This window comes from Paenibacillus sp. AK121, from assembly GCF_019042715.1.
GTDB classification, from domain to species: domain Bacteria; phylum Bacillota; class Bacilli; order Paenibacillales; family Paenibacillaceae; genus Paenibacillus; species Paenibacillus polymyxa_C.
This window is the reverse complement of record NZ_JAHPJM010000007.1, coordinates 230,685-288,355: the sequence shown is the minus strand read 5'-3', so window position 1 is coordinate 288,355 and position 57,671 is coordinate 230,685. Positions and strand designations below refer to the sequence as shown.

General features: G+C 45.1%; 59 protein-coding genes, 1 tRNA gene and 1 other annotated feature (2 of these 61 cut by a window edge). Of the genes, 17 read left to right on the top strand and 43 right to left on the bottom strand.

What is annotated here, in order from left to right; genetic code table 11:
* On the bottom strand, window positions 1-126 hold the 5' end (the start) of the coding sequence (locus KSP24_RS15525) for a beta-mannosidase (RefSeq protein ID WP_216975670.1). The gene continues 2,427 nt to the left of window position 1, outside the view; 126 of the gene's 2,553 nt are visible here — the first part of the coding sequence; its start codon is at window positions 124-126; the stop codon falls past the left edge of the window.
* Window positions 127-334: 208 nt separating this feature from the next.
* Window positions 335-1,402, bottom strand: a complete 1,068-nt coding sequence (locus KSP24_RS15520; RefSeq protein ID WP_216975668.1) for a LacI family DNA-binding transcriptional regulator — start codon at window positions 1,400-1,402, stop codon at window positions 335-337.
* Window positions 1,403-1,681: 279 nt separating this feature from the next.
* On the opposite strand from KSP24_RS15520, the gene KSP24_RS15515 reads away from it, so the two are divergent.
* Window positions 1,682-3,373 (top strand): ABC transporter substrate-binding protein, encoded by a 1,692-nt coding sequence (locus tag KSP24_RS15515; RefSeq protein ID WP_216975666.1) that lies wholly within the window; start codon window positions 1,682-1,684, stop codon window positions 3,371-3,373.
* Window positions 3,374-3,436: 63 nt separating this feature from the next.
* On the opposite strand, the gene KSP24_RS15510 is transcribed toward KSP24_RS15515, so the two are convergent.
* Window positions 3,437-4,660 (bottom strand): MFS transporter, encoded by a 1,224-nt coding sequence (locus KSP24_RS15510; RefSeq protein WP_216975664.1) that lies wholly within the window; start codon window positions 4,658-4,660, stop codon window positions 3,437-3,439.
* Window positions 4,661-4,662: 2 nt separating this feature from the next.
* Window positions 4,663-5,223: a GNAT family N-acetyltransferase gene (locus KSP24_RS15505; protein WP_216975662.1), complete on the bottom strand. Its 561-nt coding sequence runs from the start codon at window positions 5,221-5,223 to the stop codon at window positions 4,663-4,665.
* Between the two features lie 612 nt (window positions 5,224-5,835).
* Between KSP24_RS15505 and nrdI the strand changes: the two genes are divergently transcribed.
* The 3 genes from nrdI to nrdF all read left to right on the top strand — a co-directional run bounded on the left by nrdI (window position 5,836) and on the right by nrdF (window position 9,450).
* Entirely contained in the window at window positions 5,836-6,195 is a 360-nt protein-coding gene (nrdI, locus tag KSP24_RS15495) for a class Ib ribonucleoside-diphosphate reductase assembly flavoprotein NrdI (RefSeq protein ID WP_013370560.1), read from the top strand.
* Window positions 6,182-8,266 (top strand): class 1b ribonucleoside-diphosphate reductase subunit alpha, encoded by a 2,085-nt coding sequence (gene nrdE, locus KSP24_RS15490; RefSeq protein ID WP_013370559.1) that lies wholly within the window; start codon window positions 6,182-6,184, stop codon window positions 8,264-8,266. The genes nrdI and nrdE overlap by 14 nt, the downstream gene beginning before the upstream one ends.
* Window positions 8,267-8,484: 218 nt before the next feature.
* Window positions 8,485-9,450, top strand: a complete 966-nt coding sequence (nrdF, locus tag KSP24_RS15485) for a class 1b ribonucleoside-diphosphate reductase subunit beta (RefSeq protein ID WP_013370558.1) — start codon at window positions 8,485-8,487, stop codon at window positions 9,448-9,450.
* Window positions 9,451-9,625: 175 nt separating this feature from the next.
* On the opposite strand, the gene KSP24_RS15480 is transcribed toward nrdF, so the two are convergent.
* The 11 genes from KSP24_RS15480 to KSP24_RS15430 all read right to left on the bottom strand — a co-directional run bounded on the left by KSP24_RS15480 (window position 9,626) and on the right by KSP24_RS15430 (window position 21,662).
* Window positions 9,626-10,861, bottom strand: coding sequence for an MFS transporter (locus KSP24_RS15480; protein ID WP_216975659.1), 1,236 nt, complete (start codon window positions 10,859-10,861; stop codon window positions 9,626-9,628).
* A gap of 144 nt (window positions 10,862-11,005) precedes the next feature.
* Window positions 11,006-11,479 carry a MarR family transcriptional regulator gene (locus tag KSP24_RS15475; RefSeq protein ID WP_216975657.1) on the bottom strand — a complete coding sequence of 158 codons (474 nt, stop codon included), beginning with the start codon at window positions 11,477-11,479 and terminating at the stop codon, window positions 11,006-11,008.
* A gap of 227 nt (window positions 11,480-11,706) precedes the next feature.
* Window positions 11,707-12,132, bottom strand: coding sequence for a VOC family protein (locus tag KSP24_RS15470; RefSeq protein WP_216975655.1), 426 nt, complete (start codon window positions 12,130-12,132; stop codon window positions 11,707-11,709).
* A 92-nt stretch (window positions 12,133-12,224) separates the two neighbouring features.
* Window positions 12,225-12,875 carry a hypothetical protein gene (locus KSP24_RS15465; RefSeq protein ID WP_216975653.1) on the bottom strand — a complete coding sequence of 217 codons (651 nt, stop codon included), beginning with the start codon at window positions 12,873-12,875 and terminating at the stop codon, window positions 12,225-12,227.
* A 25-nt stretch (window positions 12,876-12,900) separates the two neighbouring features.
* Complete coding sequence (locus KSP24_RS15460) at window positions 12,901-13,440, bottom strand: GrpB family protein (protein WP_040101627.1); 540 nt, start codon at window positions 13,438-13,440, stop codon at window positions 12,901-12,903.
* 87 nt (window positions 13,441-13,527) lie between these two features.
* Window positions 13,528-15,636 carry a class I SAM-dependent methyltransferase gene (locus KSP24_RS15455; protein WP_025676900.1) on the bottom strand — a complete coding sequence of 703 codons (2,109 nt, stop codon included), beginning with the start codon at window positions 15,634-15,636 and terminating at the stop codon, window positions 13,528-13,530.
* A 344-nt stretch (window positions 15,637-15,980) separates the two neighbouring features.
* A complete protein-coding gene (locus KSP24_RS15450; protein ID WP_013370551.1) occupies window positions 15,981-16,952 on the bottom strand; it encodes a glycoside hydrolase family 43 protein in 972 nt (323 codons plus the stop codon).
* 40 nt (window positions 16,953-16,992) lie between these two features.
* Window positions 16,993-18,378 (bottom strand): arabinan endo-1,5-alpha-L-arabinosidase, encoded by a 1,386-nt coding sequence (locus KSP24_RS15445; protein WP_216975652.1) that lies wholly within the window; start codon window positions 18,376-18,378, stop codon window positions 16,993-16,995.
* A gap of 86 nt (window positions 18,379-18,464) precedes the next feature.
* Entirely contained in the window at window positions 18,465-19,307 is an 843-nt protein-coding gene (locus KSP24_RS15440) for a carbohydrate ABC transporter permease (protein WP_040101630.1), read from the bottom strand.
* 27 nt (window positions 19,308-19,334) lie between these two features.
* Window positions 19,335-20,225: a carbohydrate ABC transporter permease gene (locus KSP24_RS15435; RefSeq protein ID WP_013370548.1), complete on the bottom strand. Its 891-nt coding sequence runs from the start codon at window positions 20,223-20,225 to the stop codon at window positions 19,335-19,337.
* 93 nt (window positions 20,226-20,318) lie between these two features.
* Entirely contained in the window at window positions 20,319-21,662 is a 1,344-nt protein-coding gene (locus tag KSP24_RS15430) for an ABC transporter substrate-binding protein (protein WP_013370547.1), read from the bottom strand.
* A gap of 509 nt (window positions 21,663-22,171) precedes the next feature.
* Between KSP24_RS15430 and KSP24_RS15425 the strand changes: the two genes are divergently transcribed.
* Window positions 22,172-23,101 (top strand): ArsR/SmtB family transcription factor, encoded by a 930-nt coding sequence (locus KSP24_RS15425; RefSeq protein ID WP_013370546.1) that lies wholly within the window; start codon window positions 22,172-22,174, stop codon window positions 23,099-23,101.
* A 61-nt stretch (window positions 23,102-23,162) separates the two neighbouring features.
* Here KSP24_RS15425 and KSP24_RS15420 read toward each other — a convergent pair whose 3' ends face one another.
* Both KSP24_RS15420 and KSP24_RS15415 read right to left on the bottom strand, forming a co-directional pair.
* Entirely contained in the window at window positions 23,163-23,864 is a 702-nt protein-coding gene (locus tag KSP24_RS15420) for a DUF1361 domain-containing protein (RefSeq protein ID WP_064963162.1), read from the bottom strand.
* A gap of 88 nt (window positions 23,865-23,952) precedes the next feature.
* A complete protein-coding gene (locus KSP24_RS15415; protein ID WP_040101632.1) occupies window positions 23,953-24,561 on the bottom strand; it encodes a DUF1349 domain-containing protein in 609 nt (202 codons plus the stop codon).
* A 189-nt stretch (window positions 24,562-24,750) separates the two neighbouring features.
* Window positions 24,751-24,989: a binding site (T-box leader), on the top strand.
* Window positions 24,990-25,031: 42 nt separating this feature from the next.
* On the opposite strand from KSP24_RS15415, the gene KSP24_RS15410 reads away from it, so the two are divergent.
* Window positions 25,032-26,216, top strand: a complete 1,185-nt coding sequence (locus tag KSP24_RS15410) for an aminotransferase class I/II-fold pyridoxal phosphate-dependent enzyme (RefSeq protein WP_216975650.1) — start codon at window positions 25,032-25,034, stop codon at window positions 26,214-26,216.
* 46 nt (window positions 26,217-26,262) lie between these two features.
* Here the strand turns inward: KSP24_RS15410 and KSP24_RS15405 are convergent, their stop codons facing one another.
* The 4 genes from KSP24_RS15405 to KSP24_RS15390 form a co-directional block, all read right to left on the bottom strand.
* Window positions 26,263-26,736: an NUDIX hydrolase gene (locus KSP24_RS15405; RefSeq protein ID WP_216975647.1), complete on the bottom strand. Its 474-nt coding sequence runs from the start codon at window positions 26,734-26,736 to the stop codon at window positions 26,263-26,265.
* Window positions 26,737-26,820: 84 nt separating this feature from the next.
* Complete coding sequence (locus KSP24_RS15400; protein WP_216975645.1) at window positions 26,821-27,372, bottom strand: O-acetyl-ADP-ribose deacetylase; 552 nt, start codon at window positions 27,370-27,372, stop codon at window positions 26,821-26,823.
* 32 nt (window positions 27,373-27,404) lie between these two features.
* Window positions 27,405-27,797 carry a hypothetical protein gene (locus tag KSP24_RS15395; protein ID WP_216975643.1) on the bottom strand — a complete coding sequence of 131 codons (393 nt, stop codon included), beginning with the start codon at window positions 27,795-27,797 and terminating at the stop codon, window positions 27,405-27,407.
* A 22-nt stretch (window positions 27,798-27,819) separates the two neighbouring features.
* Window positions 27,820-28,407: a TetR/AcrR family transcriptional regulator gene (locus KSP24_RS15390; protein ID WP_216975641.1), complete on the bottom strand. Its 588-nt coding sequence runs from the start codon at window positions 28,405-28,407 to the stop codon at window positions 27,820-27,822.
* A gap of 195 nt (window positions 28,408-28,602) precedes the next feature.
* On the opposite strand from KSP24_RS15390, the gene KSP24_RS15385 reads away from it, so the two are divergent.
* The gene (locus KSP24_RS15385; RefSeq protein WP_064963166.1) at window positions 28,603-29,838 is read left to right on the top strand and encodes an MFS transporter; all 1,236 of its coding nucleotides are present in this window, start codon (window positions 28,603-28,605) and stop codon (window positions 29,836-29,838) included.
* An 87-nt stretch (window positions 29,839-29,925) separates the two neighbouring features.
* Here KSP24_RS15385 and KSP24_RS15380 read toward each other — a convergent pair whose 3' ends face one another.
* From KSP24_RS15380 to fabF, 4 genes are all read right to left on the bottom strand, one after another.
* The gene (locus tag KSP24_RS15380; protein ID WP_064963167.1) at window positions 29,926-30,666 is read right to left on the bottom strand and encodes a zinc ribbon domain-containing protein; all 741 of its coding nucleotides are present in this window, start codon (window positions 30,664-30,666) and stop codon (window positions 29,926-29,928) included.
* A gap of 116 nt (window positions 30,667-30,782) precedes the next feature.
* Complete coding sequence (locus tag KSP24_RS15375; protein WP_025676920.1) at window positions 30,783-31,727, bottom strand: helix-turn-helix transcriptional regulator; 945 nt, start codon at window positions 31,725-31,727, stop codon at window positions 30,783-30,785.
* A 20-nt stretch (window positions 31,728-31,747) separates the two neighbouring features.
* Window positions 31,748-32,254 carry a GNAT family N-acetyltransferase gene (locus tag KSP24_RS15370; protein ID WP_013370535.1) on the bottom strand — a complete coding sequence of 169 codons (507 nt, stop codon included), beginning with the start codon at window positions 32,252-32,254 and terminating at the stop codon, window positions 31,748-31,750.
* Between the two features lie 138 nt (window positions 32,255-32,392).
* Entirely contained in the window at window positions 32,393-33,631 is a 1,239-nt protein-coding gene (fabF, locus tag KSP24_RS15365) for a beta-ketoacyl-ACP synthase II (protein ID WP_025676922.1), read from the bottom strand.
* Window positions 33,632-33,794: 163 nt separating this feature from the next.
* Here fabF and KSP24_RS15360 point away from each other — a divergent pair, with 163 nt between their 5' ends.
* From KSP24_RS15360 to KSP24_RS15345, 4 genes are all read left to right on the top strand, one after another.
* Window positions 33,795-34,634 (top strand): helix-turn-helix transcriptional regulator, encoded by an 840-nt coding sequence (locus tag KSP24_RS15360; protein ID WP_129549063.1) that lies wholly within the window; start codon window positions 33,795-33,797, stop codon window positions 34,632-34,634.
* A gap of 135 nt (window positions 34,635-34,769) precedes the next feature.
* Window positions 34,770-36,662, top strand: coding sequence for a DEAD/DEAH box helicase (locus tag KSP24_RS15355; protein ID WP_040101642.1), 1,893 nt, complete (start codon window positions 34,770-34,772; stop codon window positions 36,660-36,662).
* A 2-nt stretch (window positions 36,663-36,664) separates the two neighbouring features.
* Window positions 36,665-37,615, top strand: coding sequence for a YqhG family protein (locus KSP24_RS15350; protein ID WP_040101643.1), 951 nt, complete (start codon window positions 36,665-36,667; stop codon window positions 37,613-37,615).
* A gap of 258 nt (window positions 37,616-37,873) precedes the next feature.
* Complete coding sequence (locus KSP24_RS15345; protein WP_013370530.1) at window positions 37,874-38,935, top strand: hypothetical protein; 1,062 nt, start codon at window positions 37,874-37,876, stop codon at window positions 38,933-38,935.
* A 103-nt stretch (window positions 38,936-39,038) separates the two neighbouring features.
* Here the strand turns inward: KSP24_RS15345 and KSP24_RS15340 are convergent, their stop codons facing one another.
* On the bottom strand, window positions 39,039-39,230 hold the full coding sequence (locus KSP24_RS15340; RefSeq protein ID WP_040101644.1) for a YqzE family protein: 192 nt from the start codon (window positions 39,228-39,230) through the stop codon (window positions 39,039-39,041).
* Between the two features lie 288 nt (window positions 39,231-39,518).
* Here KSP24_RS15340 and KSP24_RS15335 point away from each other — a divergent pair, with 288 nt between their 5' ends.
* Window positions 39,519-40,274, top strand: a complete 756-nt coding sequence (locus KSP24_RS15335) for an N-acetylmuramoyl-L-alanine amidase (protein WP_216975639.1) — start codon at window positions 39,519-39,521, stop codon at window positions 40,272-40,274.
* On the opposite strand, the gene KSP24_RS15330 is transcribed toward KSP24_RS15335, so the two are convergent.
* From KSP24_RS15330 to KSP24_RS15320, 3 genes are all read right to left on the bottom strand, one after another.
* Complete coding sequence (locus KSP24_RS15330) at window positions 40,249-41,184, bottom strand: divergent polysaccharide deacetylase family protein (RefSeq protein WP_058829411.1); 936 nt, start codon at window positions 41,182-41,184, stop codon at window positions 40,249-40,251. The two genes, KSP24_RS15335 and KSP24_RS15330, sit on opposite strands and share 26 nt — an antisense overlap.
* 128 nt (window positions 41,185-41,312) lie before the next feature.
* Window positions 41,313-41,825 carry a peptide-methionine (S)-S-oxide reductase MsrA gene (gene msrA / locus KSP24_RS15325; RefSeq protein WP_216975637.1) on the bottom strand — a complete coding sequence of 171 codons (513 nt, stop codon included), beginning with the start codon at window positions 41,823-41,825 and terminating at the stop codon, window positions 41,313-41,315.
* A 213-nt stretch (window positions 41,826-42,038) separates the two neighbouring features.
* Window positions 42,039-42,123, bottom strand: a tRNA-Leu gene (locus KSP24_RS15320).
* A 222-nt stretch (window positions 42,124-42,345) separates the two neighbouring features.
* Here KSP24_RS15320 and KSP24_RS15315 point away from each other — a divergent pair.
* Complete coding sequence (locus KSP24_RS15315; protein WP_040101647.1) at window positions 42,346-42,882, top strand: YhjD family protein; 537 nt, start codon at window positions 42,346-42,348, stop codon at window positions 42,880-42,882.
* Window positions 42,883-43,023: 141 nt separating this feature from the next.
* Here KSP24_RS15315 and KSP24_RS15310 read toward each other — a convergent pair whose 3' ends face one another.
* From KSP24_RS15310 to KSP24_RS15290, 5 genes are all read right to left on the bottom strand, one after another.
* Entirely contained in the window at window positions 43,024-43,353 is a 330-nt protein-coding gene (locus KSP24_RS15310) for a carboxymuconolactone decarboxylase family protein (RefSeq protein ID WP_013370522.1), read from the bottom strand.
* 115 nt (window positions 43,354-43,468) lie between these two features.
* A complete protein-coding gene (locus KSP24_RS15305; RefSeq protein WP_014599639.1) occupies window positions 43,469-43,690 on the bottom strand; it encodes a hypothetical protein in 222 nt (73 codons plus the stop codon).
* A gap of 138 nt (window positions 43,691-43,828) precedes the next feature.
* Window positions 43,829-44,173, bottom strand: coding sequence for a hypothetical protein (locus KSP24_RS15300; protein ID WP_013370520.1), 345 nt, complete (start codon window positions 44,171-44,173; stop codon window positions 43,829-43,831).
* Between the two features lie 101 nt (window positions 44,174-44,274).
* On the bottom strand, window positions 44,275-44,847 hold the full coding sequence (locus tag KSP24_RS15295) for a xanthine phosphoribosyltransferase (protein ID WP_040101648.1): 573 nt from the start codon (window positions 44,845-44,847) through the stop codon (window positions 44,275-44,277).
* 85 nt (window positions 44,848-44,932) lie between these two features.
* Entirely contained in the window at window positions 44,933-45,538 is a 606-nt protein-coding gene (locus KSP24_RS15290) for a DedA family protein (RefSeq protein WP_013370518.1), read from the bottom strand.
* 141 nt (window positions 45,539-45,679) lie between these two features.
* Here KSP24_RS15290 and KSP24_RS15285 point away from each other — a divergent pair, with 141 nt between their 5' ends.
* Window positions 45,680-46,786, top strand: a complete 1,107-nt coding sequence (locus tag KSP24_RS15285; protein WP_013370517.1) for a YkvI family membrane protein — start codon at window positions 45,680-45,682, stop codon at window positions 46,784-46,786.
* On the opposite strand, the gene KSP24_RS15280 is transcribed toward KSP24_RS15285, so the two are convergent.
* Complete coding sequence (locus KSP24_RS15280) at window positions 46,783-47,907, bottom strand: glycosyltransferase family 4 protein (RefSeq protein WP_013370516.1); 1,125 nt, start codon at window positions 47,905-47,907, stop codon at window positions 46,783-46,785. The two genes, KSP24_RS15285 and KSP24_RS15280, sit on opposite strands and share 4 nt — an antisense overlap.
* Before the next feature lie 205 nt (window positions 47,908-48,112).
* Here KSP24_RS15280 and KSP24_RS15275 point away from each other — a divergent pair, with 205 nt between their 5' ends.
* Window positions 48,113-49,294 carry a GGDEF domain-containing protein gene (locus KSP24_RS15275; RefSeq protein WP_013370515.1) on the top strand — a complete coding sequence of 394 codons (1,182 nt, stop codon included), beginning with the start codon at window positions 48,113-48,115 and terminating at the stop codon, window positions 49,292-49,294.
* Between the two features lie 123 nt (window positions 49,295-49,417).
* On the opposite strand, the gene KSP24_RS15270 is transcribed toward KSP24_RS15275, so the two are convergent.
* A complete protein-coding gene (locus tag KSP24_RS15270; protein WP_216975636.1) occupies window positions 49,418-50,200 on the bottom strand; it encodes a pseudouridine synthase in 783 nt (260 codons plus the stop codon).
* Window positions 50,197-51,864 carry an RsmB/NOP family class I SAM-dependent RNA methyltransferase gene (locus KSP24_RS15265; RefSeq protein ID WP_216975634.1) on the bottom strand — a complete coding sequence of 556 codons (1,668 nt, stop codon included), beginning with the start codon at window positions 51,862-51,864 and terminating at the stop codon, window positions 50,197-50,199. Before KSP24_RS15265 ends, KSP24_RS15270 begins: the two co-directional genes overlap by 4 nt.
* 163 nt (window positions 51,865-52,027) lie before the next feature.
* On the opposite strand from KSP24_RS15265, the gene KSP24_RS15260 reads away from it, so the two are divergent.
* A complete protein-coding gene (locus KSP24_RS15260; protein WP_013370512.1) occupies window positions 52,028-52,555 on the top strand; it encodes a thioredoxin family protein in 528 nt (175 codons plus the stop codon).
* A gap of 85 nt (window positions 52,556-52,640) precedes the next feature.
* Here KSP24_RS15260 and KSP24_RS15255 read toward each other — a convergent pair whose 3' ends face one another.
* The 3 genes from KSP24_RS15255 to KSP24_RS15245 are packed head-to-tail and all read right to left on the bottom strand — an operon-like array spanning window position 52,641 to window position 55,152.
* Window positions 52,641-53,210, bottom strand: coding sequence for a DUF309 domain-containing protein (locus KSP24_RS15255; protein ID WP_216975632.1), 570 nt, complete (start codon window positions 53,208-53,210; stop codon window positions 52,641-52,643).
* The gene (gene yjbM, locus KSP24_RS15250; RefSeq protein ID WP_216975630.1) at window positions 53,211-54,023 is read right to left on the bottom strand and encodes a GTP diphosphokinase; all 813 of its coding nucleotides are present in this window, start codon (window positions 54,021-54,023) and stop codon (window positions 53,211-53,213) included.
* 34 nt (window positions 54,024-54,057) lie between these two features.
* Complete coding sequence (locus tag KSP24_RS15245) at window positions 54,058-55,152, bottom strand: quinone-dependent dihydroorotate dehydrogenase (RefSeq protein WP_013370509.1); 1,095 nt, start codon at window positions 55,150-55,152, stop codon at window positions 54,058-54,060.
* Between the two features lie 218 nt (window positions 55,153-55,370).
* Between KSP24_RS15245 and KSP24_RS15240 the strand changes: the two genes are divergently transcribed.
* On the top strand, window positions 55,371-55,517 hold the full coding sequence (locus KSP24_RS15240) for a hypothetical protein (RefSeq protein WP_013370508.1): 147 nt from the start codon (window positions 55,371-55,373) through the stop codon (window positions 55,515-55,517).
* Window positions 55,518-55,544: 27 nt separating this feature from the next.
* On the opposite strand, the gene KSP24_RS15235 is transcribed toward KSP24_RS15240, so the two are convergent.
* The 3 genes from KSP24_RS15235 to KSP24_RS15225 all read right to left on the bottom strand — a co-directional run.
* On the bottom strand, window positions 55,545-56,975 hold the full coding sequence (locus KSP24_RS15235) for a L,D-transpeptidase (RefSeq protein ID WP_216975628.1): 1,431 nt from the start codon (window positions 56,973-56,975) through the stop codon (window positions 55,545-55,547).
* Between the two features lie 161 nt (window positions 56,976-57,136).
* Window positions 57,137-57,379, bottom strand: coding sequence for a ferredoxin (locus KSP24_RS15230; RefSeq protein ID WP_013309730.1), 243 nt, complete (start codon window positions 57,377-57,379; stop codon window positions 57,137-57,139).
* 161 nt (window positions 57,380-57,540) lie between these two features.
* A protein-coding gene (locus tag KSP24_RS15225; protein WP_019686913.1) for a DNA polymerase IV crosses the window boundary here: on the bottom strand, window positions 57,541-57,671 show its final stretch. It continues 1,150 nt past the right edge of the window; 131 of the gene's 1,281 nt are visible here — the last part of the coding sequence; the start codon falls outside the window, past its right edge — the gene reads right to left on this strand; the stop codon is at window positions 57,541-57,543.

Here is a 57,671-nt window from a genome sequence, read left to right as displayed (position 1 = left end):
AGGATCAAGAATTTTGCCATGTCGCAAAAGATCGGTATGCACACAACCCGGTACTTTCGCACTGAGCCACTCATCACTATGTGCTTCCCTAAACCTCCAGCCATCCAACCCTATCACATTAATCATCGTCGCAAGCCTCCCTATAAGGATGATTGGGAACATCTGGATCACTCATTAACATAACAAAAATAACATTAAGCTAACAAATCAGTCAATTGTTTTTTTGGAACAATCGGTAAAACACAAAATAAAAGTCGCCCTCTACCCCTAAACTGGCTAAAAGCGACTTCCCTCGTCTTCACTGTGGATCGAATTCATCCCACATATCCGGACATCAACTATATTTGATTGTGCTAAAGGAACGATCACGATCATCATTTTCCTTGCTGAGCCGTGGCGCGTGAACTTCCCGTACGAGTAAATCAGCGTGTAGCAATTTTTTTTCCACAGGTGAGTTTGGGTTCATGATGCGCCATAATAATTGGTCTACCGCCCGCATCCCCAACAGTTCCTTATCCACTCTCACCGTGGCATAAATCGGCATTTGATCATTCGTATCGTCAAACCCGGTCACCCCGCACCGCCTCGGCACGTCAATCCCCTTTCCTTTCAGCACTTCCACGACTTGCGAAGCAGTCACATCATTAGCACAAACAAAAACCTCTGGCAGCTCATCCTCGGGCAACTTGTCCATTTCCTCAGCAAGCGCCTGCGCTCCCCCATAAATAAGGGCTTTGTTCTGCCGTAATTCTACTCCGCTCATTTCCAGTGCAGACCGAAAAGCTTCCCAACGTTCATAGAAACTGTGAGCATCGTCAATATGACCCACAAACTGAAAGTGGGCATAGCCCCTGCATAGCAAATCCTTCATTAATTCATTCATGCATGTGCGATTATCCGTGAACACCGCATCACTTAAAAATGCAGAGTCCCAATGATCCACCATGACAACCGGAATACCCATTCGATAAATGTTCAGCAATAACGTAGTTGAAATCGTTCCTACAGTGATAATCCCTTTAATGGCCTCTGGATTCAGTAAAGAAAACATATCGTCAGTTGAAGGCTCCGTTAGCGTGATCATATCCAATCCCCTGCGGTTCAGACGCTCGGAAATCCCTTCAAATACAGGTCCCCAGTACCTGGACTCCCGATTCTGGTGTCGAATATTCGGAAATAACACCAGCACCGTACCCGACCATTCTCTGGCATCTGTGTCCCGAGGCTCTACCCCAGTCATTTTGGGATGACTGCGAAAATAGCCCATCTGGGCAGCAAGCTTAACCAGCAGTGCCCTTGTCTCTTCACTTACACCGGGTTTGCCTGACAGTGCACGCGAAACAGCAAACTTTGAAACGCCCGCCGCATCCGCAATTTCCTGTAATGTTACTTTTCCACGCATCTCCTCACCCAACCCTATTCGAAATCTTTTTCTACCTTAGTCTTCTAAATATACAGGTATGCCTATAAACTGGTACCATCGTAGCATACTTTGTTTTAGATCATCAAACGATGGATTTGCACAAATTCACACCTTTCATTTAAATATGTTTGCTTAATAAAAAACAAAACACATAACAAATAAACATAAATAACTTGACGTAAGGTTCTTTATTTCCTACAATTTACTATTGAAAGCACTTACATTGTGTAAATCATACTTATTAAGGGGGATTTGCAGATGTTCACGAACAGGTCGGTACAACAATGCTCTATCCTGCTCCTGACTTTGCTGCTGCTTGTTACAACGGGCTGCGCGAATGGCAAAGGCGGTACGGCAGAAAAGGAAGACCCCGATGACACCAGTCCCATTACATTTACGTTCTTCGGCGGTGACTCAAGCTCCAACTGGAACAACATGAAGGACGCTGTCGGGCAGGAAATAACCAAGAAAACGGGTGTTACACTCAATGCCGAACATGCTGTCAACGGTCGAGGCGAGGAAAAGTTTGCTTTAATGGCTGCTAGCGGAGAGTACCCTGATCTCGTGTACCCCAAAGGAGACATTGGAAAGCTGGTCGATGCCGGAGCACTCATTGACTTAACCGACCTGATTGATAAATACGGTCCTAACATTAAGAAAGTGTATGGAGATTATTTTAACCGTATTAAATATAGTAGTGAAGATCCCGCCATTTACACCATTCCGACCAATCTGGGCGTAGATCACATCGCGTTTGATGCACAAGCAGGCTTCGAAATCCAGCATCAGGCCCTTAAGAAGCTCGGATACCCCAAAATTCGCACCGTTCAAGATTTTGAAAAAGCACTTAAAGATTATGTCGCCAAATACCCTACTACTAATGGCCAGCCTACCATTCCCTTATCGCTCGATGCCGAGGACTGGAAAATGCAGATTACTGTGACAAACCCGGCAGTTACGGCTACAGGTGGACCAGACGATGGCGAATATTATATTGATCCTAAAACACACAAAGCCACTCTTCACTACAAACGCCCAGAAGAGCGAGAGTATTTCCGTTGGTTAAACCATATGTACAATGAAGGTCTATTGGATAAGGATACTTTTGTACAAAAAAGTGATCAGTACAAATCCAAAATCGCCGCAGGTCGTGTCATTGGACTGATTGATCAGGAATGGAACTACCAGGATGCCGAAAATGCGCTCAAGGCAGCAGGTAAGGATGAATACACCTACTCCCACTTTCCAGTCACTTTAAATGAGCAATACGAAGATCATTCCCTCCAGCCCATTGGTTTCGATACTGCGTCCGGGATCGGCATCACAACTTCATGCAAAAACCCGGTGCGAGCGATCAAGTTTCTGGACTTCCTGGCCTCGGACGAAGGACAAATTTTACGTAATTGGGGAATTGAAGGCCAGCATTACAATGTAGAGAATGGCAAACGAGTCATTCCTGCGGCTGTGCAAGAACGCAAAAACAAAGATAATGCTTCTTTTAGCAGAGAATCAGGTATCGGTTTGTATTGGATATGGGGACCACATTACGGCGATAGCGTTAAGGACCCTACTGGCAACTATTACACAACCAATTATCCGGAGATGATTACCGAAAATTATAGTCAAGCGGAAAAAGAATCCCTTCAGGCATATAAAGCCCGGACATGGAAAGACCTGTTCCCGAACGAGAAGGATTTTCCGGTAAAAGAGTGGGGTGCTGCCTACAACATGCCTGTTCCGACCAATACAAATTACAATGTTATTTATCAAAAGTCGCAGGACATTGTACGCAAACGTATTCCTGAGGCCGTACTCGCCAAGCCAGATCAATTCGATGCCGTGTATGACCGCATGCTCCAAGAGCTGGATCAGGCGGGTGTACCAAAGGCTGAAGAAATCTTCACTGGCCTGATCCAAAATCGTCTGAAGCTATGGTACGGGGAGAAGTAGAGTCTGATTGCTAATGAAGGTGCATAGGGGCTGACAGCTAGAACCTGTTTAGCCCTTTTTGCACTAAACATTCTGCTTTGTTGCTTTTTCTTTCCAGGAACTATTTTTCCTTGACCCCCGATGGACATAAAGCAACAAAAAGATTGGGATCAATGCGATCCCGCCACACAGCATCCACGATATCTGAATAGGTGTTTGATCTGAAGCAAGATTGGTAAAATTACGGCTTACGATGCCTGTCACGATTAAACCTATACACATGCCTAGTTGGGAAATGGCAGAATCCAGAGATAGCAGTGTTGAACGATACTCATTAGAGATCCTTTTGTTCAGAAAAATTTGTTTGGCAACCGGATACATCCCTCGCCCAATTTCATAGATTAAAAAGGTAAGCAGTACAGGATAAAACGTGTTGAAAGCACCCGCTAAAATGAGCCATATCCCAATCATCCCGCAAGCATACATGAGTATATGTACATCACTATAACGGGCGCCTAGCCTTCGAACCAGATAGCTTCCCAAAGTCATACATAGTGAATAACCTGCCTTGATCAATCCCATAATCCAAATCCCTTGTTCAGAAAGACCGACCAGACGTGGCTGTTGAAATGTATTCCCCGCCGAGTTTGAAAAGCTGATAAATAAACCAATGATAAACACAATCCAGATCGACTTATTTTCAAAACCGATACGGACACTTTCCCCGATAATCGTTTTAATGTGAGTAGTTGATGCTTTTCGATGGGTAATATTCTTCTCATCCATATAAAAGCAGCATAGAAATATACATAGGATAATAGATACAATGCTGGCTGCCCAGGGAAGTGAATAGTTAAAAGCTGCGAGGAAGGCCCCCAACAGACCGCAAATAAATCCCGAAATGTACTGTATACTGTTAGAGGTTGTAAAAAGAACTTCCATCGGCTTATCGCTGTTTTCCACAACCCAGGATTCCAACGAGCCTGATTGCAAGCATATTGCCAGACCCCCAAAGACTTGTGCGAACACAAGCAGCCACATGTGATCTACCCAAACGAACAACACACTGTAGACTAGAAAACAACAAAGCCCCAGAACAACAGAAATTTTCCTTCCATACTTGTCTGCAATAGCTCCTGTTGGTATTTCAAACAGAAAAATACTTACAAAGAATACAACCAGCAAGAAATTCGCACTTTGCAGAGAAAGTCCTTTAGCTAATAGAAATAGAATAAGCGTAGTTCCCGTGATTTCACTCATAAAAAATTGCAGAAAGCTGACGGAGTAAAATAGCTTATGTGGCCTCACTTTCAGGATTCCTTTGTTTTCTCTACAGCCTCATACTCACTTCGCAACATTCCCATCTGAATAATGTCATAGTACTGTCCTTCCCTGAATAGCTTTTCCCGTAGCCGCCCTTCCTCCTTAAAGCCACATGCCAGATAGCAACGATATGCACGTTCATTGAACGCATACACCTCCAGTTCCAGCCGATGCAGGTTCAGCGAATGAAACGCAAATTTTTGTATCAGCCGGATTGCTTCCCGCCCATAGCCCTTGCCCAGGTCACTGTCACGCCCGATTACAATCCCAAGGGTGGCATGCCGATTCACCCAGTTGATTTTGAATAAATCAAGTTGTCCAATATAGTCCAATGTGTCTTTATGAGCAATGATAAAGCCCTTGATCTCAGAGTTGCCGTCAATCATCATCTGTACAAACGATTCACTATTAGCCAGTGAATGCGGATAGATAAATATGTCGCTTAAACCATGTGTGATTTCCGGGTCATTGACCCATCTTCGGATATCAGGTATATCCTCCTGACGGTACTCTCTTAAAACAATTCGTGCTCCAATGATATGTGGCATCGTCAGCTTCCTCCCTATATGTATTTGTTCTGGTAATACTCTAACACCTCGCCATCCCTTTACGCTCCCATTAATCTCACAAACTCCAGAAAACGTGTACCTTTATAATGAACCTCCCCGCGATCCCCGATTATAATCATTCCGAAATCCGAACCCTTTACCTTCAGCTCCTTACGTTCACCTCCTCCATAAAACCACTTTCCATCTACTTCATCCTTTCTACAGTAAAATGTAAATTTTACATTCTATTGCCCATTGACAAATCGTACATCTCCAGCCTCAAAAACTCCAATACTTTTTTAACATACTTACGAAAAAAAAGTTCTTTTGCTCTTTTCCGCACCCTGCTTGGACTTACACCGGATCTAGGTCCTCTGAGCCTCTCTAGACCGATTGACAAAACTATATATAGATATAAAATAGAGAATGTACTCTAAATATAGTGTAAAAACGTATTTATGCCCGATATCTTGAAGATACAGGTATGAAAATACATGTAAATATAGAGTCAAAAATCTTAAATGGCGCAGCCAGCAAGGGATTACAGCTATGATGGGTCTCTTGGCAATGCCGTTTTCTTTTTTTCGTTAATTGTTAAGGAGGTTGCACACCATGCTGATTGCTTATGATTCCAAGACCGGCAATGTAAAAAGATTTATAAACAAGCTCAAGCTTCCGGCTGTTCAGATTGAGGAACAAATGACTATAGAAGAACCTTACGTACTCATTACATATACAACCGGGTTTGGACAGATACCTGAGAGGGTATCTTCATTTTTGAAAAAAAATGCACAAAACCTTGTTGGTGTAGCTGCAAGCGGCAACCGTAACTGGGGTGACAAATTTGCCAAAAGTGCGGATTTGATTGCCGACCATTATAATGTCCCCGTGATTAGCAAATTTGAATTATCTGGAACGTTCGGAGATGTAGAGCGTTTTAAACAGGAGGTGAGCCGAGTTGCGGCATATTGAATTGAACAACATGTTGATGAAACGCGATACAGACGGCTTTTTCCAATTGGAAAAGGACCAAGAGGCTGTAGCAGAATTTATGAAGGAAGTTCAAGAACGGAGTTTGAAGTTTGCTGACACAGCTGCTCAAGTGCTGTATATGATTGAGAATGATTATTACGAAAATTTCTATAACAGCTATACGGCTGATGAAATCAACGATATTTTCCATATCACTCATAGCTATAATTTTAAATTTCCTTCTTATATGGCAGCATCCAAGTTTTATACCGATTATGCAATGAAGAGTAATGACCGTAAAGTCTACCTGGAACACTACCCTGACCGGGTGGCTGCTGTCGCCCTGCATTTGGGACGCGGCAACGCCGATACGGCCCGCCTGTTGTCCCGCTCGATGATGGAGCAACGTCTCCAGCCAGCTACACCAACTTTCCTGAACGCTGGCAAAAGCCGTCGTGGGGAATTGGTATCCTGTTTCCTACTCGAAATGGACGACTCTTTGAACTCAATCAACTATGTACTGAACACTTGCATGCAATTGTCCAAAATTGGCGGCGGTGTGGCGGTTAACCTGTCGAAGCTGCGGTCACGCGGTGAGGCGATTAAAGGTGTAGAAGGCGCAGCAAAAGGTATTATGCCTGTGCTGAAGCTGATGGAAGATGGTTTCTCCTACGCGGATCAAATGGGTCAACGTAAAGGCTCTGGCGCTGCCTATTACAACATATTCGGATGGGACGTGCTGGAGTTCCTGGATAGTAAAAAAATTAATGCCGATGAAAGAGTACGCCTTAAGACACTTTCGATCGGATTGCTGGTGCCCAACCGCTTTTACAAGCTGGCTCAAGATAATGAACCGCTGCATGTGTTTGCACCTTATAGTGTGTTCAAGGCTTATGGAACGCATTTGGACGACATGGATCTGGATGAAATGTACGATACACTGCTCGCTGACGATCGAGTGAAGAAAAAAATAGCGATGAGCGCACGTGATATGCTGACGAAAATTGCCATGATTCAGTTGGAGTCTGGCTATCCATATATTATGAATAAGAGTAACGCAAATCAGGCGCATGCTCTTAAAAACGTGGGCCAAATCAAAATGTCAAACCTGTGCACGGAAATCTTCCAGCTACAGGAAACTTCTGAGATTGCCGATTATGGACAACAGGATATTATTCGCCGGGATGTAAGCTGTAACCTGGCTTCCCTGAACATTGTAAATGTGATGGAGCACGGCAAAATCCGCGAGTCCGTTCACGAGGGTATGATTGCTCTCACTTCGGTCAGCGATATGACCCAAGTGGCTAATGCACCAGGTGTTGCGAAAGCGAACCGTGAAATGCATTCCGTTGGTCTGGGTGTCATGAATCTGCACGGCTACCTTGCCAAGAACAAGATTGCATATGAAAGCAATGAAGCGAAGGATTTTGTCCGTACCTTCTTCATGACGATGAACTATCATTCCATCGAAAAGAGTATGGAAATCGCAAAAGCAGCCGGACAAAGCTTCTATGGATTTGAGGAATCGGATTATGCGACAGGTGTATATTTTGACCGATATCTGAACACAGATTATCGTCCGACAACGGCACGTGTGCAAGAGCTGTTCAAGGATATTTATATTCCGACTCAAGCAGACTGGGACACACTTAAAGCAGACGTCATGAAGAACGGTCTGTATCACGCCTACCGTATGGCGATTGCTCCCACTGCCAGCATTTCGTATATTCAAAATGCAACGTCCAGCGTTATGCCGATTGTCGAACAGATTGAAACTCGTACCTATGCGAATTCAACAACTTACTATCCAATGCCGTATTTGCAAAAGGATAATGTATTCTTTTACAAATCCGCTTATCAAATGGATCAATTCAAAGTGCTTGATCTGATTGCTGAAATCCAGCCTCACGTGGACCAAGGAATTTCGACTGTTCTTCATGTGAACAGTGACGTGACTACGCGTCAGTTAGCACGTTGCTATCTGTACGCCGCACATAAAGGACTTAAATCGTTATACTACACACGTACCAAAAAACTGTCTGTGGAAGAGTGCCTCACTTGCTCCATCTAATGCATACATGGTAACAAGCTATAGAATAAAAATGAGATTTTGAATAGATATGAATGCTTGGCATTAGAAGCTGTATCCAGCGCGTGGTTCAGACCTTTACAGGATTGAACAAGGCCCTCGCGGATACAGCTTCCGTATGTCAAGCATACGATGACTCTCCGGTAACCTCTTATGTGTGTTTCCAGGGAATCTCGCAAGCTGAAGGGAGAATGCTAACAATGACAGGTATACAAGCCGTAAACTGGAACCGCTCGGACGATGATTTCACATTGATGTTCTGGAACCAGAACATTATGCAATTTTGGACGGATGATGAAATTCCGCTGTCTGACGATAAAATGTCCTGGGTAACCCTTAGTGATATCGAAAAAGAAGCCTACATGAAGGTGCTGGGTGGCTTGACCCTGCTGGACACCATTCAAGGCGGCGTGGGAATGCCGCAAATTATGGAGCATGTGGACGGACTGCAACGCAAAGCGGTATTAAGCTTTATGGCGATGATGGAGCAAATTCATGCCAAGTCGTACAGTAGCATTTTTACAACCCTGGCTTCCACGGAAGAAATTGACGGTGTATTCCGTTGGGTGGAAGAAAATCCGCATCTCCAAACGAAAGCAGAAACCATTCGTCAGTATTATATGAACATTCATACACCGAAAGACCTGTATCTCGCGATGGCAGCGTCGGTGCTGTTAGAAAGCTATTTGTTTTATAGCGGCTTCTTCTACCCTCTCTATCTGGCGGGTCAGGGAAAGCTGACATGCAGCGGGGAAATTATCGATCTGATCCTGCGGGACGAAAGTATACACGGTGTCTACGTAGGTGTACTTGCACAGGAGATTTATGCGGAACTGGACGAGGAAGAACAACGCGATCTCTACCAGACGCTGGTAGGCTTGCTGCGCTACTTGCACAATAACGAAGAACAGTATACCGAGCAAATTTATGCCCCTATTGGACTTGTAGACGATGTTAAAGTCTTCTTGCGCTACAACGCCAACAAGGCCATGATGAACCTGGGCTTTGATCCACTTTTTGAAGAAGAAGAAGTCAATCCCATTGTATTCAACGGCATCAGCACCCACACCAAGCAGCACGATTTCTTTTCTAAAAAAGGAAACGGCTATGTGCGGGCGATGAATGTAGAACCGCTGACAGATGATGATTTTAACTTTGGCGTATAAGTACACATACGTAAAATAAATTTAGCAAGGCGATACTATAAAGAGCCATCCACATGCGGATGGCTCAGACTGTAAAATAATAGGGTTTCAGAACTTATTCCTAAGTTCTGAAACCCTATTATTTTCTTAAAACTACCTGCTATGCAGGTGGTTCCGGAAAGCTTCGAGCGGTAGTTTACATATTCGCATGCGTTCTCTTATATAAAACTGGTATGGCCACCGCTATAAGAATCATACCCATAAAAGCGGGTGCGGCATGACCAAATGATACATAGATTTGACCTCCAATGATAGGTCCAATCATTCTTGCTAAAGCCTGAATAGATTGACTACCTCCTTGAATCCTTCCTTGTTCACTAGAATTGACAGACTTGGAGAGCATCCCATTAAATGAAGGTCCAAAGATCGAATCGCCAAAACCAAATATAAACATTCCAGCGATAATAAGTGGATAGAATGAGAACAAAGCAGATAGCGCAATAAGACCATAGCCTATAATCTCCGAGACCATTCCCAGAATTGCTATCTGTTTATCACTAAGTTTTATCAAGAGCTTTGGCATGATGAAACCTTGTGAAATGATATCTTGGAATCCCATAATCGAAAACATAAGTCCGATTAATGCAGGCTTCCAACCGAAGGTATCCATTGTAAATTGTGAAAAAACTGCCTGTAAAGATCCGTTGGGTATCCAGAGTAAGAACGCTGAGAAAAGTAGCCTTTTCAAGTTTTTCATGGAAAGTACGTTTGCAAGCTGTGTATATGGATTCAGTTTTACAAAGGTGATCTCTTTCAGTCTATGTTTCTTGTCAAGGCTCTCCGGCATAAAAAAGAATCCATAAACAACATTCAATAAAGTGATTATTGCTCCAAAATACATGGGTACAGAATAACCAAACTTGGCAAGTAATCCTCCTAGGGTTGGGCCAATGACCGTGCCGACACCTACAACCGCACTCACCCATCCAAAGTATTTAGTTCTCTGTTCTGGAGGAATGATGTCTGCAAAATATGCGAAGATCGTGCTTATGCTCCCACCTGTTATACCTTCCATGATGCGCCCAGCAAATAGTACCCATACAGCTCCTCCTATACCAAAAACTAAGTACCCGATTACGGAACCCAAAAGGCATATTAAGAGCAATGGACGACGACCATATTTGTCGCTCAAAGCTCCAAGTACGGGAGCCGCAAAAAACACGCAAAATGCATAAACAGAGGTCAGTAGCGTAACAACTATGGCTTGTTCTTCCGGACTGCTTGTATAAGGCTGCACTAAGAATGGGACGACAGGTGTTATGATACTGAAGCCTATTCCGCAAAGAAACACAGAGATAAGGCCGAATATTAAAGCGTGTTTATCTACGGTTTGTTCTGTGGTCTGTTCACTATGTGATCTAAATTTGAACACTCCAATTCTCCCCTCAAAAGTCGCGATTTTTCTTCCCAGGAAACAAAATTATCGTATCATACTTTTCCTTCCCAGGAAACAAAAAAAGCAGTCCGTTCTCAATAGAGCCCGGCTGCCTATGGTTTGATTTTCATTATTCAAATTTTATTTCGACTTAATATCGTTACCCTTTTTCTTTATTTCTGCATCCAAATGCCTGCTATACTGATCTATGAAGCTAAGCATACTGTCAAATTGCTCATCAGTTACCTGCTCAAATACGGCTTTATCCCGCTCTTGAAACTCTTTGTGCAGTTCCTCATGGATTTTATAGATTACTTTCCCTTGCTCAGTAAGCCTAAAATAGATTTCTTTTTTGTTATCCGGCTTCTGGTAGCTTTCGATAAGGCCTTTTTTTATGAGCTTTTTAGTTATTTTACTTATGGCACCGCTAGTCATATAAAGGGACTCTGCAAGTGTTGTCACGTTGGAATGTACATTTTTTTCAATGTATTCCATGCAATGTACTTCAGAAGGCTTATGACCCTTAAGACTGTCCTCCATCTTATCCTTATTAAGCCAAACCATCTTGTTATACAAGTCCCTGAAACCCATTATGACCTGTTCTTCTTTGTTCATGGACTGTCCCCCCACCCGTTGGTGCATTAACAATTTAATATAATATATTTTTATTTCCATTTCAACAATAACAAAATGATTATTTTAGGAATTGAGCGATACATAAAAAAAGAGATCCAAACACTCCCCATACCTTTATGTATGTATATTTATTTTTCAGACGAAGGACATGCGCGCAAAAAAACGGCCAGATCGCTATAGTAGCGGATCGGGCCGTTTTCTATTTACTAAGATCGAGCTTCTGTAAATATTTGAAAGGTGACACCAAACTTGTCTGTTACATTCCCATAAGCTGGACTAAAATGGGTTTCCTGCAAAGGCATTCCCACCTGTCCTCCTTGCTGTAAAGCATCAAACATTTTTTTAGCTTGCTCCACACTATCGGTTGTAATACAGATACTCACTTGATTCCCGCTGCTAAACGGTGAGCCGGGAAAGGTATCAGAAAACATGAGCTCTGTTTCACCTACTTTAAGGGTAGCATGTCCCACACGTTCCTTGACCTCTGCGGGAATGGGAAAATCGGGATTTTCCGGCATTTCCCCAAAGGTTTGAATAAAAAGCAGTTGGGCATCCAATGCCTCTTCATAAAATTCGATTGCTTCTTTTGCATTTCCATCCAGTGTGATGTAAGGAATCAAACGTTTGGACATCTTCAACACAGCTCCTTTAATTCGAGGTGATTAACCCAGCCATTTCTCCTGTATTATATACAAAACTTGTCAAGAAAAACAAATCTGTATTCTTAGCTTTCATGCACCTGAATGCCAAGCTGTTTTAGCTCCTTTACCACTTCCGTAACGTTACGCTGTGGATGAAGCGCAGAGATCATCTGGGCAGTGATCGGAACGCCGTTGAAAATCTGGCTTACCACCCCTAGAGAAATCGGCAGCTCATAGTAACTTTCAGCCCAATCCTGATATTCCTCCGGTGTAACTATAATTTTCCCCAGCAAAAAGGATGAGCCATCGTCATATCCCTCAGGAAAGTTCGAGTTGCCCATACGCCACTCCTTATCTCCCGCTTCCCTCCACATACAAAAGGTAACGTCCTCTTTCTCCAGCGCTTCATCTTCCAAAAGCTCCATCATATCATCAGGCACACCGTCGTACATGCCTGGCCAGACCTCATATTCGTCTCTTGCATGAGGACTTACAGGGGATTCGTGGTCAAAACCCTTCAACAACACACCTCCACGTGTCCATAGCATATGAATCGTATCTCCAGCGCCGTTGTTCACCTCACCCAGGCACACATCACCAGACCATTCAGACTGCATACGATACGTGCGTAACCAATTTTCTGGAGACAATATAATATCCAGCGCTGACAGCAGCATCATTCTCTCTTTTAAACCATTCGGCGTTACCTGTGCATCAAGCATCATATTCTTCATCATACCTCCACCTTGTCCATGCGTACTAAAATTCCATTTGTCTTTGCTTTTGTCTTTCAAGCTTCGCTTGCTCAACGATCTGCCGAATGAAAGGTCCCTTGGCTTCGGTATACGCTGCGCGGTCATGTTTGAATTGATGCGCCAAATCTTTTTTTAAAGTCTCATACGCTCGCAGGCTCTCAGGATGCGCTTTCAAGTAATCTCTGAACAATAAATGGTTTTCCCAATGTTCTCCTTTATACTTGTAAATATGCAAATGATGGGTCCCAGCTCCCCATTCTCCACAGCGAAAGAAAGCTCGCTCTGGAAAATCCGGCTTATGTACATATTCATATTCAATACCTAGTAAACGCTCTCGCTGTTCGGATTGAATAATCGCCAAATCTTCTACTCCAACCATAATGTCGATAATAGCCTTGGCTCCCAAACCAGGAACGGATGTACTGCCAATATGCTCTACGCCGACACATACGTCTCCGAGGGCCTCTATCATTTTTGCTCGTTCTCGTGTATACTCTGCTACCCACTGCGGATTATATTCGGATATCACTACCTGCTTGGACATGAACGCACCTCCATTCGTTTTTCAAAAAAATGCCTTCCCAGTGCGTTTGGCACACCTCAGAAGGCATTCTCTTGTTCAAATTAAAAATCATTCAGTTGCTTCATCCCTAGGATTTGGCTTCTCAATCACGATCAGACAGGTACTGTCCGGCAAAGGTACCGGCTGTCCCTGCTCATCCATGAACTCAACACGACTGGACAGCGCTTCGGCATAGCCCTCCTGCAAATAGTGGCGACTCACCCGGATAATCGCTTGTGAACCAAGTGTGTTACGAATACATTCTTCATACTGTGACGGAGTAAAATAACCAAACTGCTCCTGCACTTCATGCACATAGGCTTCCGCTCCCCATGTATAGGTATATAGAAATTCCATTGCATCATTTACCGGCAAAACAGCCTCATGCTCACCTATACGCTCTATTTCAATGGGGCGACCCGCAAAATCCTGCGCATACCGCATCAGCCATTCCATTCCGTCCGGCTCCAAAAATCGAATGCGTCTGCGCTGCTCTACTGGTTCGGTCATAATACCGTCACGAATGATAATGCGTCCGCCGGGTGCAAGTACACGATAGGCGCTTTGCAAAGCAGCCTCCACTGTTTGTGAATTGAACCTTTTTCCATCTCGTTCGATGTAGGAATACAGCTCGTGAAGAATCGAAGAGAAAATAACCGTGTCCATGCTCTCCGTTTCCACAAATTCTTCCAGTCGAAGCGCATCACCTTTGATGACATCCCAACGACGGTGCTCCAATTGCTTTTTGCGTTTAAGAGCCTCAATCACATTCACAGAAATATCAAGACCCAACGGCTTGGAGTCTGGTCTTTCCTGCTCGATCAGATCCAGCAGTACGCCCCCGCCGGGTCCGATATCCAGTATACGGGTTCCAGTCACGTAATCCAGAATGACCCTTTTGAAATCTGCGGTCTGGTTCATATCTGTAAGGTACGTCTCCTCATTGTGAAAGCGATCATAAGCATCACGCCGTAATCCGAACAGATCAAACAGCAGCAGAACTGCTTTGTCATACAGAGGCGTCTTTTCTGCCTCAATACAAAAGTCGATCAATTTTTCAGCAGCTGATGAAAATACAAAATTAAAAAACACGGTACTTGGCAGCTCCTCCTTATGCTCCACGATTACACTCAAATGAGGATTATGCTTCCGTTTTCCTTTTGTGATATCCTGCCAAGACAGTGCGCTTAAATATTTTTCTATCATTCGTTTTTTGTATACGTTAATTTTCTTAACACCACGATAGTCATAATACATCGTATTCATAAGTGATTCAAAACTGATATGCCGTACCGTTGCAGGCTGTTCCTGCCCTGTGCCATCCCTCAATGTGAGTAAAAATACCTTAACCAGTTCTTGAAGTGAAAAATCCTGCAAAGCTGATTCTACATACCAAAGTGTACGATTCTCCAGCGGAGCCAGCGCCTTCTCTACATTCAGCTCCCGCTCCAGCTCGGCGTAAGCCTGCTCAAACGGCTCACCTTCATGAATCGAAACCGACCGCAATCTCTCCAGTCGCTCCTTTACACTCCAGACTACAGGTGCGTTATCCCAGGCAATCCAGCCGATTAGCTGCTCCACTTCACCGCGTACTTGTTCCCATAATGCAGGATCTACACCGGCGATAATGCATTCGTTCAGTGCTCGTAATACAAGCTCCAATTCCTCCGAGCTCAGCCAGCCCTTACGAGTGATTTCGAGCAGCAGTCGATTTTCTGCAAAGGGTATTTCTCCCCGTATATACTGTCCGATCAATCCATGCGTCTCAATCAAAATTCGGGTCATGCTGTTGCGCGGGTAGGCAGGGGACTCTGCTTGAGCCTGTCTGACATACAGTTGGGAGGAGCCAATATTATGTACAAATAAATTAATGCCCTCATGCTGCCAGCGTAGCCGTTCGCGGACTGTGCCTCCTTTGGCTGTCTCAGACCATACCAATACATCCTCTAGTAGCTCTTTAACCCAGAATGACAATGGAAGTCCGTCCAAAATAAGCAACGTGCGCTCCACGTAGTCCAGCACAGGATTGGCATCCTTTAACTCACCTATGGATCGAATGCGCTCCAAATTTACAATACGCTCCTCAGCCGAAACAAGCAGCTTTAGCCAAGTCGGTGTATCCCAGGCCAGATCACTTTCTTTCCTGTAATTAGCAATGGCTTTTAACGATTGTAACATTTTTCTCACCTCGTGTGATTCGGATTCGGTATGCACAGGAGACTTTGGAAAATATCTTGTATACCCTACACTTTACCATACATTTGTAGCTTCCATCTCGTGGAAAATATTAAACATTTGTATCAATTAATCGCTTGACATGTTCTAGGCTTCACATAACCTGATTTAAAGTTCCCATAGTTTCCGAGACGTCTCTCCCTCCCAAAAGCAAAAAGATACCTTCCAGCCTAAGGCCGAAGATATCTCATTACTATTGTTAGACGCAGCAAAATCATTTTCCTGCGATGTTTTATAAAGTTATAGCGTCGCTGTGTGACACGTCAATCGTCTAGCATATATTCTGCTTAGTTATTAACGGAAACGCCATCTGGCACTGGAATACCAAAATTAGGTGTTCCATCCTCATTCCAGTTCAACGGCTGAACACGTGTATGACGATTCGGATCATACAGCGGGTCACCTGTAATTTCCTTGTAATTGCGGGCGTGATATACGATAACGTCACTACCATCCTCAGCAACAGTAAAACTGTTGTGACCAGGTCCGAATTGACCTGTCTCCTCATTCGTGCAGAATACCGGCGCAGGAGACTTTGCCCACGATTTCGGGTCAAGTAAGTTTGCATTCTCGTCTGCCGTTAGCAGGCCCATGCAATAATTGTGGTCCGTAGCACTAGCTGAATAGCTGATAAAAATTCGGCCGTTCCGTTTCAGAACCGCTGCACCTTCATTCACCTTAAAACCGATGACTTCCCAGTCATATTCTGGTGTAGAGATCATAACCTGCTCACCGCGCAGCGTCCACGGATTGCTCATTTCTGAAATATACAGATTGGAGTTGCCTACGATGTCCGGGTCTTTCTGAGCCCATACATAATATAGAACGCCATTGTGCTGGAAGGTTGTCGCATCGAGAGCAAACGTCTCCCAGCGAGTTTTGATCTGTCCCTTTTCCACCCATTCGCCTTCCAGAGGATTAGCTGAATCATTTTCCAGCACGAACATCCGATGGTCGAACAGACCTTCCTTCGTTTCTGTGGTACGAGCTGCTGCAAAATAAATGTACCATTTGTCGTTAATATAATGAATTTCCGGTGCCCAAATGTTCGCGCTTAACGGACCCGTTTCATATTTATGCCACACTGCCACTGGCTCTGCTGTATTCAAACCTTGAATAGTACGTGCCCGCCGAACCTCAATGCGGTCATACTCTGGCACAGATCCGGTAAAATAATAGTACCCATCACTATGCTTGTAAATCCAAGGGTCTGCACGTTGCTCAATGACCGGATTATTAAAGGATACAGTTTGATTCATGGTTTTTCTCTCCTCTATGTGTAATATGTAGTTCATAGGATTAATCGCTGATACGTTTTCCCCAGATGGAAATTCCTTTTTCATTCATACCCGTAAAAATTAGAATATGGCGACCAAGCTCCCAGTCCCATGAAGGAAGCAATAGCACTTCCTCCTTTGACCCTTCGGACGCATTGCTCCAATTCATTGTTAGAGTACGTCTGCCATCAAAACTCCAGTGACCTTCCAGAGAACCACTGGTTGCCCGCCCTCCATCTTCCAGACGAAGCGGTTCAGCTTCCACCTGACCGTCTACTTCTTGCCTGATCACGATGCGCTCCCAGTTGCCGGATAATAATCTTTTGGGTATATCCTGCTCCTTTTCGCCCGCATACCGCTCCGGCGATACGACAGGCCAGCCATCAGCCGTCCACAATATTTTGCGCACATGCAAGTAAGGCCAGCTCTTATCCGTTTCTCCCCGCGCATGATGAACAATATAGTAATCGTCTCCGTCCTTCAGCACGGAATTATGACCTGGCGCAACCCAGCCTTCTCCTTCACTGAAACGATAACCGCCCAGTACCTTGGTCCCAATCTCATATTGAGGCAAATAACTGGTATCTGCCATATCATGTCCATTCATATCTACGTACGGGCCTGTGATGGAATCCGAGCGGGCTACGCGAACATTGTAGTCCTCGAACAAAGAATCATACGAGACGAACAAGTAGTATTTACGGAACACAGGATTGTACACAATGTACGGACCTTCCACAGCTCCGTCCTCGGTTGCCCGATCTCTGGCAGCGATATTTTTACCATAACCAGATTCTTTGAGCTTTCCAGTCTGCGGATCAAGCGGTGTAATATAAATCCCGCCGAAAAAAGATCCGTACACCATCCATGGATTTCCATCAGCATCCAATACCGGATTAGCATCAATTGCATTCAGCTTGTCATGCTCATCCGTTTTAACAACCAGTCCCTCATCCTTCCAAGGACCTTCTGGGGAATGGGATGTCTGTAACCCAATGGCTGATCGTGTGCTGCCAAATGTAGAGGCAGAATAATACATTCGATAGGTATCGCCCATCTTTATGACGTCCGGGGCCCACAGATTCGTTGCTGATGACCATGCCCCCGCTTCCTTTGGAATGCCGGGTAAAGCATATTGAACCCAGTTCCAGTGAATCAGGTCGGTCGATTTGCGCACCATGACACCCGGCCTCAGTTCTCCACCTGTCTTTACATCCGTCGAATAGACATAATATCCCTGATCTGTTTTGATAATTGCTGGGTCATGAGCATTGTTAATAGTCCAGCGCTGTTCATCGTCTATCGTGCTTTGATCATACAAGTGATCAGGAGGCGGAGCCTGCGGATATACAGGGTCCGGAGTGTTATCCCCACAGCCGGATAGGCCCAGCATTAGCAGCATAAACATAACTGTTATTCTCCTCCTTCCTTTGCTCAATACATATGGTGACTGCGTTCCATCATTCATCCAAATCGTCCAAGTGCGAGTGTCAATTAACCCTTGACACCTGAAATGGCAACCGACTCAATAATTTGTTTCTGGAAGATTAGGAATATAATCAACACAGGTAACAAGGCTATAATGGAAGCTGCCATAATAAGCGGATAGTCTGTCTGAATGGCGTAAGTCGCATTAAAATTCGCGATAACCAGCTGCAATGTCTGCGTTTCTGGTGAGTTCAAGTAAATAATCGGTGCCAAGTAATCGTTCCAAATCCCCATAAACCATAAGATCAGCTGTGCAGCAACTGCCGGCTTAATGAGTGGGAACGTAATCGACGAATAAAGTCGGAAATAAGAGCTTCCGTCAATTTTAGCAGCTTCGATAATAGCATCTGGTACACTGAGCAAATACTGCCGCAGGAAAAAGATCATAACTACATTACCGAACAAGCCGGGAACGATCAGAGGCAACAGCGTATCTATCCAGCCAAGTTTGGAGAACATCATAAACTGTGGAATCATAACTGTTGGGTAAGGAATCATCATGGATGCGATGAGTGCCAAAAACAGTTTATTTTTATGAGGGAATCTCAGCTTTGCGAATGCAAAAGCGGCCACACTAGATGTGAAGGTACCCACAACCGTGACACTTACAGCCACAATCACGCTGTTCTTGATCCCGCTTAACAGAGGACCTGCTTCCCAAATTTCCTTGTACTTACCGAACTGAAACACCTCTGGTATCCATACTGGTGGAAGTGCAAAGACATCCTGCTTTTCTTTTACCGAAGTGGACAACATCCAAAGCAACGGCGCGATCATCGCAATCGCTCCAAGCGCCAGTACAATAAAGATAATGATATTGGTAACTTTCGTTTTTTGACTATGGGACATAATCAGCCTCACTCCTTTCCGCGAAAATCAATCCCCATCAAAGGATGATTTTTCATTCATTTTAAATTGAATCAAAGTTACGATAAAAATGAAGATGCCGAGAATCATAGCCATCGCGGAGGCATATCCCATTTGCAGGTTTTTAAATGCCTTATCCCAAATATAGAAGACAATTGAGGCGGATGAATATTCCGGACCCCCTGTAGGTGTCATAATGTTCATTTCAGTAAAGATTTGCGAACCACCAATAATGTTGGTAACGACCAGGAAAAAGGTTACTGGTTTCACCATTGGCCATGTAATATTGCGGAACATTTGGAATCCGCTAGCCCCGTCCAGCTCTGCTGCTTCATAATAAGAGCGAGATACACTTTGCAGTGCAGCCAGATACAGCAACATTGTATATCCGAGACCTTTCCATACAGTCATGAGAATCAAGGCCGGTTTGACTGTATCCTTATCCATCAGCCAGTTAGGTCCTTTAATACCGAACAGTTCAAGGAATTGGTTCACCAAACCATAATCTCCGTTGTAAGCCCAGTTCCACATAATAGAAACAGCAGCCAACGAAGAAATGACCGGAATATAATAAATCACACGAAATGTCGTCGTACCTGGAATCTTGCGATTCAACCCCAGTGCCAGCAGTAAAGCTAGTACAAGACCGATTGGAATACCCAACATTAAGAAAAGAGTATTGTACATCGATTTGTAAAAGAGTTCATCGCTAAATAAATCCTTAAAATTGTCGAACCCAATAAAGTTCATTTGTCCTAATCCGTCCCAATCTGTAAAAGAGCCGTATAACGAATAGACAAACGGGAACAACGTAAAGATTAGCAGACCGAGAATAGGCGGAAGAATAAATAAGTATCCATATATCTTCTCTTTGCGGTAGAGATTAGATTTGGTTATCACAGGGCTCACCTCTGTTTCTGATTTGGAATGAAGATGATGTTAGCAGCATGATATTCAGCCACTAACATCATCCTTTTTTCCTCTATTTACGCATTATTTCTGTGATTTTTTCTCTTGCTCCACCGCTTTATCCAGCAGTTTCTGCATCTTCGGTTGTTCTTGTTTCACATAATCTGCTGCCGTAATTTTGCCATCCAGCACAGGTTGAATATCTGTGAAGAAAATATCGTACCATTCTGCGTTATACGTATAGTTACCTGGTAATGAGCGTCCATAGTCATTTACGATATCAATAAATTCCTGTTTGTTGTTAGGCTTTGTTTTTGTGTCTTTGGCCCATTCATCAGCCATATCCAGCAGGTTCGGAATTTGTACCTTGGCATCTACGAGCTGCTTCATGCCTTCTTTGGAAGTAGTCAGATAGTTAACCAGTTCTACAGCTTCATCCGGGTATTTTGTTTTAGAGGAAACACCGATACCCAGAGAACCAATCCATGTTGCCGGTTTGCCAGTCGATCCAGTTGGGAAAGGCAACAAATCATATTCGAATGGCAGTTTTTCAAATGTACTCATATCCCAAGGACCTACTGGGAAGAAAGCCATTTCGCCCTTCATCCAGCGTTGATATGTGTCCAATGTTTGTGATTGTTCAATACCAGGTGTAATTTTATATTTGTTTTGCATATCAGCAAAGAACTGAAGCGCTTCCGCAAATTTCGGATCATCAATTGTTACTTTGGTTTTGCTCTCATCCAGCCAATCAGCACCATTACTCCATACAAAGGCTTGCAATGCCCACTGAACGTTAAAGCCTGTTCCGTATTGATCTGGCTTGCCGTCACCGTTGGTATCTTTGGTCAGCTCTTGGTTAACCTTAATGAACTCATCCCATGTATATGGTTTGTCTTTGTCAGGCAATGGAACACCTGCTTTTTCAAACATGGTTTTGTTATAACCCAAAGCGAATGGACCCAAGTCCTTCGGCATACCGTAAATATTTCCCTGACCGGCCATTTTACCGTCATAGCGATACAAATCCACACCGTATTTCCAGATGTTATCCAGATTTATATCCTTGCTCTTATCAATATAAGGTGTCAGATCCTTCAACACCCCACTGTTAACATAAGCTTTCAAATCCCCAGGGGCAAAATAAAAGATATCTGGAAGATTATTACCTGTAATTGCAGCTCTAAGCTTTGTAGCATATTGATCTGCTGCCGTCACAACCATTTTAACCTTCACACCAGGATGTTCTTCTTCAAATTTTTTGATAACATCCTTATAAGCCTTCTGCTCATCCGTTCCTCCACGGAACATGAAAGTCAATTCCTTGCTTCCATCGCTACTGGAACTTCCTCCACTACAGCCTGCCAGTGCAGCAACCATTAACAACAGAACAACCATTGTTAGCGCAAAACCTTTTTTCTTTGTCAACGCGACCCCTCCTAAAATTAAAATGAAACCGCATACATTAAGTGTTAAATTAACTTCATACCACTCGGCCTAATCTTTAACTGTGCGGTACACAACCCGTTGTTGATTGCCGCTGTGATTATCATCCCTCTCATGTACCGTATAATTAACATTTACCTTTATCAATAATGAATTCGTTTACAAATAAAATATAGCACGCCATTCTACGGTTCGTCAATGCATTTTTCAATCTTTTTAAATAATTATAAAACATAGATTAGAGTAACTTAAAAAGTGAAATTAAATCGTATTTAAGTATTTTTATTAATAGAATCTAATTAAAAAAACTTAAATGCGATCTATTTTATAAAAAAGGCTTTATTTTAGAACGTGATTTCCTCTCTTCTTCTTTTAGTAAAAAAAATTTACATAAAAGCAGTTTACTTCTTTATGATTTTATTTTAACATAAATCAAAATAAAAATATAAGCGCTTACATCACACTTTTATAGATAAGGATGGGCTATAGCTATGATTTATATTAAGGATTTAATGTCAGGGTTAGATATTTTCAAAGCATTGGGCTCTGAAATCCGCATTCAAATTCTTGAATTACTTGCTGTTCAAGGACAAAGTATGAATGATATTGCGAGCAAACTGAATTTAAGTAACGGCACCATTACGATGCATATTCGCAAACTGGAAGAATGCGGACTTGTGGAAATCAATACCGTAAGCGGTAAACACGGGACCCGAAAAATGTGTTATTTAAATAAGGAAAAGCTAATGGTAGATCTGCGCAGCAGAGAACAAAAAAATGTGTATGAGGTAGAAATTCGCATCGGTCATTATAGTAACTACCAGGCAGTTCCTACTTGTGGATTAGTGACCAAAGACAGCATTATCGGCGATTTTGATGACCCACGCTATTTTGCAGATCCCGCGCGACTGGACTCTGAAATGATCTGGATGGCAGAAGGCTTTCTGGAATACCGCATTCCTAACTACTTGAAAGCGAATCAATCCTTTACCGAAATTCAATTTTCCGCAGAGCTGGGGTCAGAAGCACCGTGTTATTGTGAGGACTATCCGTCTGATATTTGTTTTCATGTAAATGGTATTGCCATCGGTCACTGGACGAGCCCAGGCGATTTTGGAGCTGTTCCGGGGGTCCTCAATCCCGATTGGTGGCCTCCACACTTGAATCAGTACGGCATGCTGAAGTTAATTCGCATCAATCAACATGGAAGCTTCATTGACGGGTGTCGTATATCAGAAGTCACAATAGACGATATCGGACTTGATTACAAAAGCGATATTACACTGCGTTTATCCGTATCCGATCAATCGCAAAACAAAGGAGGGCTCACTATTTTTGGTAAAAGATTCGGAAATTTCAGCCAAGATTTGCTTGTGCGCGTGCTTTATGATGTACACGAAGAAGATAACTCCAACTCCTAACTCGTCACAGATAAAAAGGCCGAAGTCTGTATTCATTGAATACAGGTCCTCGGCCTCAATCCTAATCCTCACGTAAAGAGATATAGATAAATAAATAAAAGATGACCGCCATCCCAAACACCAGCCAGCTAAAAGACAGTAAATGAAGCTTCTCCCCTGCATTTACTGCCCAGCTCCAAAGATCCGCAAAAAGCACCAGCGGTTGCAGCAACACATCCCAACTATTCCAGCGTGCAAATCTGCCTATATATACACCTATGCTGGCCAACCACAACATCACAAAGACTACAACCCATGCGAGCCACTCTGAACAAATCTTCCTCAACATACGGTGGATCATTAATACACAAAGAGATGTAAGAAAAAGACCAATTCCAGCGGCTGAAAAGAACGTAAATAAGATTAGCCAAAATTGAGTGTTCAACCAAAAACGCGTACCAGGGTTCACATCGTAAAAACGGAATGCATGTAGTAACTCGGTCACTAGATAAAGAGCATTCGGCAGAAAGAACAACCATACCCATGCGGCGAAAAATAAAAGAATATTTCTCACTTTTGCATATCGTAATTTGGATAAAGCCACCATTAACAATGAAATAAACACCGGAACCCAGGCCAGGAATATGTCCCAGTACAGAAATTGATATATCCTCGTCCCGCTTGTGGACTGTAGATACATAATGAGTCCGAAACAGCCCAATGTAGCTACAAGCATCACCCCCAACAAACCGGGCAGCTTGTAACCCTTCCTTCTTAACAGCAAACTTCCATCTACCTCCTGCCTAAAAACACGCATTTACGTCTTTTTAACTTTCCTATATAGCGCTTTCATATATAGAGAGGGCTTTTATTTATTCCACGTTTCGTATATCCTCGAACACATGGTTTGTTATTGTCAAAGCGTCAAAGGTAACATTACACCCCTCCCCTACTGGAGATTGTGCGACAACCCCAACTTTTAGCTGGCTGGGAACATTCATCCCAAAATATCTGGCCAGTTTCCAATGCTGACCATCCGATGAATAGTGAAAGGCAAAGCAATTTCCAGCTCGTGTTACTCGCAAATACGGATTAGAAGCATCCATCGCCCCCGATATACAATCATCGGATGTGTCCCGTGTAACCACACTTAGGATCGAGGGGGTATTCTCAAAGTATTCAAAGCACACTTTAGCCCAATGAGTATCATCAGCCATCACCATCAAGCATCCTGAGTCATAGGGCTGCTTCATATCGACACGAACCCTCGTCCATATTGTAAAATCTCCTTGAAGGGTGGTATGCAAAAAAGGAGCGGACGATTTGATAACGGCGCCGGACGGATCTCTAAAAAAATCTGCCTGTGAAGGTGCAGATACTTGTAAAGCCTTGGATTCATCGAAGCTCCATACAGTCGGTTCGTTGATCCAGCCCCATCCTTGAGGCAAAACCTTGTCGTTAAAGCCTTCAAATACATTCATATGGATACCATCCCTCTCTAGCCAATATAGTCTTAACACAGTGAATTTGGGGGTACAGTTCCCCTTGATACCACTATATACGTTATCTTCCAGTCGTCAATGATGATGCCCCTGTCTTTACAATTTATAAAAAAAGACTTGCCATTCTGAAATGTTGTGCTTATAATTACACCTAAATTGATACGGCAACAAATTTCAATGACGAGAACGAGTAAGCTATACAGCGGATTTGCAGAGAGTTGGGGCAGGTGAAAGCCAACATTCCGAGGGTAGCTGAACGCCATCTCTGAGAAGCGGGCTGAACCTGAAGTAAGCTCTGCCGCCTTTCCAGCGTTAACCGGAACACGTATTGATGGATACGTGAACAGAGTGTCATTTCCTATGGAATGAAACTAGGGTGGTAACACGGGTATAAACTCGTCCCTTTTACAGGGGCGGGTTTTTTTGTTTTTCAATAAGGAGGAATCAACATGACAAATGTATCGACAGCAGTATCTATAACTGATTTTTTGACTCCGGCTGTACGGGAAATGCCGCCTTCAGGTATCCGTCGGTTTTTTGAATATAGTGCAGGCAGAAAAGATATCGTATCGCTTGGTGTTGGTGAACCGGAGTTTGTAACTCCTCAACATGTGAGAAAGGCCTGTATCACAGCACTGGAAAATGGTAAAACCTCATACACACCCAATGCAGGTCTCCCTGAGCTTCGTGAGGAAATTGCCGGATATCTGGAGAGCAGCTTCAGCACATCCTATAACCCGGCAGATGAAATTATGGTCACTGTTGGCAGTAGTGAAGCGTTGGATTTGGCGCTACGCGCCCTCATCACAACACACGATGAAATACTCATACCAGCTCCCTGTTATATTTCGTATTCGCCTATTACGTTTTTGAACGGAGGACATACCGTAACGGTTGAAACGTCTGCTGACCAGCAGTTTAAGCTGACAGCTGAGGCGCTCAAATCCAAGCTGACTCCACGATCCAAAGTGCTTATTCTCTGTTATCCGAACAACCCGACTGGCGGGGTGATGACCTATGAGGATTGGCTACCCATTGCCCGTCTGGTTGAGGAGCATAATCTGATCGTCATATCGGACGAAATTTATGCTGAATTGACCTATGGACAGCAGCATGTAAGTTTCGCTTCTCTGCCAGGAATGAAAGAACGCACCCTGCTCATCAGCGGCTTTTCCAAAGCATTTGCCATGACAGGCTGGAGGGTCGGCTATGTATGCGGTCCGAAAGAGTTGATTTCAGCCATGCTGAAAATCCATCAATATACAGCCATGTGCGCGCCTATTATCGGGCAAATTGCCGCTATTGAATCCCTGCGCAACGGGCTGGAGGAAAAAGATCGTATGATGGAGTCCTACAATCAACGTAGAAAATGGTTCGTTGCTGCCCTCTGTCAGACAGGGCTTCCATGTCATGAACCAAATGGTGCCTTCTATGCTTTTCCCTCCATTATGCACACAGGGTTAAGCTCAGAACAGTTTGCCAAACGACTGTTGGAAGAACAAGGAGTTATAACGGTCCCGGGTTCCGCATTCGGCCCAGGCGGCGAAGGTTTTATCCGCTGCTCGTATGCATCATCACGTGAACAGCTGGAAACGGCTCTGGAACGCATCAGCGTATTCCTGAAACGCCTGTAAACCGATTTTCCATCGCATGAACTGAACATGAGCATAAGGTGAACATTTACTTCAGCAGCTTCTGAATAAGCTTTTTCTGGTGTGCTGGCAAGCCTTCCGGCCATTCCCCTATGCGGCAGTAACAAATGTCGGAGATTTCAGCGCTTGGTCGAAAGGTACCCGGGATAACCCGGCCTGTAAAAATAAGATCCACGCGGTTCGGCAACTGGCCAAACTGGGCTTGCGCCAATGAGGTGATCTCTACCTCCAGCCCGGTTTCTTCCCGGACTTCGCGCCGCAGGGCAATTTCCGGCTGCTCTAGCTCCATCCAGCCGCCGGGAATCCCCCACGGCTGCTTCCGGTATACGTGCTTTAATAGCAGCACTTCCCCGGCCTCATTCGTGAAAATGCCCAGCACAGCAATTAAAAATTTATGTTGTGCCCGGTACACCAAAGCATTTTTCAATCGAGTAAACGGCGTATGCTTATACATGAATACAAGCCAATCCCGCGGGATCTTATTTACCAGCTTAGCCAGCATAACACACCTCCAGTTGAGCACTCTTACATCAACTCATTCGTTGGATTAAGGTAAATGAGGAGCTTAAGTATGTATACTAAAAAATTAATCTTTAGGTGACTGTAGCTTACGGCTATATAACTGAGCATTTTCCGCATCAAAACAAACAAAAATAATCTCATTCAACCCAGCATGTTCCTGTACAAAACATGTCACTTCCTGTATAGCAATCTCGGCCGCCTTTTCTTTTGGGAATCGGTAGATGCCTGTGCTGATATTGGGAAAAGCAATACTGCGTGCATTCAGTTCTAGAGCCAATTGCAGTGTATGACGGTAGCATGTCGCCAATAGTTCTTCTTCCTGATGGTCGCCACCATTCCAGACTGGGCCAACCGTATGAACAACATATTGGGCATCCAGCTTGCCAGCCGTCGTATAAACCGCGCCTCCTACCGGACATCCCCCTTGTTTGTTTCTGATACGGACACAATCCTCCAATATAGCCGGACCACCAGCTCTATGAATCGCACCATCTACACCACCGCCACCCAGCAAGCTTGTATTTGCTGCATTGACGATAATATCCGCCTTACAACGGGTAATATCCCCTTGCACCACACGTATGATCACGTTAAATCGTTCAATTTGGGTATCCATTGATCCTCCTTCTCTTCTAAAAACCAGCTTTGTTATATAGTCATCTTATAGTCTCTACAAGCGATTTCTAATATATCGTCATAGGTTTTCAACAGAAAGTGTCTTAGATTTTTCCCCCGTGCACTAGCTATTGTCGCTAATAATGGCGTATCTGTAAGCTCGTCAAAACTGCTACCTTGCGCATACTTCTGCTCAGACATGTCTAGAGCCACATCCAGTTCAATCATATTAAAGTAATAGACTCCTGTAAATATGAGCTCATAGGGTACAAAATCGTCTACTGCTTCCGGCGCTAAACTCCCATTAATCTCTCCCTTCAAAACCAGCTCTTTTTGTACATAATTCATATGAACCTGATCCAAATAGACCGCATCCCGTCCATGCAATTCACCAAGCGGTGTTTGAATAGCTTTTATGTGTGGCATCCAAGTGTTCTCCTGTCCTAAATTATTTTCCATCCAGCAACATAAGGGCGGTCGCAACCGCATGATCCACAAAAGAACGCGCTGGGCGTGACTTCATCATCACAGTTATCCCGATTAACAAAGAGACTAAAGTATGTGCCAAAGCTCGTGCATCCATAGTCACCTCAAGCTCCCCAGATTGAATACCACGTTCGAGGGTCGCCTGAAAGACAGCAGAAAGATACATCTGATGTTCTCTGGTTAAAATTTCAAACCTCTCATCATGAGGGGCTAACTCTACCATTGTATTGATGCAAAAACATCCCTTGTTAGACTCCTTCTCGTACTCTTCCGCCACCACTCCCCCAAAAAAATTGTAAAATGCTTCTTTTACAGATGAACTATTTTGCAGTTTAGCCCTTACACAAGCTGCATGAGATTGCGTATATTTACGCAGCGCAGCTTCGAATAATTGCTTTTTATCCCCATAGGCAGCATATATGCTGGGGCGTTGTATTCCCATACGCGAGGTTAAATCGCTTAAAGACGTGGCCTCGAAACCCTTTTCCCAAAAAACTTGCATCGCTGCATCCAACGCTTGATCTTCATCAAATTCTCGTGGTCGAACCATACTTATCCCCTTATTTTCGTATCGTTCAGTATATTAAGATTGTATGATTTCCAGAAGCGGCTGTCAAATATATACGGGTTAAACTCTTGACAAATCTTATGGATGAGAGTTACATTAACCTAAAATCATTACATACTGATCGGTATATTATACTGATCAGTATGTAAATCACAGAAAGCGACGTGGTATGTGAAAATGAAGACGTCAGAAGAAAACGTTCTCCTCCTCTCCCATCAAACGATAGCAAACACTGCCGAAATAGCCCCCGTTCCGGTTCTGTCCCGGTCTGTGGCACTCTTGTTTGCTATAGCCTGCGGGCTGGCTGTCGCTAACATTTACTATGCACAGCCATTACTGGATGCGCTGGCGCACGAGTTTGGCATTACACACTCATCAGTCGGTATCGTTATTACCGTCACGCAAATTTGTTATGCGTTAGGACTGCTGCTGCTCGTCCCGCTTGGCGATCTCTTGAACAGACGGCGATTGATCACAGGACAAATGCTGCTATCTGTGCTGGCATTAATCCTGGTTAGCTTTGCTCCTACCCGTACAATACTGCTTATGGGAATGGCAATGGTTGGACTGCTGGCTGTCGTGACTCAAACACTCGTGGCATTCGCCTCGACCTTGGCTAATCCGACTGAACGCGGGCAGGTCGTAGGGCTGGTAACCAGCGGAGTCGTTATCGGCATTTTACTCGCACGAACCGTTGCTGGTGTATTAACTGATCTGGCAGGCTGGCGTTCAGTTTACCTTATTTCTGCTGTACTTACGCTGTTTATGGCTGTGGCTCTATTGCGAGTGCTCCCAAAGAACGAACCCACAAGCGCCACACTTTCCTATGCGCAGCTACTTCGCTCGGTTATCACACTGTTCGTCCAAGAACGAATTCTGCGTATTCGTGCTGTCCTTGCGCTGCTCATTTTCACAGCGTTCAGCATACTGTGGACTTCGCTTGTATTACCTCTCAGTGCCCCCCCATTTTCTCTTTCACACACTGCAATTGGGGCCTTCGGCTTGGCTGGAGTCGCCGGAGCATTAGCAGCAGCACAAGCAGGACGGCTTGCCGATCAAGGCTTGGGACAACGAACGACAGGTATCGCACTAGTTGTATTGCTGCTGTCCTGGCTACCTATAGGCTACACCGAGCATTCTCTATTCGCTTTAACTCTTGGTGTCATTCTTTTGGACTTGGCCGTACAGGCTGTACATGTCACAAACCAGAGCTTGATTTTTAACGTTCGCCCTGAAGCACGGAGCCGACTTACCGCAGGCTACATGATATTTTATTCCATCGGTAGCGCCACTGGAGCCATTACCTCCACTCACATGTATACCTATGCTGGGTGGAATGGAGTTTGTCTATTGGGGGCTGGTGTCAGTGCTCTAGCTCTCATTTTTTGGGCGGTGACTCGACGTTCAACTTGATGGTAAACCCATATGGTTTGGATCAACGAAAAACCGCCTGGGCCTCAATAACGGCCTAGGGCGGTTCTCTTCTATCACTGTAGATCATCACTTAATTGCAATATAAATCAAAACGGGTTCATCTGGATTGCCATACACTTCAAAATCACCTGTGTAGGTCCGCTCCCCTTGTCCCGTGGCAGCCCATGCCCAAATTGTCTGCCATACACGGAAGACAGAAGAAGGTTCATGGGTTGCCTGAAAAATAGCATAGCGTGCAGCCGGAATTACAAGTTCTTCAAGCTCGTCAGGAGTTTGGAAGTCCTCAGCCGCTTCCTTTCCAATAAAAAATGTATACTCGCCCAGAGCTCCATTTTCATAGTCAGTATAGCAACCATAGATGGAAGCAAGTCCTTCATGACCCCTGATCCGACCTGCCACATTCTCACCTACAAAACGCTCCCACATGCCTGGAATGATCCCGTGAGGTGTTTGTTCCTTCTGATTGTTTGTGCGTGCTTTTAGACCAATTAAATGGATTTCACCTCGGTACTCCTCCCGAATGGGTCCATCAAATGGAAGCTCTGTATTCTCTAAAGACCGCCACCTCTTCAAATGCGGTAGGTAATTACGCAGCATCGAAGTCGCTTCTTCTGCCTGCATACCCTCTTCTACCAGGATCGGCACACACTGCTGGATCATTCCCTCCATCGTCAAGTCAGGCTGTACAAATGCACCTTCCTTGTAACAATACTTGCAATACTCATCTGTTTTATGATGTTGTGCATCCGTTCCATATTGATCCTCATTCTCCAGCGGCATCCCGCAACTTTGACAAGCTTTATCCATTCTCGTAAATCCCCTTTCGCTAACTCATATCTGGTATGCCACCAGTATAACGAAACAAACCTGACAACTATGGGTCAGGTTCGTTTTACTTTAATCTAAGATTTACTCTATAATTCCTAGCCTTCTTCATAATTAGACGCAATACGCAACGCCATCTTATGAATCTTGTCTCGCAAATGAGCCGGTTCTTTGACAACCACATCCGGCCCGAGGCTTAAAATGAACCCGTACACCCACGCATCCTCGGGAAACGGGACCGAAACTGTGTAAATTCCTTCCTCCTGCTCGTTCAATGCTTCCACACCAAACCAGTCCTCCCCCAGATGTCTTGAGTTGCGGTTAAATTGTAGCGTAAACGGTTGTACATCCCTGGATGCCGTCATCCGTCCCTCATTCCACGGCAGCACTTCATCAGAAAGATCCCTGCGGGTGAAAGCCGTCTCTGTAACTACAGGCTCACTCATACGAGAAAGCTTGAACAACCGAAACTGCCCCCTGTCAGGACAATACGCATACACAAACCATTGTTGCCCTTTCAGCACAAGCGTATGTGGTTCCACATTCCGCTTCGTTCGGGTTCCTTCCGCATTTCGATAGATAAAAGCAACCGTACGCGCTTGACTCATTGCCTCTTTTACCTTTATTAATTTAGCTTCCTGGACAGACTGATTTCCCCATCCCGAATGATCGACGATAAACTGTGTGGTACGGACACTAAATTGCTCTTTTTCAGACTCTGGTATAATGCTTTCAAATTTATGAAGTAACCGGGATACGTTGGGACCGCCCAACGACGAGGACAAACTCTGTAGGCCCATCACAATGTCCTTGATATCATGATCCGTCAGCATACTGCGATCCAGACGATATCCTTCCATCAGCCCAATCCCCCCACCTGCTCCCTGAAAAGTTACTACTGGGATACCAGCCAGACTAATCGCTTCAATATCTCTATAAATCGTCCGAATTGAAACCTCATACAAATCAGCGAGTTCCTTTGCTTGTATTCTATTTCTTTTCAGCAGCAAAATGACGATAGAAAGCAATCGATCGATTTTCATTTTTTCAAAACCTTTCACCCTTAATAAAAATAAGCCAGGAGTTCCTCATCATATCCCTGACCGTGATATTCCAAAGCGTTCTTTTCAATACCATAAGTTTTGAATCCCAATTTTCTATAAAGCTCAACAGCTGCTTGATTGGCAGCCACCACACTCAAATTGATTTGTTTTAATCCTTCCACTTTTCTACCTCGACTGATAACTTCCAATAAAAGTTTCTTAGCGATCCCCTGGCCTCGGTAAATCGGTGGTACATACACTCCCCAAATCGTTCCTTTATGTCGTGTCTTAATTTTGTGTTCTCTTCTAAACCCGGTCATGCCAGCCAGCTGATGATCCTTTGTAAATGCACCAAGTATGTAATGATCTCTCTTATTTTGTATTTGCTTCACTATATCAAATAACGAAACTTGTACAGCTTCCTCATAAGAGGTTCCAAAAGCTTCGGGATTCATTTTTAGGGCTTCCAGTCTTAAATTCCAATACGCTTCAGCGTCTGCTGGCTCTATGTTCCTGATGATAATCATGGCTTCATCCCTCCAAATGTTTTCCTCCATCTTACTCTATCTATTATTTAAATTAAATCTATGATGCCTAAATTAAAATAGCCTCAGATGCTAGATCCAGCCGGATATAGCATCTGAGGCTTCAATACTCATTACATATTATGACTCATAGCGTTTCAGCACAATGACCGCATTATGACCACCGAAGCCGAAAGAATTAGATAACCCAATATCTAGCGAAGCCTTGCGCGCTTCGTGAGGCACATAATCCAGATCACAAACAGGGTCTGGATTATCCAGATGCATCGTTGGCGGAATGATACCTTCTCGAAGGCTTTGAACAAGCGCAATCGCTTCGACACCGCCTGCGGCTCCTAGCATATGACCTAGCATGGACTTATTCGCGGTTACCGGAATCTGATAGGCATAGTCACCAAACAGCTTGTGAATCGCCAAGGTTTCAGCGATATCCCCTACAGCCGTACTCGTTGCGTGAGCACTGATCACGTCCACTTCTTCAGGGGAGATTCGAGCCGAATGAAGGGCCGCTTTCATTGCTAGATAAGCTCCGGTTCCTTCAGGATGCGGTGCAACCATATGATAGGCATCCGAACTCGCTCCATAACCGATGACCTCACCATAGATTTCTGCACCACGCCGGGTAGCGTGCTCCAGCGACTCCAGCACCAAGATGCCTGCTCCTTCGCTCATGACAAAACCGTCCCGATTCTTGTCAAACGGCCGACTTGCTGTGGAAGGCTCCTCGTTACGTGTCGACAAGGCAGTTGCATTAGCGAAACTTGCCAAAGCCAATCGAGACACCGCCGCTTCAGCTCCACCGGCAAAAATGACATCCGCATCTCCTGTACGAATGGTTCGAAATGCCTCTCCAATTGCAGTGTTCCCAATTGAACAAGCCGTTACAGGTGAAAGCGTAGGACCCATTGCTCCAAACGCGATACTAATTTGGGCAGCAGCCATATTCGAGATCATCATAGGTACCAGCGTCGGGCTAACTCTGCCCGGACCACGATGTAGCAGCACGTCCACATTGTCTACCAACGTATCCAAACCGCCAACTCCTGATCCCACATATACACCTACACGCTCCAGATCAGTGCGATCTAGTTCCAGGCCAGAATCCTTGAGCGCTTGCTCTGCCGCATATAATGCAAACTGAGTAAATCGATCCATTCGTCTGGCATCCTTACGCCCCCACTGTTTTTCTGCATCAAAATCCTGTACCAGTCCAGCAATTTGTGCTTTTAAATCGGACACATCAAATGAATTAATTTTACGTATACCTGAATGGCCCTCCAGCAAATTGTTCCATAGCGTGTCTACTTCATTACCCAATGGCGAAACGACACCCATACCTGTTATCACTACTCTTTGCATAAGCTATTCATTCCTCCTGCTCGATGGCTTACTTATAATCCTCATTTTACCCCCGTCTTATCCTATTACAAGTGTTTGTTTATCCTGGTATAATGAACACTACTATAGTAAGCGCCTGATTTAATTACTTCAGATACACTCATTGAATGGAGAGAAAATACCTATGAAAACGGAAGCACGTCTGGAAGCACTATCTGTTTTTCTGAAAACAAAAAGGGCCCGCCTACACCCGCATATGGTTGGTCTTCCCCCAGGGTCACGTCGCAGAACACCAGGTTTACGTAGAGAAGAAGTCGCTCAGCTAGCAGGTGTCAGTACAACCTGGTATACCTGGCTGGAGCAGGGTCGGGATATTAAAGTATCCGCCTCCGTGTTGGATGCTATTGCCGCTGCCCTGCAGTTGAACACGGATGAGCGTAAATATTTGTACGATTTAGCGCTGGAAGCCGGGTCTCATAACCTTCCTGCTTCTGCAGAGCAGGCGATCATATCTCCATCTCTGCAAAAGATCGTACAAGAGTTGCACTACTGTCCTGCTATTATTTCAGATCGGCGCTGCCATATTGTCGGCTGGAACGAAGCTGCTGCTCATGTTTTTATGGATTTTGCCGAGCTACCACATGAGCAACGCAATATGATCGAACTGCTATTTACCAAAAAGGAGTTTAAAAGTCTGGCCGTGAATTGGGAGCACTTTGTAAAGGGGTTTCTTGCTATATTCCGCGCTTATTACGGGCAATACGTGACAGACCCCTGGTATGCTCAATTTATACAAAATATGAGCGAGGCCTACCCAGAGTTTAACGAGCTTTGGAATCAGAGTGAGGTAAGCTCCGCTCCCGAAGTGCTCATTGAATTTCGTCATGCCAAGGCTGGCAAAATGTTATTTGACCTGACTTCCCTTCAGGTACAAGGCAGTGTCGATCTCCGTTGCAGCATTTACACCCCTAATGGGCAAACTTCTACGGAAAGTAAACTCCAAAAGTTAATGGAAGGCAACTAAAGGATTTCATCCCTCCTGTTATGAAGATATCTTTTTCCGTCCATACTACATCTACGATCTGTGCAAAATAGATGCCATATATGTGACAGAGCCGATAGCTTCAACTGTGCTACTACCAGGAGGGAGGGAATCATCATGAAAGCCAAACCGACAAGTTCCCAGCACACACAAAACCAAGCACCATTGCCTGTTCCGGTACAATTTGACCGCAGCTGGCAGGACGAGCTGGACCAACGCCTGCACAAGGGAGGCCCCTGGGGAGATTGGGATCTGTATCAGCTGGCCATCGAGGCGGAAAAGGCCAAGCTGGTGCCGAGCTTTGATGAGCTTCAATGTCTTCAGCATTTGCAAGACCTCACTCCTCTGCCCCATCAACTCGATACCGCTCGGAAGGTACTGTTTGAGATGTCTGGACGTGCCATTCTTGCCGATGAAGTCGGCCTAGGCAAAACAATTGAAGCTGGAATGATCCTTAAGGAATATCTGGTTCGCGGGCTGGCTTCCAAAGTGCTTATTCTTGTACCCGCTTCTTTGGTCCTGCAATGGGTGCGTGAGCTGAATAGCAAATTCGGCATTCCCGCAGTCGCCCAGAAAAAAGCGTATTCTTGGTCTTCCGAGGTCGTCGTAGCCTCTATGGATACGGCCAAAAGAGAGCCACATAGTAACATCCTGCTAGATACCGATTATGACCTGCTCATTATTGACGAGGCTCATAAGCTGAAGAATAAAAAAACATCCAACTACCAGTTCATTATGAAGTTGCGTAAAAAATATTGTTTGCTCCTGACAGCTACACCTGTACAGAACGATCTATCTGAGCTGTTTAATCTGATTACGTTACTCAAGCCCGGTCAATTAGGAAGACAAGGCGATTTTTCAGCAAACTTTGTTGTAGATAAACGTCTGCCCAAAAATGAAGACCAGCTCAAGGATGAGCTGTCTAAAGTCATGATCCGCAATCGTCGTGGAGAAGGGCCAGTTCAATTCACTAAACGAAATGTTTCCAACATTCACTTGGAGCTCTCGCCAGAAGAGCAAGCGCTGTACGATGGGGTGACCTCTTTTGTCAAAGAGCAATATCAAGCGAATGGCGGAAATTTAAGCAGCATGCTGTCTCTCGTTACCCTTCAACGGGAAGTGTGCAGTAGCCGGGACGCTGTGTTCGTCACGCTGGTCAATTTGTCCAAAAAGATGGCTCCAGACTCTCCTCTACGTGATCGTGTCTGGGACTTGGTCGCACACATTAAAGCGATCAAGGCCAATTCCAAAGCTGAAAAAGCGCTTGAGCTTATCCGGAAGATGAACGAAAAAGTGATTATTTTTACAGAATATCGGGCCACACAGGAGTATTTGCTAAACTATTTCCGTGATCGCGGACTGTCTGCTGTTCCTTACCGAGGGGGTATGAACCGAGGGCGCAAGGATTGGATGATGGATCTGTTCCGTGGTCGCATTCAGGTTATGATTGCCACTGAAGCAGGTGGTGAAGGTATTAACCTGCAATTTTGTCACCACATGATTAACTTCGATTTACCGTGGAACCCCATGCGCGTGGAACAGCGGATTGGACGGGTGCATCGACTTGGACAGAAGCATGATGTGAATATCTTCAACCTGTCCACTACCGGAACGATTGAGGAGCATATCCTGCACCTGCTGCATGAAAAGATTAATATGTTTGAAATGGTCATTGGCGGATTGGACGTTATTCTGGAAAAGTTCGAGAAAAAAGAATCCATTGAAAAAAGTTTATATAAAATCATGCTTGAGTCCAGCAGTGATGATGAAATTCGCAGAAAAATGCAAAAGTTAGGCCACTCGCTGGATTCCATCAAACAAGAAATAGAACAAATCCGCACAGACCCGTCAGTCACTCCAAATGTAGCAACCGATAAGTCAGCTGGAACAAAGCAGCCTAAGGGACGGCTAACAGGAGTAAGCTCAAGTGTCACCGAGGATTTGTTAGGCTTAGCAGGTGATGCATCTTCTCCAACCAAAGCTCGACGCAGTGTGAAAGGAGGTCGCTAGCGTTGACTATGAATGCACAGCAAGTCCAGCGTTTTGTCCACACCTATCTGGAAGCTACCGGGTGCAGCATCATTGAGAGGTCTCCCCACCATGTAACTGTCAAGCTTTCTCCAGAGGCAGATAAAGCCTTGACAAATCGTCCCTACTATTGGGGATACGTAGAGCGTACTGGCGTTCCAGCGCAGACGATGTCCTTCACATTCATCTTTGATGGGGAAGCCTATCGGACAGAACAGGAACGTTTAGCGGATCAGACGCCACCAGCTCCTGTAGCTGGCAACGCAGCACAAGATCAGGTCATGGGGCGTTACTTCGGTCATGTACCGACGTTACCGCAATTAGGGCCTGGTCGCATTATGCAGGAGGAGCTTCGATACGGAAGCCGTCGGCTGCATCAAATTTTTGAAGCCGCTCGGGATGGAGGAAAATATGTTTATTTGTTCGAGCAGCCGGATGCCCGTCAATTGTCTGCCCGTTCTCCTGTAGTCTATGAAGCTTGGCTCAGCGTCTGCTACAAGATTGAGTTTGCCTGCGATCTGAAGCGTGAGGAACTTCAGTGGCTAGGGATTTCACTCAAAAGCGGCACTATTGTAGCCAATTTTGGCGCTATGCTCGAAACTCGGCAGCTCAGCCCACTACTGGCAGGCAATATGCATGTACAGCCAGCACTGCTATCTGTCCCTGAGGCTTCCACCTCGCTTGAAAACTATCTCACCGAACAGCTCCGACAGCAAGATTATGGTTGGGCTGAGCAGGCGAAGGAACGATTGCGCGAGGAACTAGAGGTCATAGACCACTACTACGATGACCTAATCAAGGAACAGAAAGAGGAAGAGGATAAAAAAGAATCCGTATTAGAGCAGCATCAAGCCCGTCGTAAAGAAATGGTATGGCAATATGAGCCAAAGGTACTCGTATCCGCCATTAACTGCGGCATATTTCACCTGCGGTAACTGATATCTCACGCTCCTTCGCAGGTTGGTTGCAGACATGTCGTCAAGTTGTAACATCTTGCTTCAGCCTACATCAGTTTCTGCTGCTGCAAACACAAGCGTAGTCTAACCTGTCTCCTATGTATCGACAGCAAAAAGCGAACCTGGATACGACATTTGCGCCGACAGGGTGCAGCAGTCTTTTCATCGGACAGGCTGTATGCTAGTTAAAAAAGAATGCCTCCGTCGGCAAGTCATCCGACAGAAAGGTGGATTCCATTGAAGAAAAATCATTCCGGGCATTATAGCGTAGGTATGATCGCAGCTGTACTGATCGGCCTGTCCGCAGTCTGTCCGTTCGCTTCCATTCATGCGGCTCCCTCAGCCGTTCAAGAAAGCAATTTAAGCTCAGCACCCAACTACAACGAAAGCTCGTGGGTTCCTCCAATGGAATCCATGAGTCCTGCTACTCCTTCTGCCTCCCCGGGTGACGTTTCATCAAAGCTTCCTGCTCAGCAACAAGGGGTGCCTGAAGACGTGAAACGGACAGCAGCCGACACCGTACAATCCCTATCGTCGCAACCCCCTTTTGCTTCGTGGAAAGACGCCGAGCTCAGCTACCATCCGCTTGGACCTGGAACCCATAGCTGGCTTGTTCAAGTGAACCATGCAGGAGAATACATTGGCTACCTGATTATCGGATCTGACCCAGACGGCGCTTATCAACTCAATGAATACGGGAATGGTCCAGGCGGACCATATAGTATGGATATACTTCGCCAATCCCTCAAGTTGCTCACAGAAACCGAATTTTCTTCTATCGACAAGCTGCAAATTACACCTATGTATGAGGAACCACTTTTAGCCTATTGGCTGGTGCGTTCCTCTACGGGTAGCCAAATATGTATTGATGCTGTTACTGGCGATCCGCTACCTGTAGAAGTAGCAGATGGGGGCTGGAAACATAAGCTTCAGAACAACGCGATCTCTTCACCTACACCCTTTTCGAAAACGCAGGCACAAACAGTTACTATCTCGTCCGATCCTTTCAATCCCTATGATGATCTGGGTTGGCTTCAAGCTAAGCAAAAACTTTCCATTTATGACACAGGTCAATTTATGGACGCGCTAAGTAATTCACCACGTATGATTTTTTCTGCCACAAGTATCAATTTTGCCTTTGGGGGACCCTTATCCATTAGCGGGTTTCAAGCTTGGATATCTCCAGATCATCCGTCCGAACCCATTTTATATGCATTAACCTACCACGATGGACTTTCCCGATTTGTGCCACTAAAACAGCTGTTGCCTCATGGTCAATTTTACCGTTTGGAATCCTAGTAATTTCAGGAACAACAAAAATCATTCGAAATTATCCCCTATAACAACATAAAAAGAGACCTCAAATGGCATACCCCTGCCTCTTGTGGTCTCTTTGGCGTGTTTAACGTTGCTCTTTTCGCCCTCTGCGTGTGGATTTTATCCACATTTTCAGAGCGAGAGGCAACATGCCAAACCATTTGCTCACCCATGGCTCCTTGGCTTGTTTTTGGCTACGTCGAACCTCACGCGGCGTTTCCATATAACGTACAATCCGCTGTGTAATATACGTCACCAGTTCGTCACTCTTCGCCATCCTCCATGACCTCCTCCATCTGCACCTATCATTTCCAATCACTGTGCCTTGGAAATATCAAATTACACGTTAGGTTCAGATACCACTAGCTTGCACAGTTTTCAGGAGCTCTAATCCCTGCGGAATAACTATGCATGGTTTCCCTTAAATGGAACATACTATCTTCAATATAACAGTTCCCCCAAGGTTTATTTTTATATTTGAAGGCAGCTACGCTGCTTAAGGTTTGATGTCTGTTATGCATAGTTTCCAGGTAAACAATCAATTCGTCCATTGGAGGAATAGAACGTGTTGAATAAAAAGTTAAACAAGATATGGCTGATCGGGCTGGGGTTAAATTTTTGCATCCTTTGTAGCGCTGTATTTGCCCCATTTGCTTATGCAACTACTCAGCCTGGCGAGAAAAGCACCGACACAAACAAGCATACAGAAACCTCGTTTAACCGCTCCTATCACGCTTTTGCCAAGCCCGTGGTCCTGATTGATGTAGGTCATGGCGGTGTGGATGGTGGAACAAGTCACAAAGGACTTCTGGAAAAAGATATCAATCTCGCCATTGCTCAAAAACTGTACTTGATCTTACGTTCCCAGAGTTACCCTGCTGTCTTGAATAGGGACAAGGACTACGCACTGAGTGATGATAACCGTTGGTTGCAGTCCAAATCCCGGCATCTTAAAGACCTCGCCCAACGTAAAAGCTTGACAGAACAACTGCCCACTGCTGTGGTTGTAAGCCTGCATGTCAATTGGGCCAAACGTGCCGAAAAACGTGGACCCATTGTACTGTATCAAGATGAAGGCAGCAGCTATACGTTAGCTGAGCAGATCCAGCATTCATTAAACCGCTTATTTTGCATGAATAGACAAACCATGTACGGAAAACCCTTTTATCTTCTGAATAAAATTCAACATCCCGCTGTAATAGTCGAAACGGGGTTTATCAGCAACGAACAAGACAGAGCCCTACTTTCTGGGGATCGCGGCCAAAAAAGGATTGCTGAAGCTATTGCCGAAGGCATTATTGCCCATCTGACGGCGTGGTAGTATTCGTGGCTGGATCTCCTGTCCACCCCCATACATCACGCACTAGATCGCTAATGCCTACAAACTGAGCATGTTCCTTTAATTTAGGAACCGATGAATGAAGCCCTGAGGAGGTATACATGCCGGACACGCCAACATGTCCAATCGTTACACAGGTGTTGTGCTCTGCCAACCATTCAACCACTTTGCTAAGTTGCCGATTCACATGAGCGAGTGTATGAACATCATCCAAAAAAACATCATTTCGCACCGGTGGCATTCCCTTTTTAGCGGCAAGTTCAGGCACCACTGACCAATAATTAGTTCGGCTATCAACAAAAAATAGTCCATGTTCCTTACAAACATCAAGAACGATGGACATAATGCGCTTGTCTGAGGTGACCTTGGAGCCCATATGGTTGTTCATTCCTATGGCATAAGGAACATCCTTGATAGCTGCGGTCACCTTGGCGCGTACTTCTTCATCCGTCATATTAGCCTTGATTGCTCCAGGTCCAAGCCATTCAGGCTTGCCCTGCTTGGGCTCCATTGGAAGATGGACGATAACATCATGACCACGATTATGCGCTTCCATAGCGTCCTGTTTGGTTGTTGGCAGGAAGGGCATTACAGCAACGGTGATTTTGACAGGTAAATTTAAAATCTCCTTGGTACCTTTCATGTTGTTTCCTAGATCATCAATAATGACAGCAACCCTCTTTTGCTGCTGGTTCTGTTGGTCTATTGCTTCGGCAACAGCAGTTTTACAGACTATAAATAACATACAGACTGAAATACAAAGCACTGCGATGAATTGCATTCTAGATCTTGCATGGTGTACAAGCGCATAAGACGAATTCTTCCGGTTGCGTGATGCCTTTAAAGCCTTTTTTATTATATTTCTCATGTGCAGCTTCCGTCGTGTACTCATTTGCGGGTCAGCCTCCTTCTCTGTCCCTTCATTGTGTGAGTAAAACCGTTTAAATATGTATAAGGCAGATCTGAGATATAACCTCTGATCTGCCTTGAAGTGCGCATAATAACGTATATTAAAGCTGCTTACCAGTTTTTATCGATAAATTCATCACGACCGGATTGGGCTCGATCTTCCTTATAATGCTTCACATTCTTCTTGTGATAATCCTGATGATAATCCTCTGCCGGATAAAAAATTGCAGCCGGAAGAATCTCCGTTACAATTGGCTTATCAAAGCGTCCGCTTTGTACCAACTGTTCCTTGGATTGTTGTGCAAGCTCTCGTTGCTGCTCCGTATGATAAAAAATTGCAGGCTTATATTGTGTGCCTCGGTCCTGAAATTGACCTTCTCCGTCGGTAGGATCTGTTTGCGGCCAATACAATTCAAGTAGCTTTTCATAAGGAAACAGCTCAGGATCAAACGTAATCTGCACCACCTCATAGTGCCCGGTTGTTCCTGTTTTAACCTGTTCGTAGGTCGGATCGGAAATCGTCCCTCCAGTATAGCCTGAGACAATACTATGAATGCCTGGCTGCTCCTCGAACGGAGTCACCATACACCAGAAGCATCCGCCTGCAAAAGTTGCTTTCTCCATCTTTCATCCAACCTTTCAATAGCTTCATCATCAAATGCGTTATTTTCTATCATATCTTAAAAATTAAACTTATAAAAGAATTGCTTATGAACTTGAATAAAGTTCAAGCCCTCGTATTGGAATCATTGCTGGAAGTCTGCAATAATTCCGAAACATAAGAAAAGGTTTATAAAATTGCTACAATAGCAATTCTATAAACCTTTTCTAAATGGATGCGGTCGAGAGGACTCGAACCTCCACGGGGGGTTAGCCCACACGGACCTGAACCGTGCGCGTCTGCCAATTCCGCCACGACCGCATATATATTTGTCGTCTATCTCGAAAGAACCAATCTTTCTTAGCGACAAGATAGATCATACCATGCTCAAATAAAGTTGTCAAATCTTTTGTTTTTCTTTATTTCTTCTTGATAAAAAAGGAATAATACGATAATATAAGAACATAAGTTCTTGGGAACAAAAGTTCCTTTACTTCCATGACTATGAATTATCATCACATTTCCCTAAGGCGGTGAATGGTAATGATCTCTTCAGATACTACTCAGCATTCATGCTCTCTTGTGAAAAGTTATCTGCTCCTTACCTTTATTCAAAAAGTATTTGAGCGTGACAGCCTAATTCTTGAAGAAAGCGGCGTTCTGAAAACCCCTGATCTTTATGTTGAAATGGTTAACGCAGGAATAGATCGTACCGGAATCCTGCTATCTGAAATTAAACATGAATTTAAGAAGTATCACGTTCGTGTTCTAGACATACAACAAAACCACTCCGGCGTTCACGCCACCTATATATATAAAGGCGTTAAAGAGCAGTTCAGTATGCCTATGTCCGCATTCCGCAAAGAAATGTATGAACGAATGCGAGCTTATTTGGGGCTCCCTACCTCTATGCCTCATACGGCGTCTCTACCTTTGCCAGAGAAATATCGCCCCGAATTACCCAATAACTCAACCCCCAAACCCCTACGCGTTGTTGGGCGAAGCTGGATTGCATCCTCTTCTGCCTATAAGCATAAATCCCCTCGCCCTGCTGCTTTTGCTGCAAGCAAAAGAGCATAATCCCCGCACTACATGCAAAAAGAAGCTTCCGCAGGCACTAACTGTGCTCGGAAGCTTCTCTCCATAAACATCACTATCATTTGTTCAGATCAATCTATTTCCCCTATTTTGAGTATGGGTTATCTGTATGGATGATTCGTTTTAATGTAGCGCCTTCTGTACACGTGTAACCCCTTGACTTAGAGCATGTCCTCCACCAACTGCAGCAGCTACAGCAACGGCTTCCATAATCTCCTGATCACTGGCTCCTTTGGAACGCGCCTCATTCACATGATAAAACGTGCACACCTCATTGTTGGCAAATAAGCCAATTCCTAGCGCAATCAGTTGCTTGGTTTTTTCATCTAAACTGCCGGCTTGAAAGCATTCTCCGGTAAAGCGATGATAGGCATGAACTACCTCGGGCAACTTATCTTCCAAATGGCTGATTTGATCCTTGTATGCATGTACTTTTTCGTCCATAACCGTCATTAACACAGCACGCCCTCTCTGTTGAGTTTTGCTTCATTACTGTGTCCGGTTTAGAGTTTCTGTATGCCTAATGAAGCACCCAGTTTTTTATCCAATCCCCATTAGAACTCGTTTCTTAATCCAGTTCTATCGGATTGTGACGCGGCTCGCTGAACGGCTGGTATGTATAGCTGCGATCCAACTTGACCACACGTCGATTCTGGCGGCGAATAAGCACCTGTTCATCATCCCATGCCAGTACAATGCCAACCACATCATTGGACTCCAATCCATCGCGTACGACGCGTACCTTTTCACCAGAAAGTCGATAAGCATCCAATTCTTCGTCCATTATCATCCATGTCCCCTCCTTGTCCATTTTTTCAACACAACGCCATAATTTTATATACATGAAAAAAGTTTAAAAAGAGACCTAAACGAATCATTTAGGTCTCTTCCGCTTACTACTTATATGGATTGCCAACAGAGCAACAAATTATCCCGACTGATTTACACTGTGATCATGTTCTTTTGTATCGTTCTTCTCGTACCAGAAGTCCAGCACTTGTGCAGACAACACTCGCTGTTCTACATACTCCACTTGGTGAGCAGTAAATTCTTCTTTCCAAGAGAAAGACAATTCTTCGCATAGGTTAACCAATGTCAACAACTCAGACCAGGCCACATAGCGTTTATACCAAAAAAACTGAGGATGTTCAATCATATAGGGATACAAATCGTCGAATTCCGTATGCTTACAATCCAAGGCGCGTTCAAAATGCACTTTAGCCGCTGCCAGTTTTTCCAGAAAAAACTGTTCGGTCAATTGTTCATTCCCCATGTTGCTGCCTCCTCTCCCAAACCTTATATATATTATAAGCGAAATTGATGCTCATGCAAAGGTTATTATTAGAAATAAGGATCCGGAGTTTCGAATTGTTACTATTCAGCAAACTCTATCTTACCGTCAGCCAACGACGAAATTTTAACCAATGATTCTACACGGATGCCCTGCTCACGGATGGTTCTCGCTCCAGCCTGAAACATTTTTTCAACCGCAACTCCGAATCCAATCAACTCCGCTCCAGAGCGTTGAATAATTTTAACCATGCCTCGAGCCGCATCGCCATTAGCGATAATATCATCAATGAACAACACACGATCATGCTCATGAATAAATTGACGAGACAGCATAATATCTGTGACAATACCTTTTGTAAACGAAGGTACACGCTCACACAGCGCATCCGGATCAGCTAATAAAGTCTTTTTACGACGAGCAAATACCAACGGTACACCCAACTCCAACGCTGTCGCAAACCCGATGGCAATGCCTGAGGATTCCACGGTCACTACTCTGGTGATTTTGTCTTCCCGAAAACGGGCTGCGAACTCTCGTCCCATTTCCATTGTCAGCTCTGGATCAACCTGATGATTAAGCAATCCATCCAGCTTTAGCACCTGATCTGACGCAATCACGCCTTCATTTAAAATTCGTTTCTTTAATACTTCCATTCCATGACCTCCCACGGCATTCCTATGCGGTAAAAGTACCATACTTCACCCGCCGCTTTCAAGCTATAGCCTGCTTTCCATGCGTTCATGTGATATTTTTTTTACGTTTGTTCCAGAACCATGCGATGATTCCTCCCAAAACGATTAAAAGAATAACGATCAAACCTACCTGGTGCGTCACCTTCTCCATCAGCTTAGCCACCTGTTCCCAGTGCATGCCCACCGCATGTCCGATCCCCAAAAATGTACCGCACCACAGCAAAGCTCCTGCCGATGCATAGCCGATATAGCGAAAAACACCTAGACGGGTTGTGCCTGCCAGATAGGATGATACGTGTCTCAAGCCGGGGACAAAATACCCGAACAAAATTCCCCAGGTACCATAGCGCCCGAACCAATTTTCGGAAGAGGCAATCCTGGAGGGCGTAAGCCTCACCCATTTACCGTATCGGTGCAATAGTGGCTTGCCCAGCAGGCGACCCAATGTGTAGCTAAGCATCATGCCTGTCATACTACCGAAAAATGTGACTGCCAGCGCGGCAATAAAGTTGTAGTGTCCTTGAGACACGAGCCCGCCAAAGGCGATCATTAGCACTTCGTCGGGTATCGGCATACCAGCTACTCCAAGGGCAAGCAAGCCGAACATCGCCAAATATCCGTATTCCAGTATCCATGCAAGGATTTGACCCATAAATTACGCTCCCGTCAAGCTATTCATTAAATTCAGTATAATTATTTTCAGTCTCATCCAGTCATGTCCCATTTCAGTTGAACATAGTTTGTATTATATGCTCGCTGCAGCGTTATTCAAGCAAGCAAGGGGGGACTGGGAATGAAACGTAATATTCATGTTTTTCAGATTGCTTTTACATACATTGGTACAATCGTCGGTGCCGGGTTCGCTACCGGACAAGAAATTTTGCAATTTTTTACGCAATATGGACGTTGGGCTACAATCACCATTATGCTGTCCACACTTGTATTTGTATGGTTGGGTACGAAAATGATGCTGATTGCTCATGATATTTCAGCCCGCTCCTACGAGGATCTGAACAAGCACCTTTTTGGTGCCAATGCCGGAAAATGGATCAGCATATTCACACTTATTGTGCTGATTGGCGTGAACAGCGTCATGCTCGCAGGAGCCGGCTCTGTTTTTGTGGAGCACCTTCACCTGCACTACCAAACAGGACTGCTCATTACATTAATTGGAACTTACTTGCTGCTGAATAAAGGTATTAAAGCGATTTTGCATATGAACACCATTGTTGTCCCGCTGATGATCACCATATCTCTTTTGCTCGTTCACAGCACCCTTTCCATGCCCAATCCACAAAGCTTTATCACAAATACAACAGACCACAGTGCGCTACGAACATGGATCTCTCCACTCCTGTACACGTCCTTCAATCTGGCTATGGCTCAGGCCGTGCTTGTCCCTCTAGGCAGTCAAACTTTCTCCCGCAAAACCATCCGCTGGGGCGGTGTATTGGGCGGAATTGGTGTTGGCTTTATGCTGATGGCTGCACATTTTGTCATGTCAGCGCAAATGCCAGGCATTCAGCAATTTGAAATCCCTATGGGAAGCATCGCTTACCGTCTAGGCGCCCTTGTTGAAATCATATACATTCTACTCATTTTCATGGAGATCTTCAGTACCTTTGTAGCCGACATTTATGGAGTCAGTCTACAAATTCGTCAGCATGTCCAAATTTCGCCCAAGCTCATTACATTATTCATTATGCTCACCTGTTTTTTAATCAGTCAGTTCGGCTTCAGCTCACTGTTATCTGTTCTTTATCCTATTTTCGGAATGCTCAGTCTGATGTGGGTTAGTAAACTGATCTTAGCAGGACGCGGAAGACCTTTCCGCTCCTCACGTCCTCGTTCCAGCTTTCGACATTCTGATTCCAAACCAGGTGATACCCGTCATGGTTAGTGTGGAAATTTCAAATACATTTTCTTCAGCTCGTTAACAGCACGACTTAAAGAATAGCTTGATTTAGCCTTGTCGCAGGCAGATCTAGCCAGTTCATAACGATAGGCAGGGTCAGCAATGACCTTTTCTAATGCGTCTGCCAGTGCCTTCGGATTATCGGGTGGCACGAGCAGACCATTTACCCCATCCTCAATCTGCTCCGGTATTCCCCCTACTTCTGTACCTACCAATGCCAGACAGCTCAACGCCGCTTCTGCAAATACGGAGCCAAAGGCCTCCGCCCGCGAAGGCAATACGAATACATCAAAGAAAGGCATAAACTCTTCAGGATGAAGAGTATATCCATAAAAAATCGTCTCATGGTATATATCCAGCTGTCGCGCCATCTCTTCCAGCTCAGGTCGAATCGGACCATCTCCAATGATATGGAGTACAAATTCCTGATTTCTTTTTTTCAGCTCAGCGCAAGCCTGTAATAGAATATCAAGCCCTTTGGCGGGAACAAGTCGGCAAACGGTTATGAGCTGTGTCACTTCATTTTCGTGAGGAATGGGCTTAAATCGTTTCTCATCATATCCATTTGGAATAACCACAACATCTTGCGGATGCTGTACATAAGGTGTTAAGTAATGCTGAAAAGATTGCGATACTGCTATCAGGCGATCCGCCTTATGCTCCATTTCTCGGTACAGTGACACTAAGAATTGGTGTTCAGGCCCGTTCTCCTCTATTTTCCCGTTTAGAATTAACTCCTTCTCATAGGAAGAGTGAATCGTCTGTACGAGCGGGATATCTGGAAATACGTTTTTCATAGCGAGCCCGGCAATCGGATGATGAGCATGAATAAGGTCAAAGGGCTTCTGAATACGAAGCCGAGTCCACCACAAATAATCACGGTACGTCTGAATATATTTTTGAACAATTGGATATTGCTCATATCTCGTCCAGTCGAAGGTATCAAAGATTACTTCGTCCCTGCCCTTGTTACGAATCCGTTTAGGGATTGAAAATAGCTCCATTTCCCAACGGGGGGACGTAAATCGCTCTTGCAAATATGGAATCATGGATGAAACGCCTCCCGGTTGCTCGGGTGGGAAAAAGAGAGCCTGTAGCAATTTCATGAGTGCTTCCCCTTTCAAGCATTAAACTGCCCGGAACACAGGATATATGTATAGGTTTCCGGATTTTCTGAAAGATGATATATTGAGAATAAATGTTAGGCACAAAAGAAAATTATAACATTTTAACTGCAATAAATCCTGTCTATTGTATCGGAACGATATCGTCTGTTCAATAGATAGATTAATTTTACAAATGGAGTCGGTGATGTTGACGTTGTTGTCCTTATTGGGAACCTTGGGCTCCCCATCTCTGGCCGGGGCTATAAGTGCAGCCTGCGGTTTGTATATTATACTCATGATGGCGCTAATGTGCGTGATCATATATAGCAGACAACGAAAAAAAGCCTATATCCTTTTTTCGGTTGCCGCTATTTTTATTATGACATATGAAGCGATGAATCTCTATTCGGCAGGCGGCGGCCAAATGCAACTGCAGGGAATCGTGTGGAAAAATGCGCTGGAGGCGTTTGCCTTCTTGCTCATCAATGCCGCTGTATTTCAGCTGTACCGAAAACTAAAGCGTGTGGAAAAATGGGCCTTGCTGTTGCTGGCTGCGTTATTAATACTGCCGGTAATGGCTTGGACTTTAGGTTTGTTACCCACTTGGATCAGCTCAGTAAAATTGGTTGGATTCACTCTGTTTTATCGAGTGCTGGTGCTTATATTAAGCCTTCTGTTCATCACCCCACGGATCGGACAGCCAAAGAAATTTATAGCAGGCTTATTCACTTATTCGCTCTGGCTTGGTTTTCTCTGGCTGCAAAATGACATCCCTGAAGAAGCAAACGGGTCAAGCACAGTCCTGTGGATGTCATTTTTACCATTGTTGTACTACACTACGTTATTCATCATTCTGTTTGAACGGATTGTGGAGCTACTCCAAAGGATTTATCGTTCTTCCATCACCGATGGCCTCACAGGGCTGTATAACCGTAAATATTTTTCGGGAAGATTACGGAGATATATGGACCAGGGAATCCGCGTGTCGGTCATTTTTTGCGATATTGACAATTTCAAAAAGCTGAATGATACGCAGGGCCATGCTCGTGCGGATGAGGTTCTCAAGCAGGTCGCACAAATTATGGAGGAGGAACTGGATGAAATCGGGCTGACCGGACGATACGGTGGCGAGGAACTGGTCGCAATGGTTGTGGATCGGCGGGCAAAGGTGGCGCAGGTCGCAGAACGAATCCGCGAACGTGTCGCTGAGGAAAGCATCGTCACTATCAGTGTCGGACACAGTACAGCAAAGAAGGAAATAAACCCGGATGAACTCGTCAAACAGGCCGATCAAGCCATGTACATATCCAAAACGACAGGCAAAAACAAGGTTACAGCTTATAAGGCAGCGGAAGTGAAGCAGAGTCGGGCAGCACGCGCACAATAATTCGCAATTCGATTCGTTATCAAAGACTGCCTATGAATACTGCTCTGTCTGGTTGTCTATATCATAAAATGACGCACAGGAATCTCATACGAGCCTGTGCGTCATTTGTATTTAATCTCTTCATTAAACTTCTGAAGTTGCGGATGCTATATCACGGCCGATCGAGGCCAGTTCTTCGCTAGTCAGCTCTCGATAGCTGCCCAGTGGAAGCTGATCATCCAGCTTCAATGGCCCCATGGCTGTTCTTTTCAAGTAGGTCACCTTTTTACCAACCGCCTCGAACATGCGCTTCACTTGGTGAAACTTACCCTCATGGATTACGAGCGAAATATAGGAAGTGACTTCTCCATCTGCCTGATGCGGCTGTTCATGCCGAAGAATCGTCAACTGCGCGGGTAGGGTGACATACCCATCGTCCAGTTCCACTCCTGCTGTAAATTGAAGAATATCCTCCTCCGTGACATGCCCCGACACCGTAGCTTCATACGTTTTGGGGACATGACGCCGTGGAGACAGTAGTTCGTGCGCCAGCTTGCCGTCGTTGGTCAACAGCAATAAGCCTTCTGTATCTTTATCTAGCCTCCCTACTGGAAAAGGCTCAAAATGTCGTTCCTCCGCACTCAGCAAATCCAGCACCGTCCGTTCCCTCGTATCTTCGGTTGCGGATATGACACCTGGAGGCTTGTGCAGCATGATGTAAATAAACTCCCGAAATACAATCAGTTCTCCGTTCACTTCAATTTGGTCTTGGTATGGATGAACCTGTAAGCCGCTATCTTTGATGGTCCGTCCGTTTACCGTGATCATACCTTGCTTTACCTGTCTCTTGATATCACTACGGGAACCATATCCCATATGGGTTAAAATTTTGTCCAAACGCTGAGTTTGTCTTCCTTTTCCACTCATACCGATGTCCACCTCCAGCCTGTAGGATATTCATTTTTAAGCATGCCGTCCTGCCATTTGCCCCACCCGGCCGAATAACCATCAATACACACGAGAGTAAAGCCTTTGGGTTGGACTTCATTTCGAAGCTCTATTCTCTCAACAGGGATGGACAAGGTTTCACCTTTTAAATACCGGATGGCTTCAGCATCCGAGCTGGAGAGGTTGATGCTCCTAACCGCCTCAGAAGGGCGTAAAGCCACCGCCAGCGGATGTGAAGGTACAAAACGACCATTCTTATCGGTTCCCATAAACCAGCCCGGACGTACCACCTTAAGGCCGTCCAAACGATGTGATGCCAGCGGCGATTGATAAATGCGATCTCCGTAGACCACCGTGTAGCCTGCAAATGAAACCTCCAGCTGCTCCTGAACAAATTGGTGATAGGACTCCAGCACATCATGCGGGGAGCGTGCGGCAGATTTCACATTTTCTTTGCCCATACGTGACTTGCTGCCATCAAAGCCGCGCGTGTTCTTTCCTTTGGCTAACTTTCCGCCCATTCCTTTTCCGGTTCGTTTAGGCTCATCAGTCGTGCGCCTTCCTTGGCCACTTGGGAGTAGCGCTTCCTTGACGGGCAAATGTTGCTTCTTCTGCGGATATGCTGCTTCTATGTTTAATACTCTGTCATTCTTGTTCGAAAACGGAACCATATCCCCCGATACAGTGTGATCTGCTGTCGAGGCCACACGAGCACCACCCTGATGCTGCAATACAGCGATAAAATGGCCCTCCCCCTCTACAAGATGCGGCCAGAGGCGTGCTGTACCCCGCAGTTCGGGATGTGCCGATGCAATCTCTTCGTTCATCCATTCCGGGTGGCCTGGTGCAAAGCCTGCTTCCGAAGGAACAGGGACTACGTTAAAATCGGGATGAGCATCCAGAAATTCCGCAATCATTCCTTCATTCTCCTCCGGGGCAAAGGTGCAGGTCGAATAGACAATTCTTCCCCCATCGCTCAGCATTGAGGCCGCTACACGCAAAATGTCCCGTTGCATGACCACACATTTTTCCACCGAGTGTGTCTCCCATTGTTTGGCCATATCCTCATCCTTACGGAACATGCCTTCTCCCGAACAAGGTGCGTCAATTAAAATCTTGTTAAAAAAATGAGGAAAAGCATCTGCGATACGATCAGGGCTCTCATTCAATACCACGGCATTGCGCACACCGTACAATTCCACATTTTTAGCCAAAGCCTTGGTTCGATCGGCGCTAATATCATTGGTCACCAGTATGCCGCTTCCTTGCAGTTTGGCTGCGATTTGGGTTGATTTCCCTCCCGGTGCAGCGCACAAGTCCAAAACAGCTTCACCCTGAGCTACATTGAGCAGTTCAACTGGAGACATGGCACTCGGTTCCTGAACATAGTACAACCCAGCATGATAGTAGGGGTGAAGTCCAGGCTTAGTACCGTGCGGAATGTAAAAACCTGTGGCGCACCACGGAATCGGCCGCAGTTCGAACGGAGGACGTTCCTTAAAGTCCTCTACTGGAATTTTTAATGTGTTGACACGAATCCCCGCATGGGGCGTGTGGTCATAGGCAGCCATAAAAGCCTCAAATTCATCGCCGAGCAGTTGCTCCATGCGCTTTACAAATGCTGTGGGGAGCTGTACACCCATAATCGTAATCATCCTGTCCTGTTAAAATAAATTTTATTGTACCATAATCAACCTGTTAGCCGGCAATATCTGTGTGATTTACAAACTTTCACTACAAGCTGTAATGTTGTATAATAATGAGGTTCATAGTTACATATTTTAGATTTTGATAGGAGAGATTCCATTGAACGCACAAAAATCCAACAAAAAAAAGCTTATACCTGTCATTGGCTTTTTTGTTGTGCTTATCATTTTGCTTGGAGTGCTGCTCGCTTTAAACTCAGGCACTAAAAACAAGCTGTACGGCGTTTCCACAGCCTCGTTAAGTCCTACTACCCAGGAACTGCTAAACGATCCGAACTATCAGCAAATTATTAAGCCAGAAGATCTACAAAGTAAAATTGACAAAAAGGAAAGCTTTTTCGTCTATCATTTCGCGTCTGACTGTGTTCACTGCCGTGCCACCACTCCCAAGCTCATGCCTTTGAGCAAGCAGGAGAACATTACGATGCACGAATTTAACCTGCGTGAGTATGAGGCTGGCTGGGACAAGTACAAGATTGAGTATACACCTACGCTTGTTTATTACGAAAAAGGCGTGGAAAAGGAACGTATGGTAGGTGGATTGAAGGAAAGTCCTTCAGACAACGGATACACACTCGACGATTTCAAAGCCTTCTTTGAGAAATATAAAAAGAACGTGACCTCTTAGACAAATGTCCTCATACCTGACAATGATAAAGCAGCCCGATCCCTATAAAACGGATCGGGCTGCTCGTTTATTATGCGCTACAACATCAAGGCGCATCCTTCGTTTCCACTGTAGCTGAGCGTAAGCTCCCAGCGGCCTGTCTTCGCCTAATCGAAGCTTCCAGCGCCTGCTGACGCTGCTCATGCTTTTCCCCACGCCGAGGACCTCTCTGCTGAGGGATGTTGACTGGAACGGACGATAATGCCTTCTCCACGGCCTGACGCAGCCCGGGCTCGACAATTTCAATCGTCAAATCCCGATAAACCGGCGGTTGACGTTGAAGCTCTCCCGAACCTTCCATAACAGCTTCAGCAAGCTGCCGAGCGCAAGCGCGCGCCTCATCTACCAGCTTCGCCATATTAATGCCCAGCGCGTGCGAAGCAGCATGCTCCAGCCTATGTACCGCACTGTCCAGCATCATGTATCCACCACGATAGTTACCATTGCGAAAATGATACAGTCCTACAGCAATTTGCAGTAAACCTTTATATACAGGGTCTCGGTCCAGCTTAAGCCACAGCTCTTCCAGTACCTCATGACATTCAAAGTAATCCCGATCCCGATTGAAGTATACCAAATAAGTTACGTACAACGGTTCATAGGAAGGGTTCACCATTTAAAACTCATCCCTGTCTTCTTCCTTAGTTGAAGCTTCCAGCATCTCCTTGACCTCATCATGCAGCTGCTTGATTCCTTCCATGTCGTGCCGCTCCCACAGTTCATTAAATCTGCGCTGCGCCTCAATCGTTTCACTAATTTTATGGTAGAAATAAAGACGGTGCATGCCTGTTAGGACTTTGGATACGATATTGGCTTCATCCTCGAACTTCTTCTGCGCTTCCAATATTTCAAGACGGATGGAAGACATTTCATTATCCAACACAAAGGCTGCCTCAGCCGCCTTTTTCAACCGGGCCCGCATATCATCCGGCAAGCTCTCACGATACTTATAGCTAAGAGAATGCTCTATGGTCGCCCAAAAATTCATAGCCAACGTACGGATTTGAATTTCGGCCAGCACAATTTTTAACCCCACTGCTGTCTGAACCGGGTACTCCACAATCATATGAAAGCTGCGATAGCCGCTATCTTTATAATTTGTGATATAGTCCTTTTCATACAATACCGTCAAATCCTTACGTCTTCGAATATATTCGGCTACCCGCCGAATATCCTCTACGAATTGACACATGATGCGAATGCCGGCAATATCCTCGATCCCCGTCTCCAGTTGATCAAGTGAAACCTGCAATCTCTTCGCCTTATCGAGGATGCTGGATATTTTTTTAACCCGTCCAGTTACGAATTCGATAGGAGCGTATTCCTCGCGCTTTTTCAGCTCCGCACGCATTGTTTTGAACTTGACCTTAAGTTCCTCCACCGCCTGATCGTATGGCAGCAAAAATGTTCCCCAGTCTCTTCCGTCCATCCCCGTACCTCCTGTCTCTTCCGACAACACTTTTTTATCTATGAGCTGCACCAACAGCCTCGGTAATGTGTCTAAAGCCGTCCTTTCGAAGCAGCTCACGCAGACCGGCATGTATAGCCCGGTTTACTTCCGGCCCTTCGTAAATCAATGCTGTATAAATTTCAATCAGGCTAGCGCCTGCTTTAATTTTGTCATAGGCATCACGACTGGTAAAAATACCGCCTGATCCAATAATAGGCAGCTTCCCTTCCGTCTGGCGGTATACCCGTCCAATGACCTCTGTGGAACGGTCACGTAGCGGCTTACCACTCAATCCTCCGGTTTCACTTGCATTTCGATGCGTCAGACCCGTCCTGGATATCGTCGTGTTCGTCGCAATAATGCCATCCACTCCGCTGGCCGCAATCGCATCCGTCATATATTCCAATTCCTCGTCCGATACATCCGGTGCAATTTTGACCAGTACAGACTTGGCTTTACCATACTTTGTCGCCTGAACTCCCATCTCTGCCCGAACCGCTTCCAGTAACGACTTCAGTTCACTGCCATGCTGGAGTTTTCGTAAATCCGGGGTATTGGGCGAACTAATGTTTACTACAAAGAAGTCCGCATACGGATACAGTGCGGAAATACATTTCTCATAGTCCTTATGGGCATCCTCATTTGGCGTTACTTTATTTTTACCGATATTAACAGCAATCGGCACAGGTCGATGTTTAAGGGTAGCCAAACGCTGGGCCATGCTCTCAGCACCCAGATTGTTAAAGCCCATCCGATTGACTAATGCCTCATCGGGAGGCAGTCGAAACAACCGGGGCTGATCATTGCCGGGCTGTCCGACAGGTGTCACCGTGCCTACTTCCATAAAACCAAAACCGATGGAAGAAAAACCGACAACCGCTTCAGCATTTTTATCCAGTCCCGCAGCCAGTCCAATCGGGTTGGGAAAATGAATACCAAACAGATCAACGGCAAGATCTTCCGTTTCCTTGACTCCATACATCCCTCGCAACGTCGCTGCTCCACCGGGAAGTGAGCCCGCATGCTTTAAGCCGTCAATGACTACATGATGGGCCCTCTCTGGACTCATTTTGAAAAAAACAGGTTTCGCAATCCTTCGATACAACACGATTCATCCACTCCGTTCTATGCCCTTGCACAATCCTAAAAAAACATCTCTACAAAATAGTTTAGCTTTTTCCATACCAAAAAGAAAGTAATTTGCGAGGTCCAATATCAGAACAATTCAGTTGTCATGGAGATGTCATTGAAAATGTATAATCAAACCATTTACAATGGACATAGTAAGACAGGATCTTAGCCCGCAAGAAAAGAGGGATTGCTGATATGAAGACCAAGCGCAAACCGCCCAGTCTGCAAAAGAAAAAGGATGAGGTGAACAAGAAAGCGATTGTTTGGACCGCCGTCAGCTTTGTTCTACTCATCATTGTGATTGTTCTGGTCATTGTTTTAGCACAAGCAGGAACTCGTTAAACAACAAGTAGCAGTGGCATCAAAATGTTAATTTAGCCAGTGATAGGTTTTGTGGGGATTTGTCTGGTCGTGCTGCGGCTCACTCGTAAATCGGGAACTAGGTACAAGCACTTGATCAGGCAGTCCCCCGTTACCAATAACCACCTCCGTACCTGAAGGTACGAGTGCAAACAATTCCTCCACGTCTTCCTTCCCCATGCGGACACAACCCAGCGACTCATTTTTGCCGATACTTTCTGGCTCGTTCGTACCATGGATAGCATAATTTGTTGCAGACAGTTGCATACCACGGCTGCCAAACTCACCGTTGGATTTGCCGTTCGGATTTACGACTTTATCGGTAATCACAAATTTCCCTTCCGGTGTTCTTTCTCCGCCCAAACCGATGGGATAATTGCGAATAAGTATATTGCCGCTCACCAATGCTAGCCTGTGTTTGGATTTGTCTACCACAATTCGTAGCGGTTGCCCCAGAAAAGGCCGTCCGTGCAATGACGATGCCAGCAGTAGACTGCTTTCAGCCGCTGAGCCAGCGTTCTGATCTCCTGCCTTCCCTGTTCCCTGTGCTGGAGAAGCAAGTAAATTGCGCATAGGTGTAAAAGCCTTCGTCATCCCGTCTGTCGTACCGTACATCGTGTTATTGGGAAAATCTCGGGTCAGTTCCTCAAGACTCTGGGGAAGACGTTGATGCTGCGAGCGATAAGCACGCATGGCGCTATTCAGCACAGCCAGCTCTTCCTGTCCGGCAGCCCATTTTAGACCTGTTATGCGGAGTTTCTCACTGTCCGACGGCTTGCAAGCACATGCAGCGGCATCGTAAGACTGAATAGCTAATCCGCCGTTTCCCTTGTTCTGTACACTAAGTAACGGCTTCATGCCTTCTCTCCAGATCAGCCACGCCCCACTCTGCTCCATGCCCAGCACTGTGGTCTTGGACGGCATTTGACTCGTCTTTGCCAACATATCCGTAAGCGCTGTTCCAGCCCCACTTCCTTGCCTGGCTTGAGCTGTAAACACACCACCAGCATAAGACTCACCGTTTTGTGCCCTCTTCTTTGGATCTGCATTAGCCACTTTCGCAACTTCGACATGATCAATCGCTGCATGCTCAGTTCCGGATGGAACGGATGCGCTCTCAGGTGAAGTGCTCGGTGAATTGGCTGAAGGGACCCAGATGAGCAGAAGTACCATTAAGGCAGTTAAAAGATGACGTGTTCGAGCGGTTCTCCGCTCCTTCTCCTTGGACATCTGAACCAGTTTATCCTGATATTCCATCCATACGTCTGCCGGAATCTGTTTATGCTCAAAGGCTTCGAACACTTCTCCTGCACGATTGAAGCAATAATTCGCTTTGCCTTCCTGACCGTTGCTTTCATACTCTTTACCGAGTAAATACCAGGCCATTTTATTATCAGGGTGCTTTTTGACATACGATTTAAGATGAGGCGAATGGTCCATCGGATCCTCCTGATCGTGTAATCTTGCATGCTTACTATTATGTATATCGGTCACAATGGGCCTGATGGACAGCACATAAAAAAAACAGCACCGTCAGCATGCTTTCACCGTTATACGGTGAAGGGTACTGTCGGTGCTATGCCTGTCCAAAAAACTTACACTTAACCTTCTTTATTGAACGGTTCGTCTGCAACTTTGATGGAATCTGTAGGGCAACCGTCACAAGCATCCTGCATATCATCAAACAGGTCTTCTGAGATCGCCTTGATGCCTTGGTTTGCATCCCCTTCAAAGATCACTTCAGCCAAACCTTCATCATCATAATCATAGATGTCTGGTGCTGTAGCGCCGCAGGCTCCGCAAGCAATGCATGTATCTTTTTCTACCCAAGTGTATTTAGCCATAACTTTTCTCTTCCTCCTATACAATCGAACAAACCAGCTTTTGCATTCTATTCACATATTAATACAAACCCAAAATTATTACAAATTATTTTCCTTTATCCTTCATGCAAAAAACGCTTATAACGTGTGTTACTGATACTGACCATCATTCTCCCCTAAGTTCACTCTGGAGTAGGTAGATTGTCTTTTTGCAGCGAAGTTCCGCGCAGCTTGGAATTACGAAGAAGTACTGAAGGATCATCTCCCAGCATCCCCGCAGTCAAAATTGCATTTTCACCAAACTTATCGCGCA

Excerpts from the sequence above, each read along its gene's own strand:
- KSP24_RS15520 (WP_216975668.1), bottom strand. The coding sequence starts at position 1,402 with ATGCGTGGAAAAGTAACATTACAGGAAATTGCGGATGCGGCGGGCGTT.
- KSP24_RS15460 (WP_040101627.1), bottom strand. The coding sequence starts at position 13,440 with ATGTCCAAGCAGGTAGTGATATCCGAATATAATCCGCAGTGGGTAGCA.
- KSP24_RS15400 (WP_216975645.1), bottom strand. The coding sequence starts at position 27,372 with ATGGATACCCAAATTGAACGATTTAACGTGATCATACGTGTGGTGCAA.
- nrdF (WP_013370558.1), top strand. The coding sequence starts at position 8,485 with ATGACAGGTATACAAGCCGTAAACTGGAACCGCTCGGACGATGATTTC.
- KSP24_RS15240 (WP_013370508.1), top strand. The coding sequence starts at position 55,371 with ATGAAGACCAAGCGCAAACCGCCCAGTCTGCAAAAGAAAAAGGATGAG.
- KSP24_RS15355 (WP_040101642.1), top strand. The coding sequence starts at position 34,770 with ATGAAAGCCAAACCGACAAGTTCCCAGCACACACAAAACCAAGCACCA.
- KSP24_RS15360 (WP_129549063.1), top strand. The coding sequence starts at position 33,795 with ATGAAAACGGAAGCACGTCTGGAAGCACTATCTGTTTTTCTGAAAACA.
- KSP24_RS15300 (WP_013370520.1), bottom strand. The coding sequence starts at position 44,173 with ATGGGGAATGAACAATTGACCGAACAGTTTTTTCTGGAAAAACTGGCA.
- KSP24_RS15515 (WP_216975666.1), top strand. The coding sequence starts at position 1,682 with ATGTTCACGAACAGGTCGGTACAACAATGCTCTATCCTGCTCCTGACT.
- KSP24_RS15445 (WP_216975652.1), bottom strand. The coding sequence starts at position 18,378 with ATGTTTATGCTGCTAATGCTGGGCCTATCCGGCTGTGGGGATAACACT.
- nrdI (WP_013370560.1), top strand. The coding sequence starts at position 5,836 with ATGCTGATTGCTTATGATTCCAAGACCGGCAATGTAAAAAGATTTATA.
- fabF (WP_025676922.1), bottom strand. The coding sequence starts at position 33,631 with ATGCAAAGAGTAGTGATAACAGGTATGGGTGTCGTTTCGCCATTGGGT.
- KSP24_RS15380 (WP_064963167.1), bottom strand. The coding sequence starts at position 30,666 with ATGGATAAAGCTTGTCAAAGTTGCGGGATGCCGCTGGAGAATGAGGAT.
- KSP24_RS15475 (WP_216975657.1), bottom strand. The coding sequence starts at position 11,479 with ATGAACAAAGAAGAACAGGTCATAATGGGTTTCAGGGACTTGTATAAC.
- yjbM (WP_216975630.1), bottom strand. The coding sequence starts at position 54,023 with ATGGACGGAAGAGACTGGGGAACATTTTTGCTGCCATACGATCAGGCG.
- KSP24_RS15410 (WP_216975650.1), top strand. The coding sequence starts at position 25,032 with ATGACAAATGTATCGACAGCAGTATCTATAACTGATTTTTTGACTCCG.
- KSP24_RS15305 (WP_014599639.1), bottom strand. The coding sequence starts at position 43,690 with ATGATAATGGACGAAGAATTGGATGCTTATCGACTTTCTGGTGAAAAG.
- KSP24_RS15290 (WP_013370518.1), bottom strand. The coding sequence starts at position 45,538 with ATGGGTCAAATCCTTGCATGGATACTGGAATACGGATATTTGGCGATG.
- KSP24_RS15275 (WP_013370515.1), top strand. The coding sequence starts at position 48,113 with ATGTTGACGTTGTTGTCCTTATTGGGAACCTTGGGCTCCCCATCTCTG.
- KSP24_RS15310 (WP_013370522.1), bottom strand. The coding sequence starts at position 43,353 with ATGACGGTTATGGACGAAAAAGTACATGCATACAAGGATCAAATCAGC.
- KSP24_RS15385 (WP_064963166.1), top strand. The coding sequence starts at position 28,603 with ATGAAGACGTCAGAAGAAAACGTTCTCCTCCTCTCCCATCAAACGATA.
- KSP24_RS15235 (WP_216975628.1), bottom strand. The coding sequence starts at position 56,975 with ATGGACCATTCGCCTCATCTTAAATCGTATGTCAAAAAGCACCCTGAT.
- msrA (WP_216975637.1), bottom strand. The coding sequence starts at position 41,825 with ATGGAGAAAGCAACTTTTGCAGGCGGATGCTTCTGGTGTATGGTGACT.
- KSP24_RS15405 (WP_216975647.1), bottom strand. The coding sequence starts at position 26,736 with ATGCTGGCTAAGCTGGTAAATAAGATCCCGCGGGATTGGCTTGTATTC.
- KSP24_RS15315 (WP_040101647.1), top strand. The coding sequence starts at position 42,346 with ATGATCTCTTCAGATACTACTCAGCATTCATGCTCTCTTGTGAAAAGT.
- KSP24_RS15470 (WP_216975655.1), bottom strand. The coding sequence starts at position 12,132 with ATGTCCAAACGTTTGATTCCTTACATCACACTGGATGGAAATGCAAAA.
- KSP24_RS15440 (WP_040101630.1), bottom strand. The coding sequence starts at position 19,307 with ATGTCCCATAGTCAAAAAACGAAAGTTACCAATATCATTATCTTTATT.
- KSP24_RS15455 (WP_025676900.1), bottom strand. The coding sequence starts at position 15,636 with ATGTTACAATCGTTAAAAGCCATTGCTAATTACAGGAAAGAAAGTGAT.
- KSP24_RS15285 (WP_013370517.1), top strand. The coding sequence starts at position 45,680 with ATGAAACGTAATATTCATGTTTTTCAGATTGCTTTTACATACATTGGT.
- KSP24_RS15295 (WP_040101648.1), bottom strand. The coding sequence starts at position 44,847 with ATGGAAGTATTAAAGAAACGAATTTTAAATGAAGGCGTGATTGCGTCA.
- KSP24_RS15270 (WP_216975636.1), bottom strand. The coding sequence starts at position 50,200 with ATGAGTGGAAAAGGAAGACAAACTCAGCGTTTGGACAAAATTTTAACC.
- KSP24_RS15505 (WP_216975662.1), bottom strand. The coding sequence starts at position 5,223 with ATGCCACATATCATTGGAGCACGAATTGTTTTAAGAGAGTACCGTCAG.
- KSP24_RS15375 (WP_025676920.1), bottom strand. The coding sequence starts at position 31,727 with ATGAAAATCGATCGATTGCTTTCTATCGTCATTTTGCTGCTGAAAAGA.
- KSP24_RS15395 (WP_216975643.1), bottom strand. The coding sequence starts at position 27,797 with ATGCCACACATAAAAGCTATTCAAACACCGCTTGGTGAATTGCATGGA.
- KSP24_RS15280 (WP_013370516.1), bottom strand. The coding sequence starts at position 47,907 with ATGAAATTGCTACAGGCTCTCTTTTTCCCACCCGAGCAACCGGGAGGC.
- KSP24_RS15425 (WP_013370546.1), top strand. The coding sequence starts at position 22,172 with ATGATTTATATTAAGGATTTAATGTCAGGGTTAGATATTTTCAAAGCA.
- KSP24_RS15465 (WP_216975653.1), bottom strand. The coding sequence starts at position 12,875 with ATGAAGAATATGATGCTTGATGCACAGGTAACGCCGAATGGTTTAAAA.
- KSP24_RS15255 (WP_216975632.1), bottom strand. The coding sequence starts at position 53,210 with ATGGTGAACCCTTCCTATGAACCGTTGTACGTAACTTATTTGGTATAC.
- KSP24_RS15340 (WP_040101644.1), bottom strand. The coding sequence starts at position 39,230 with ATGGCGAAGAGTGACGAACTGGTGACGTATATTACACAGCGGATTGTA.
- KSP24_RS15265 (WP_216975634.1), bottom strand. The coding sequence starts at position 51,864 with ATGGGTGTACAGCTCCCCACAGCATTTGTAAAGCGCATGGAGCAACTG.
- KSP24_RS15415 (WP_040101632.1), bottom strand. The coding sequence starts at position 24,561 with ATGAATGTATTTGAAGGCTTTAACGACAAGGTTTTGCCTCAAGGATGG.
- KSP24_RS15390 (WP_216975641.1), bottom strand. The coding sequence starts at position 28,407 with ATGGTTCGACCACGAGAATTTGATGAAGATCAAGCGTTGGATGCAGCG.
- KSP24_RS15330 (WP_058829411.1), bottom strand. The coding sequence starts at position 41,184 with ATGAGTACACGACGGAAGCTGCACATGAGAAATATAATAAAAAAGGCT.
- KSP24_RS15230 (WP_013309730.1), bottom strand. The coding sequence starts at position 57,379 with ATGGCTAAATACACTTGGGTAGAAAAAGATACATGCATTGCTTGCGGA.
- KSP24_RS15370 (WP_013370535.1), bottom strand. The coding sequence starts at position 32,254 with ATGATTATCATCAGGAACATAGAGCCAGCAGACGCTGAAGCGTATTGG.
- KSP24_RS15450 (WP_013370551.1), bottom strand. The coding sequence starts at position 16,952 with ATGAATCAAACTGTATCCTTTAATAATCCGGTCATTGAGCAACGTGCA.